At 66.0% G+C, this 44,520-nt stretch carries 39 protein-coding genes; 26 read left to right on the top strand and 13 right to left on the bottom strand.

Annotation, left to right across the window (positions count from 1 at the left end; all coding sequences use genetic code 11):
- The 6 genes from SP6_RS18095 to sdhC all read right to left on the bottom strand — a co-directional run.
- The coding region (locus SP6_RS18095) for an alpha,alpha-trehalose-phosphate synthase (UDP-forming) (RefSeq protein WP_007406799.1) at positions 1-1,415 on the bottom strand (1,415 nt) is incomplete at its 3' end.
- Complete coding sequence (locus SP6_RS18090) at positions 1,412-3,190, bottom strand: glycoside hydrolase family 15 protein (protein ID WP_007406787.1); 1,779 nt, start codon at positions 3,188-3,190, stop codon at positions 1,412-1,414. The genes SP6_RS18095 and SP6_RS18090, both read right to left, overlap by 4 nt.
- Positions 3,190-3,963 (bottom strand): trehalose-phosphatase, encoded by a 774-nt coding sequence (gene otsB, locus SP6_RS18085; protein WP_227876578.1) that lies wholly within the window; start codon positions 3,961-3,963, stop codon positions 3,190-3,192. The genes SP6_RS18090 and otsB overlap by 1 nt, the downstream gene beginning before the upstream one ends.
- 246 nt (positions 3,964-4,209) lie before the next feature.
- Complete coding sequence (gene sdhA / locus SP6_RS18080; RefSeq protein WP_007406807.1) at positions 4,210-6,018, bottom strand: succinate dehydrogenase flavoprotein subunit; 1,809 nt, start codon at positions 6,016-6,018, stop codon at positions 4,210-4,212.
- A complete protein-coding gene (gene sdhD, locus SP6_RS18075; protein WP_007406780.1) occupies positions 6,018-6,401 on the bottom strand; it encodes a succinate dehydrogenase, hydrophobic membrane anchor protein in 384 nt (127 codons plus the stop codon). Before sdhD ends, sdhA begins: the two co-directional genes overlap by 1 nt.
- Positions 6,401-6,811, bottom strand: coding sequence for a succinate dehydrogenase, cytochrome b556 subunit (gene sdhC / locus SP6_RS21560; protein WP_037569929.1), 411 nt, complete (start codon positions 6,809-6,811; stop codon positions 6,401-6,403). Before sdhC ends, sdhD begins: the two co-directional genes overlap by 1 nt.
- 220 nt (positions 6,812-7,031) lie before the next feature.
- Here sdhC and SP6_RS18065 point away from each other — a divergent pair, with 220 nt between their 5' ends.
- The 14 genes from SP6_RS18065 (at position 7,032) to SP6_RS18000 (ending at position 23,948) form a co-directional block, all read left to right on the top strand.
- Positions 7,032-8,390, top strand: a complete 1,359-nt coding sequence (locus SP6_RS18065; RefSeq protein WP_007406794.1) for a methyl-accepting chemotaxis protein — start codon at positions 7,032-7,034, stop codon at positions 8,388-8,390.
- A 63-nt stretch (positions 8,391-8,453) separates the two neighbouring features.
- A complete protein-coding gene (locus SP6_RS18060; protein ID WP_007406804.1) occupies positions 8,454-9,149 on the top strand; it encodes an SDR family NAD(P)-dependent oxidoreductase in 696 nt (231 codons plus the stop codon).
- Positions 9,139-10,071 (top strand): 50S ribosomal protein L11 methyltransferase, encoded by a 933-nt coding sequence (locus tag SP6_RS18055; protein ID WP_007406803.1) that lies wholly within the window; start codon positions 9,139-9,141, stop codon positions 10,069-10,071. The genes SP6_RS18060 and SP6_RS18055 overlap by 11 nt, the downstream gene beginning before the upstream one ends.
- A 99-nt stretch (positions 10,072-10,170) precedes the next feature.
- Positions 10,171-11,697, top strand: a complete 1,527-nt coding sequence (locus SP6_RS18050) for an acyl-CoA carboxylase subunit beta (RefSeq protein ID WP_037569933.1) — start codon at positions 10,171-10,173, stop codon at positions 11,695-11,697.
- A complete protein-coding gene (locus SP6_RS18045; protein ID WP_126053171.1) occupies positions 11,678-12,436 on the top strand; it encodes a hypothetical protein in 759 nt (252 codons plus the stop codon). Before SP6_RS18050 ends, SP6_RS18045 begins: the two co-directional genes overlap by 20 nt.
- A gap of 43 nt (positions 12,437-12,479) precedes the next feature.
- Positions 12,480-12,899 carry a methylmalonyl-CoA epimerase gene (mce, locus tag SP6_RS18040; RefSeq protein ID WP_007406796.1) on the top strand — a complete coding sequence of 140 codons (420 nt, stop codon included), beginning with the start codon at positions 12,480-12,482 and terminating at the stop codon, positions 12,897-12,899.
- A gap of 8 nt (positions 12,900-12,907) precedes the next feature.
- A complete protein-coding gene (locus tag SP6_RS18035; RefSeq protein ID WP_007406797.1) occupies positions 12,908-13,666 on the top strand; it encodes an enoyl-CoA hydratase-related protein in 759 nt (252 codons plus the stop codon).
- A gap of 86 nt (positions 13,667-13,752) precedes the next feature.
- Positions 13,753-15,885, top strand: coding sequence for a methylmalonyl-CoA mutase (gene scpA, locus SP6_RS18030; protein WP_007406790.1), 2,133 nt, complete (start codon positions 13,753-13,755; stop codon positions 15,883-15,885).
- Between the two features lie 14 nt (positions 15,886-15,899).
- The gene (bioB, locus tag SP6_RS18025) at positions 15,900-16,925 is read left to right on the top strand and encodes a biotin synthase BioB (protein WP_042469419.1); all 1,026 of its coding nucleotides are present in this window, start codon (positions 15,900-15,902) and stop codon (positions 16,923-16,925) included.
- Positions 16,926-17,043: 118 nt separating this feature from the next.
- Positions 17,044-19,041 (top strand): acetyl-CoA carboxylase biotin carboxylase subunit, encoded by a 1,998-nt coding sequence (locus tag SP6_RS18020; protein ID WP_007406805.1) that lies wholly within the window; start codon positions 17,044-17,046, stop codon positions 19,039-19,041.
- Between the two features lie 117 nt (positions 19,042-19,158).
- Entirely contained in the window at positions 19,159-20,634 is a 1,476-nt protein-coding gene (locus tag SP6_RS18015; protein WP_007406802.1) for an efflux transporter outer membrane subunit, read from the top strand.
- Positions 20,634-22,022: an efflux RND transporter periplasmic adaptor subunit gene (locus SP6_RS18010; protein WP_007406782.1), complete on the top strand. Its 1,389-nt coding sequence runs from the start codon at positions 20,634-20,636 to the stop codon at positions 22,020-22,022. Before SP6_RS18015 ends, SP6_RS18010 begins: the two co-directional genes overlap by 1 nt.
- Entirely contained in the window at positions 22,012-22,743 is a 732-nt protein-coding gene (locus tag SP6_RS18005; RefSeq protein WP_007406806.1) for an ABC transporter ATP-binding protein, read from the top strand. The genes SP6_RS18010 and SP6_RS18005 overlap by 11 nt, the downstream gene beginning before the upstream one ends.
- Complete coding sequence (locus tag SP6_RS18000; protein ID WP_007406784.1) at positions 22,743-23,948, top strand: ABC transporter permease; 1,206 nt, start codon at positions 22,743-22,745, stop codon at positions 23,946-23,948. The genes SP6_RS18005 and SP6_RS18000 overlap by 1 nt, the downstream gene beginning before the upstream one ends.
- Here the strand turns inward: SP6_RS18000 and SP6_RS17995 are convergent.
- Genes SP6_RS17995 through SP6_RS17975 form a run of 5 tightly spaced genes read right to left on the bottom strand, consistent with a single transcriptional unit; the run spans position 23,917 to position 29,208 of the window.
- On the bottom strand, positions 23,917-24,540 hold the full coding sequence (locus SP6_RS17995; RefSeq protein ID WP_037569936.1) for a nucleotidyltransferase family protein: 624 nt from the start codon (positions 24,538-24,540) through the stop codon (positions 23,917-23,919). The two genes, SP6_RS18000 and SP6_RS17995, sit on opposite strands and share 32 nt — an antisense overlap.
- Positions 24,527-25,450: an XdhC family protein gene (locus tag SP6_RS17990; RefSeq protein WP_007406801.1), complete on the bottom strand. Its 924-nt coding sequence runs from the start codon at positions 25,448-25,450 to the stop codon at positions 24,527-24,529. The genes SP6_RS17995 and SP6_RS17990 overlap by 14 nt, the downstream gene beginning before the upstream one ends.
- Entirely contained in the window at positions 25,450-27,687 is a 2,238-nt protein-coding gene (locus SP6_RS17985; protein ID WP_007406792.1) for a xanthine dehydrogenase family protein molybdopterin-binding subunit, read from the bottom strand. Before SP6_RS17985 ends, SP6_RS17990 begins: the two co-directional genes overlap by 1 nt.
- 4 nt (positions 27,688-27,691) lie before the next feature.
- Complete coding sequence (locus tag SP6_RS17980; RefSeq protein ID WP_007406791.1) at positions 27,692-28,675, bottom strand: FAD binding domain-containing protein; 984 nt, start codon at positions 28,673-28,675, stop codon at positions 27,692-27,694.
- Complete coding sequence (locus SP6_RS17975; RefSeq protein WP_007406783.1) at positions 28,672-29,208, bottom strand: 2Fe-2S iron-sulfur cluster-binding protein; 537 nt, start codon at positions 29,206-29,208, stop codon at positions 28,672-28,674. Before SP6_RS17975 ends, SP6_RS17980 begins: the two co-directional genes overlap by 4 nt.
- A 113-nt stretch (positions 29,209-29,321) precedes the next feature.
- On the opposite strand from SP6_RS17975, the gene SP6_RS17970 reads away from it, so the two are divergent.
- Positions 29,322-30,320, top strand: a complete 999-nt coding sequence (locus SP6_RS17970) for a glycerophosphodiester phosphodiesterase (RefSeq protein WP_007406788.1) — start codon at positions 29,322-29,324, stop codon at positions 30,318-30,320.
- Positions 30,321-30,334: 14 nt separating this feature from the next.
- Positions 30,335-30,643, top strand: coding sequence for a hypothetical protein (locus tag SP6_RS17965; RefSeq protein ID WP_037569939.1), 309 nt, complete (start codon positions 30,335-30,337; stop codon positions 30,641-30,643).
- Here the strand turns inward: SP6_RS17965 and SP6_RS17960 are convergent.
- A complete protein-coding gene (locus tag SP6_RS17960; RefSeq protein WP_227876579.1) occupies positions 30,637-31,374 on the bottom strand; it encodes an esterase/lipase family protein in 738 nt (245 codons plus the stop codon). The two genes, SP6_RS17965 and SP6_RS17960, sit on opposite strands and share 7 nt — an antisense overlap.
- On the bottom strand, positions 31,335-31,961 hold the full coding sequence (locus tag SP6_RS17955; RefSeq protein WP_037569942.1) for a TIGR02117 family protein: 627 nt from the start codon (positions 31,959-31,961) through the stop codon (positions 31,335-31,337). Before SP6_RS17955 ends, SP6_RS17960 begins: the two co-directional genes overlap by 40 nt.
- Before the next feature lie 86 nt (positions 31,962-32,047).
- Here SP6_RS17955 and phhA point away from each other — a divergent pair, with 86 nt between their 5' ends.
- The 10 genes from phhA (at position 32,048) to lpdA (ending at position 44,267) form a co-directional block, all read left to right on the top strand.
- Positions 32,048-32,917, top strand: a complete 870-nt coding sequence (phhA, locus tag SP6_RS17950) for a phenylalanine 4-monooxygenase (protein WP_007406793.1) — start codon at positions 32,048-32,050, stop codon at positions 32,915-32,917.
- Positions 32,918-33,069: 152 nt separating this feature from the next.
- A complete protein-coding gene (locus tag SP6_RS17945; protein WP_042469417.1) occupies positions 33,070-33,645 on the top strand; it encodes a ClpP family protease in 576 nt (191 codons plus the stop codon).
- A 109-nt stretch (positions 33,646-33,754) separates the two neighbouring features.
- Positions 33,755-34,534, top strand: coding sequence for a succinate dehydrogenase iron-sulfur subunit (locus SP6_RS17940; protein WP_007407150.1), 780 nt, complete (start codon positions 33,755-33,757; stop codon positions 34,532-34,534).
- A 222-nt stretch (positions 34,535-34,756) separates the two neighbouring features.
- Positions 34,757-35,875 (top strand): cell division protein ZapE, encoded by a 1,119-nt coding sequence (gene zapE, locus SP6_RS17935; protein ID WP_007407147.1) that lies wholly within the window; start codon positions 34,757-34,759, stop codon positions 35,873-35,875.
- A gap of 127 nt (positions 35,876-36,002) precedes the next feature.
- Entirely contained in the window at positions 36,003-36,965 is a 963-nt protein-coding gene (gene mdh / locus SP6_RS17930) for a malate dehydrogenase (RefSeq protein ID WP_007407144.1), read from the top strand.
- A gap of 88 nt (positions 36,966-37,053) precedes the next feature.
- Positions 37,054-37,344 carry a GIY-YIG nuclease family protein gene (locus SP6_RS17925; RefSeq protein WP_007407149.1) on the top strand — a complete coding sequence of 97 codons (291 nt, stop codon included), beginning with the start codon at positions 37,054-37,056 and terminating at the stop codon, positions 37,342-37,344.
- A gap of 81 nt (positions 37,345-37,425) precedes the next feature.
- Positions 37,426-38,310 (top strand): succinate--CoA ligase subunit alpha, encoded by an 885-nt coding sequence (sucD, locus tag SP6_RS17920; RefSeq protein WP_042469416.1) that lies wholly within the window; start codon positions 37,426-37,428, stop codon positions 38,308-38,310.
- 130 nt (positions 38,311-38,440) lie between these two features.
- Complete coding sequence (locus SP6_RS17915; RefSeq protein WP_007407145.1) at positions 38,441-41,422, top strand: 2-oxoglutarate dehydrogenase E1 component; 2,982 nt, start codon at positions 38,441-38,443, stop codon at positions 41,420-41,422.
- 113 nt (positions 41,423-41,535) lie between these two features.
- Positions 41,536-42,762: a 2-oxoglutarate dehydrogenase complex dihydrolipoyllysine-residue succinyltransferase gene (gene odhB, locus SP6_RS17910; protein ID WP_037570294.1), complete on the top strand. Its 1,227-nt coding sequence runs from the start codon at positions 41,536-41,538 to the stop codon at positions 42,760-42,762.
- Positions 42,763-42,872: 110 nt separating this feature from the next.
- On the top strand, positions 42,873-44,267 hold the full coding sequence (gene lpdA / locus SP6_RS17905; protein WP_007407148.1) for a dihydrolipoyl dehydrogenase: 1,395 nt from the start codon (positions 42,873-42,875) through the stop codon (positions 44,265-44,267).
- Positions 44,268-44,520 lie beyond the last annotated feature (253 nt).

Raw genomic sequence — 44,520 nt, 5'->3', positions numbered from 1 at the left:
TAGGAAGCCGCCGCCTCGATCGCCTTGGCTTCGGCGTTCACCCCGTCCCCGCGCAGCGCCGCCAGAAACAGCTCGCACCACCAGAAGACATCCTCACGCCGGACATTGTCGATCAGGCTTTCCCAGCGCCGGATGCGCTCGTCGCGTGGCATGGTCAGCGCCTGGACGATCGCGTCGGACATTTCCTCGGCACTGTACGGGTTGATGAGGACCGCGTCCTTCAACTGCTCGGCCGCGCCCGCAAAGCGCGACAGGATCAGTACGCCGGGGTCCTCCGGGTCCTGCGCCGCGACATATTCCTTGGCGACCAGGTTCATCCCGTCGCGAAGCGGCGTGACCAATCCGATCCGTGCCGCGCGATAGATTCCCGCCAGCACGGGTCGCGGAAACCCCTTGTTGACGTAGCGGATCGGCACCCAGTCGATATCGGCATATTCGCCATTGATCCGCCCCGACAGCGAATCGAGATTGGCGCGGATCTCCTGATAGGTGTTCACCTTCTCGCGGCTGGGCGGTGCGATCTGGAGCATATAGACGAGGCCCCGTCGCTCCGGATTGGACGCCAGGAAGCGCTCATAGCCCAGGAAACGCTCGGTCAGCCCTTTGGAATAATCCAGCCGGTCGACGCCGACGATCAGGCTACGGCCCGTCGCAGACATATACATGCGTTCGCGTGCGAAGCGGGCGTCATGGCCGCTCGCGGCTTCCTCGAATTCCTTGGTCTCGATGCCGATCGGCGCGCGGATCGCCTGGATCGTGCGGCCGTTCCACGTCACCGCGCCATTCTCGCCGAGCGTGCCGCCCAATTCCTTGGTCACATAGTCACGGAAGCTGTCGAGCCAGTCCTCGGTATGAAAGCCGACCACGTCATAGGCGAAGAGCGACTCGACCAGCTTGCGATGGCTGGGCAGCGACATCAGCAGCCGGACCGGCGGCCAGGGGATGTGGAGGAAGAAGCCGATCCGGTTCTTGAACCCCCGCTTACGCAGATCGCGGCCCAGCGGGATCAGGTGATAGTCGTGGACCCAGACCAGATCGTCGGGTTCGATCAGCGGCTGGACCGTCTCCGCGAAGCGATCATTAACACGAGCATAGCCGGAGTCGAAATCGCGCTCAAACTCGGTCAGGTCGATGCGATAGTGGAAGAGCGGCCACAGCGTCCGGTTGGCGTAACCGTTATAATATTCGTCGATATCCTGCTCTTCCAGGTCGATGGTCGCGGTGGTGACGCCGCCGCCCTGCTGGAAGTTGATATGGCCGGTGAATTCCTCGGTGGTCTCCCCCGACCAGCCGAACCAGATGCCGCCTTGGTCGCGTAGGGCCGCCAGAAGTGCGACCGCCAGCCCGCCCTGATTTCCGCCCGGCCCGGAGGTGGGCGGCTGGACCCGGTTCGAGATGACGATCAGGCGACTCATCGCACGGCACTCCATGGTTTACTCAGCAGGACGGCGCAGTTGATCAGGCCGACCAGCGAATAGGTTTGCGGATAATTCCCCCACAGCTCACCCGTATTCGGGTCGATATCCTCGGACAGAAGCCCGGCGGGGGTGCAGCGCGCCACCATCTCCTCGAACAGCGCGCGGGCGTCGGCATGACGCCCGGTGACATATAACGCTTCGATCAGCCAAAAAGTGCAGACATTGAAGGCGGTATGCGGAAGGCCGAAGTCATCCTCGGTCGCATAGCGCAGCATATGGCTGCCCCGGCGCAGGCCCTTTTCGACCGCGTCAAGCGTCGAGCGGAAGCGGGGATCGTCGGGCGACAGGAAGCGCAGATCGAGCAACTGGATGATGCTGGCGTCGAGGTCATCGCCGCCGAAGGTCGCCGACATGCGCTGCGTTTCGGGGCGCCACGCGGCCTGCTCGATCGTCTCGCGCATCAGGTCGGCGCGCTCCTGCCAGAAGGCACGCCGCTCCTCCAGACCCAGCGCCTGCGCGGCATTGGCCAGCCGGTCGCACGCCGCCCAGCACATGGCGGCGGAATAGGTGTGGACATGGCTCTTGGTGCGCAATTCCCAGAGACCCGCATCGGGCTGGTCGTACTTGGCCCAGGCGCGCTCGCCGACGCGTTCGAGCGAGTGGAAATCCTCGACACCCGACATGCGGAACAGGCGGGTGTCGAAAAAGGCCTGCACGTCGGACAGCACGATCTGGCCGTACGCGTCATGCTGGATCTGCTCATAGGCCTGGTTGCCGACGCGAACCGGCCCCATGGCGCGGTAGCCGGGCAGTTTTTCCTCGACGCGCTCGACCAGGGTCGCTTCGCCGCCGACACCATAGAGGGGCTGGATATGTCCGCCCTTGGCCGCATCGACGATGTTGCGGAGATATTCGAGATACCCCTCCAGCACATCCAGCGCACCCAGTCGGTTGAGCGCCTGTACCGTATAATAGGCGTCGCGAATCCAGCAGTAGCGATAGTCCCAATTGCGCCCCGAATCGGCATGTTCGGGCAGCGAGGTGGTCAGCGCCGCGACGATCGCGCCGGTTTCCTCATGCTGGCAGAGCTTCAGCGTGATCGCGGCGCGGATGACGACGGCCTGCCACTCGACCGGCGTGGCGAGCCCGCGCACCCAGTGATGCCATTCATGCGTCGTGCGCTCCAGCATGGCGCGACTGGCCTCGCTCAGCACGCCGGCGAAGCTCTCGTCCGGGCCGAGGAACATATGGATGGGCCGTTCGAGCCGGAACCATTGTTCGGCCGTGATATGGCCGACCGGCGCGTCGGTGGTCAGCCGCAGCGTCTGCTGCGTCATCAGATAACGGATATGGTTCGACCCCTGGGTCCGTTCGGTCGGGCTGCCCCAGTCGGTCGCGACGCGAAGCGCGATGCGGATACGCGGGGAGCCGATCGGCCGGACGATCCGCACATAGCTGGTCGGGCGATAGACGCGCCCCTCGCGCGAGAAGCGGGGGCAGAAATCGGTGATCTCGATGCCGTTGCCCCGGTCGTCCATATGCGTGGTGACGAGGATGGGGGTGTTGCGTAAGTAACCTTGCGTGGTCGAGACCCGGTCCTCCAGATCGATCGACCAATATCCCGTCTCCGGCTCGCCATCGCCCAGCAGCGCACAGAAGGCCGGGTCGCCATCGACACGCGGCACGCAGCCCCAGACGAACCGCCCGGTCGAGTCGATCAGCGCCGAGACTTGGCAATTGCCGATCGGCCAGAGGTTCAGATCCTGTTGCATTATTCTGCATTCTCCAGCGCTTGGGCGAGCCATTCATGAACGGCGGCGACATCGGGCAGGCGGTAACGGGCGGCGGTCTGACGCATCGGGCCGACCAGCACGCCCGCCCCGCCCAGCGCGGCGGCGGCGGCGAAGCCGTCCTCGTCGGTCACGTCGTCGCCGAAGAAGATGGGCACGGTGCCCTGCATGGCGGGGCTTTCCATCAGCGCCTCGATCGCCTGGCCCTTGTCGCCGGGCAGGCGGACCTCGACCATCATCTTGCCGGGTTGAAGGGTCAGGCCATGGCGCTCGGCGATCGCGGCGGCCTCGCGCAGGGCGAGCGGTTCGGCATCCGGATTGCGGCGATAGTGGAGGCCGGCGCCGAAGCTCTTGGTCTCAAAATACAGATCATTCTCTTGCGCCACCGCGCGCATTTCGTCGGTGGCGGTGGCGAGATGCTCGGGTTTTTCGGGCTGGCTATGGCCGTCCTCGGGGCTGCGGCGCTCCGCGCCGTGGCTGCCGGCCAGCGTGAAATGCTCGGCCTGCGGACCGAACAGCGCATCGAGCTGCGCGATCGAGCGGCCGCTGACGATGGCGAGGCGGCCGGGCATATGCGCGGCCAGCGCATCCAGCCGGTCGGCGAGTTCGGTGCTGACATGCACCCCTTCGGGATTGTCGGCGAGGTCGACCAGCGTGCCGTCGAAGTCGAGGAACAGGCTGTCGGTGGGAGACAGGCGGGGCGGGGGTGGGGGCAGGTCGGCCGACATGGGCGAAAGCATAGCGGATGCGGACATGCCGAGTGAACCCATCCCCGCCGCTGGCGTTCCGCTGCGCTGCCGAAATGATTACAGTTCCCATCCTCCCCGGCACGGGGAGGGGGACCAGCGAAGCTGGTGGAGGGGGCGTTCCGCGAGGGACGTCCTATGTGGAAGCCCCCCTTCGTCAGCGCTCCGCGCTGCCCCCTCCCGGTGCCGGGGAGGATAAAGGAAGGGGCCGGCGATCGCTCGCCAGCCCCCTTTTTCCAAATTGGAAACCGGTTCTCAGTAAACCCGCTTCTTCGGCTTGATATACTCGATATCGTCGGTCAGCGTGTAATCATGCACCGGGCGATAGTCGATTTCGACCCCGCCGCCCTGGCCGCCCCAGCCGTCGAAGGTCGCGACGGTGTGCTTCATCCAGTTGGCGTCGTCGCGATCGGGGAAGTCCTCGTTCACGTGCGCGCCGCGGCTTTCCTTGCGGTTCAGCGCCGATTCCATCGTCACGACCGCCTGGCTGATCAGATTGTCCAACTCCAGCGTCTCGACCAGATCGGTGTTCCAGATCAGCGAGCGATCCTTGATGCCGATGTCCTTCATCCGGTTATAGGTGGCGCGGATCATCTGGCGGCCTTCGGTCAGCAGCTCGTCGGTGCGGAACACGGCGCAGTGGCGCTGCATCGTCTTCTGCATCTCGCTGCGGACCTGCGCGGTGGTCGAGCCACCGGCGGCATTGCGGAAGTGATCCAGACGGCTGAGCGCCAGCTCTTCCGAACCGGCAGGCAGCGGCGCGTGCGGCGTGCCGGGCTTCAGCGTGTCCTTGATGCGCAGGCCGGTCGCGCGGCCGAACACGACGAGGTCGATCAGCGAGTTGGAGCCCAGACGGTTCGCACCGTGCACCGACACGCAGGCCGCTTCGCCGACCGCAAACAGGCCGGGGACGACCGAGTCCGGGTTGCCGTCCTTCAGTCGGACGACCTCGCCGTGATAGTTGGTCGGAATACCGCCCATATTATAGTGGACGGTCGGCGTGACGGGCAGCGGCTGGCGGGTCAGGTCGACACCGGCAAAGATCTTGCCGGTCTCGGTGATGCCGGGCAGGCGCTCGGCCAGCACCTTCGGGTCGATATGGTCGAGGTGGAGGTAGATATGATCCCCCTCCTTGCCGACGCCGCGCCCTTCGCGAATCTCCATCGCCATCGAACGCGACACGACGTCGCGGCTGGCGAGGTCCTTCGCCGACGGCGCGTAACGCTCCATGAAGCGCTCGCCCTCGGAGTTGGTCAGATAGCCGCCTTCACCACGCGCACCCTCGGTGATGAGGACGCCCGCGCCGTAGATGCCGGTCGGGTGGAACTGCACGAACTCCATGTCCTGGAGCGGGAGCCCTGCGCGCAGCACCATGCCGCCGCCGTCACCCGTGCAGGTGTGCGCCGAGGTGGCCGAGAAATAGCAGCGGCCATAGCCGCCGGTCGCCAGCACGACATTGTGCGCGCGGAACCGGTGGATCGAGCCGTCTTCCATGCACAAAGCGATCACGCCGCGGCAATTGCCCTGCTCGTCCATGATCAGGTCGAGCGCGAAATATTCGATGAAGAAGTCGGCGTCATACTTCAGCGACTGCTGGTACAGCGCGTGCAGCATGGCGTGGCCGGTACGGTCGGCGGCGGCGCAGGTGCGCTGCGCAGGGGGGCCTTCGCCCATATTCTGCATCATGCCGCCGAACGGGCGCTGATAGATCTTGCCCTCTTCGGTGCGGCTGAACGGCACGCCGGCGTGCTCCAGCTCGTACACGGCGGCGGGCGCCTCGCGACACAGATATTCGATCGCGTCCTGGTCGCCCAGCCAGTCCGACCCCTTGACGGTGTCGTACATGTGCCAGGTCCAGTGGTCGGGACCCATGTTGCCCAGCGACGCAGCGATGCCGCCCTGCGCGGCGACGGTGTGGCTGCGCGTCGGGAACACCTTGGTGATGCAGGCGGTCTTCAGACCCGCCTCGGCGATGCCCATGGTGGCGCGCAGGCCCGAGCCGCCCGCACCCACGACGACGGCGTCATAGGTATGGTCGATGATCTTGTAGGCGGCAGCGGACATTATGCAGCGGCTCCGAAGGCGATCTTGAGGATCGAGAAGATGGCGACGGCGGCGATCGTGAAGACGAACAGGTTCATGACGACGAGCAGCGCGACCCGGTTCTGGTCCTGCTCATAATCCTCGATCACGACCTGCAGGCCGAGGCGCATATGATAGAAGATCGAGGCGACCAGCATCACCATCGGGATGGCGGCCCAGGGATTGGCCAGCCACAGCCGCATCGCGGCATAGTCATAGGACGGCTGGCGCAGGATCGAGATCAGCAGCCAGACGACCAGCAGGAAGTTCGACCCCGCCGTCAGGCGCTGGTTGAGCCAATGATGGGTGCCCGACTTGGCCGAGCCCAGGCCGCGCACGCGGCCGATCGCGGTTCCGGAACGCATCACTTGATCCCCAGATAGAGCCAGAAGGCCACCGTCATCACGACGGCGAAGACGATGGTGGCTTGCGCCTGACGCTTGTTCGACTTCAGCTCGAAGCCCGCGCCGACATCCATGAACAGGTGGCGGATGCCGTTGGCCAGATGCTGGAACAGGCAGGCGGTCAGGCCGATGCCGACGACATAGCCGATGATGTTGAGACGGCCCGACTGGACGGTGAAGACGTCGCGGAAGGTCGCATAGCTTTCCGGGCCCCCGGCGATCGCCGCGAGGAACCAGACGAGAAGCGCCGCACCCACGGTCGCCATGCCCGTGCCGGTGGCGCGGTGCAGGATGGAGACCAGCATGTTGGGGCCCCATTTCCAGATCTGGAGATGCGGGGAGAGCGGGCGTGCGGTGTTGCGGGCGGCCAAGGGCAGATCCTCGAACAGTCTAAGGTCGGGCTGGTTTGCGGATACGCCTATGGTGAAGACGCCGACAGGATGCAAGCCGCGAGGCGATTTTGCGACGCGCCCGGCGCCAGGGCGGTCAAAGCCTTTGTGCGATCCCAACGCGGCTAACGCGCCCTTAACGCTTGTCGCGCCAGAGTCGCGGGCGTCCAGTTCCGGTGTGCCTGAATCGGGGAGCCCCAATTTGAAGTCCGACCTGCCATCGTCCACGATCATCACCGCCGAGATCGATCTCGACGCCCGGATTCGCGCCTTTGACGGCGGGGACGGATCGCTCATTCGGATCTCGGCCGAACTATGGCCACTGATCGAACCGCGCGCGGACGAGGTGATCGAAGCCTATTGGCAGCATTGGCGCGCCGCCAATCCGCATCAGCCCGAATGGTCGCCGCTCGACCGAGAACGGCAGCGTACCGCGGGCCGCGCCTATCTGCGCAACCGTTTCTGCCATCTGGCGGGGCGCGAGTGGGTCGAGTCGCTGGGGCGTTCGGTGGCCGCCGCTTATGCCGCGGACGTACCGCCGATGGACGTGCTGGCCATGTCCTGTGCCAGCGACCGGGCGGCACTGCGCGTTCTGTTGGAGGTCATTCCGGCTGAGGATCCTCACCGTTCGGCACTGATCGACACGCTGATGCGGCTGTTCGGGATGGAGACCGAGCTGACCGTCGAACTGTTCAGCGGCTATGAGCGCTGGACCGCCGAGCGCGAACGCGAGCGGCTGGCCGGCGATTTCCGCAACGGCATCGCCACCGTCGTCGAAAACGCCACGGTCGAGGGCCGCGATCTGCGTCGGCAGGCGCAGGATGCCTCGCTGTCGACGCGCGGTATGCTCGGCAAGTCGAGCGAGGTCGCCGCCGCCGCCGAACAATCGGCGGTCGCCATGCGCGAGGCGGCGCAGACCGCCGCCGGCCTGATCCGCGCGATCGAGGATGCCCGCGCCGAGGTCGACCAGGCCGCCGACGTCGCCAACCGTGCCGCCGAACAGGCGGGCCAGGCGGTCGGCATGTCCGAGATGCTGTCCGATCATGCCAAGTCGATCGAATCGATCCTGGGCCTGATTCGCGACATTGCCGGCCAGACCAATTTGCTGGCGCTCAACGCCACGATCGAGGCGGCACGCGCCGGCGATGCCGGTCGCGGCTTTGCCGTGGTCGCACAGGAGGTGAAGAGCCTTGCCAGCCAGACCGCACGCGCCACCGACGATATCGCGACCAAGATCGCCGCGATCCAGGCCGCGACCAAATCCACGGTCGAGACCAATGCCTCGATCAAGGCGACGGTGCATGAGGTGCAGGTTTCCGCCGAGCGCATCCGCCACGCGATGGAAGCGCAGGCGCAGACGGTGACCGCGATCACCGCCGCCGTCGACGAAACCGCGCTGGCCGCCGATTCGATGTCGCACACCATCGCCGCCATCCGCGTCGATACCGAGAATGTCGCGCAGGAGATCGATCAGGTCGGGCGCGGCTTCGAAAGTCTCGACACGCAATTGGGTGACCTGAAGACCAGCGCCAGCCAGTTCGTCGCCCGCGTCGCCGCCTGACCGGAGGGCTGGGGCCGCGCGCCCCGGTTGACGGGCCGGCGATCGACCGGCACGGCGGGCGCCATGACGACGATATTGGTAACGGGCAGCAGCCGGGGCATCGGCGCCGCCATCGCGACGGCGCTGGGCACGCTCGCCGACACGACCGTGCTGGGGCACGCCACGCACAGCGGCATCGCCGCCGACCTGGCGCAGCCGGACGCCGCCGCCCGGCTCTGGGCCGAAGCGCTCGATCGGGCGGGCGGCGTGATCGATATATTGGTCAACAATGCCGGCATCTTCGAGCCCAGCCCGCTGGAGGCCGATGACTGGTCCGCCAATTGGGCGCGGACCATGCAGGTCAACCTGACCGCCTCGGCCGAACTGTGCCGGCTGGCCGTGCTGCACTGGCAGGAACGCGGCGTCGGTGGCCGCATCGTCAACATCGCCAGCCGCGCCGCCTATCGCGGCGATAGTCCCGCGCACTGGCATTATGCCGCCTCCAAGGGGGGCATGGTCGCGATGACCAAGACCATCGCACGGGGCTATGCCGCGCAGGGCATCCTCGCCTTCGCCGTCTGCCCCGGCTTCACCATGACCGGCATGGCGGACGATTATCTGGCCAGCCGGGGCGGGGACAAGCTGCTCGCCGACATTCCACTCGGCCGCGTCGCATCGCCGGAAGAGGTTGCCGCGACCGTCCGTTTCCTGTGCACCGATGCACCCCCCTCGATGACCGGCGCCGTCCTCGACATCAATGGAGCCAGCTATGTCCGCTGACAGTTGGAAGCTGACCCTGCCCTGCACCCGCGACGAGGCGGAGGCGATCGACGCGGCCGACGACCTGGCGATCGAGGCGGTGATCATGACCACCGAAGAGGTGGAGGACGATCGCGAGCATTGGCGGCTCGACGCCTATTTCGAGGTGGAGCCGGATGCCACGACCATCGACGCGATCCGTGCGCTGGTGCCGAGCGCCGGCGACCATCCCGCCACGGTCGAGCATGTGCCTGCGCAGGACTGGGTGACGATGAGCCAGGCCGGGCTGGAGCCGTTGTCGGTCGGGCGCTTCTTCGTCCACACCGGCGACGAGACGGTGCCCGAGGGCAAGCGGGGTTTCCATATCCCGGCGGGCCGCGCCTTCGGCACCGGACATCATGAGACGACCAGCGGCTGCCTCGCCATGCTCGACGCGATGGCGGGCGAGACGGTGACCAATGCGATCGATGTGGGCACCGGCACGGGGCTGCTCGCCTTTGCGGTGCGGCATCTCTGGTCCGAGGCGATGGTGGTGGCGACCGATATCGATCCGATCGCCATCGACGTGACCGCCGACAATGCCGTGATCAACGGTGTGGATGGCGTCGCGCTGATCGTCGCCGATGGCGCGCTGGCCGATCCAATCATGGCGGCCTCGCCCTATGACCTCGTCATCGCTAATATCCTGGCCGGACCGCTGATCTCGATGGCACCCGAACTGGCCGCGATTGCCGGGCCGGAGGCGACCATGGTGCTGGCGGGCCTGTTGGAAACCCAGCGCGCCGATGTCGTCGCGGCCTATGAGGCCTGTGGCTGTGCGCTGGAGACCGTCGACCGGCGTGGCGACTGGAGCGTCCTTCGCCTGCGCGCGGGCAAGGAACGCTTCGTGCCCAATGGCCCCTTCGATCCCAAGGGCCGCGACGGCTGGGCGCTGGATATCTGAACGCCAAACCCTCTCCCGGTCTCCCGCCGCCTGCGCACAGCATTTGCCATTCCCCCGGCCTCTCGGGCATAAGCCGGCGCAAAGACTTAAGGAGAGGTCATGGCATCGACGATGGTCGAGTTGGAACGCCGCCGCGCTGCCGCGCGCGCAGGTGGTGGTGAGAAGCGTGTCGCCGCGCAACATGCCAAGGGCAAGCTGACCGCGCGCGAGCGGCTGGACGTGCTGCTCGACGAGGGCAGTTTCGAGGAGCTCGACATGTTCGTCGAGCATAACTGCGTCGATTTCGGGATGACCGAGCAGGTGGTGCCGGGCGATGGTGTCGTTACCGGATCGGGCACGATCAACGGCCGCCTGGTCTTTGTCTTCAGCCAGGATTTCACCGTCTTCGGCGGCTCGCTGTCCGAACGTCATGCGCAGAAGATCTGCAAGATCATGGACATGGCGATGAAGGTCGGTGCGCCGGTCATTGGCCTGAACGATTCGGGCGGCGCACGCATCCAGGAGGGCGTGGCCTCGCTCGGCGGCTATGCCGAGGTGTTCCAGCGCAATGTGCTGGCGAGCGGTGTGGTGCCGCAGCTTTCGCTCATCATGGGGCCGTGTGCGGGCGGGGCGGTCTATAGCCCCGCAATGACCGACTTCATCTTCATGGTGAAGGATTCGAGCTATATGTTCGTCACCGGCCCCGATGTGGTCAAGACGGTGACCAACGAGGTCGTCACCCAGGAAGCACTGGGCGGCGCGGTGACGCACACGACCAAGACCGGCGTCGCCGATGTGGCGTTCGATGATGATATCGAGGCGCTGCTCGCCGCGCGGGACTTCATCGACTTCCTGCCCGCCAACAATCGTGAGGGTGTGCCCGAGCGGCCGACCGCCGATGCCTGGGACAGACAGGAGGACAGCCTCGACACGCTGATCCCGGCCAGCGCCAACCAGCCCTATGACATGCACGAACTCCTGACCAAGGTGGTCGACGAGGGTGATTTCTTCGAGGTGCAGCCCGCCCACGGTGGCAACATCATCACCGGCTTTGGCCGGATCGAGGGGCGCACGGTCGGCTTCGTCGCCAACCAGCCGATGGTGTTGGCGGGTGTTCTCGACATCAACGCCAGTCGCAAGGCGGCGCGTTTCGTGCGCTTCTGCGATGCATTCGAGATACCGATCGTGACCTTTGTCGACGTGCCCGGCTTCCTGCCCGGCACCGCGCAGGAGCATAATGGCATCATCAAGCATGGCGCCAAACTGCTCTTCGCCTATGCCGAGGCGACGGTGCCCAAGATCACCGTCATCACCCGCAAGGCCTATGGTGGTGCCTATGACGTGATGGCGTCCAAGCATCTGCGCGGCGACCTCAACTATGCCTGGCCGACCGCCGAGATCGCGGTGATGGGTGCCAAGGGCGCGGTCGAGATCATCTTCCGGGGCAAGACGCCCGAGGAGATCGGCGAGCGGACGGCGGAATATGAGGCGCGCTTCGCCAATCCGTTCGTCGCAGCGTCGAAGGGCTTTGTCGATGAGGTGATCCAGCCGCACTCGACCCGCCGCCGGATCGCGCTGGGCCTGCGCAAGCTGCGCAACAAGGACCTGGCGAACCCCTGGAAGAAGCATGACAACCTGCCGCTCTGATACCCGCCGGGCGGCGAGCGTTGCCATGCTGGCAATGCTCGCTGCCTGTCAGCCCGCACCCGTTGCCAACCGGTCGTCGCAGGACGAAGCCATGGCCAATGCCGCCACGCCAGCGCCCGTGGCACAACCCACGGGCGTGGCCGCGCTGCCGGCGGCGCAGCAACTCGACCGGGGTTTTCGCGCGGTTTTCGGCCAGGCCAGTCCGATCACTGACAAGGACGGGATGACAGTCAAGGCCGAACGATTGCTTTGGCAGGACGGCAAGGCGGTGCTGATCACCTCTTCGACCCAGGCCGATGCCTGCCACGCCTGTGCCGGTTCGCTCGGCGTTTATTATCTCAGGCCGGAGGGCGATGGCTTCAATGTCGCAGGGCGCTTCCCGAAGGCGGTCGCCGGCAACGGTTTCGGCGCAGCGCCCGACTGGTCGGTGTCGGACAAGTTCGGCGCGGCGCCGGTGATCTATGCCGAGGCGGGCTATACCGGCCAAGGTTATAGCTGCAACAGCGCGACCCTGACCGAGCTGACACAGAGCGCGCCGCGAACGATTGCCACCGTGCCCATATATTATAGCGATCAGGGTGCTGGCGGATCGACCGATGTGACGGGCAAGATCGGCAAGGTGAATCGCGACCGGGACTTCACCGTCGACTATTCGGGCAGCGCGACGTTCCACGACTTATGGCGGCGCGGTCCCAAGGGCTACACCGTCGTCGGCGAAAGCAAGATGCAGACATGCTGAAATCCATCACGAGCCAGGATGGGGCAGGACAGGATTGGAACATATGACCCTCGGCCGCCTCAACCATATCGGCATCGCGACGCCTTCCATCGAGAAGACGATCGAAACCTATCGCTACCTGCTCGGCGCGGACGCGATCGGTGAGCCCTTCGATCTGCCGCCACAGGGCGTGCGGGTGTGCTTCATCGATGCGCCCAACACCCAGATCGAGTTGATCCAGCCACTCGACGAAACCTCGCCCATCGCCAACTTCTTGAAGAAGAACCCGGCGGGCGGGCAGCATCATCTCTGCTTCGAGGTCGCCGATATGCCCGCCGCCGTGGCGGAGCTGCAGGCCAAGGGCGCGACGTTGCTCGGCGCCCCCCGGATCGGCGCGCACGGCACGCCCGTCATATTCCTGCACCCGCGCGACATGGGCGGCGTGCTGGTCGAGTTGATGGAAACACCGGGAGACGACCATTGAGCGAAGCGATGTTGCGGACCGAGCGCCGGGGCGATGTGCTGGTCCTGACGCTCAACCGGCCCGAGCGGCTCAATGCGGCGCCGCCAGCACTGTTCGATGCCATTCGCGAGGCGCTCGACCAGCGCGGCGACGCCCGAGCGGTGCTGCTGGCCGGTGAGGGGCGGGCCTTCTGCTCCGGCGCGGATATTTCGGGAAGCGATGTCGGACCGGAGACGGTGCACCGCGCGCTGGTCGAGCATTACAATCCGGCGATGCTGGCGCTGGCCGAACTGCCCATTCCCGTCGTCAGCGCGGTGCGCGGCGCGGCGGCGGGAATCGGGTGCAGCCTGGCGCTGGCTGCGGATTTCTGCGTGACGAGCGAAACCGCTTATTTCCTCCATGCCTTCGTCAATATTGGGCTGGTCCCCGATGGCGGCGCGAGCTGGATGTTGCCGCGTCTGATCGGCCGTGCCCGTGCCGCGGAAATGATGCTGCTGGGCGAGCGGGTGGCGGCGGCCAAGGCGCTCGACTGGGGCCTGATCCACAAGGTCGTCGCGGACGATGCGTTGGACGCACAAGCCTTCGCGCTGGCCGAGCGACTGGCGGCGGGGCCGAGCGTGGCGCTGGGCCTGATGCGGCGTGCGCTTCAGGCCGGCTTCGAGAGCGATTATGCCACCGCATTGGCTCGCGAGGCGGAGGACCAGCGTACCGCCCGCGCGACGCAGGACGGCGAGGAAGGCGGTCGGGCCTTTTTCGAGAAGCGCCCGCCGCGTTTCCTCGGGCGCTAGCAGCCAGAGACTTGCGCGCGTATGATGATTTCGCTCTAGTGAAACAAAATAAGTATCGCGCGTAACGATTGGATGAGGAGTGGCCGATGGCCGAACGCCCTGACATGGCCGATTGGGAGTCGCTTGCCGCGAAAGAGGTAAAGGGGCGTGATCTCGACTGGCAGACGCCCGAGGGGATCACGGTCAAGCCGCTCTATACCGCTGACGATGTAACGACCGACCCCGGCCTGCCGGGCTTCGCGCCGTTCACGCGCGGCGTACGCGCGACCATGTATGCGGGCCGCCCCTGGACGATCCGGCAATATGCGGGCTTCTCCACCGCTGAGGAGTCGAACGCCTTCTACCGGCGCAATCTGGCGGCGGGGCAGAAGGGATTGTCGGTCGCCTTCGACCTCGCCACCCACCGGGGCTATGACAGCGACCACCCGCGCGTGACCGGCGATGTCGGCAAGGCGGGCGTCGCGATCGACACGGTCGAGGATATGAAGATTCTGTTCGACGGCATTCCGCTCGATGCCATGTCGGTCAGCATGACGATGAACGGCGCGGTGATCCCGGTACTCGCCTTCTTCATCGTCGCGGCCGAGGAACAGGGGGTTCACCGCTCGAAGCTGGAAGGGACCATCCAGAACGACATCCTCAAGGAGTTCATGGTCCGCAACACCTATATCTACCCGCCCGAACCGAGCATGCGGATCATCTCGGACATCTTCGCCTATACCAGCGCCGAGATGCCTAAGTTCAACAGCATCTCGATCAGCGGCTATCACATGCAGGAGGCCGGGGCGACGCAGCTCCAGGAACTGGCCTTCACCATCGCCGACGGCATGGAATATGTGAAATACGGCGTGGCGTCGGGCCTCGACATCGACAAATTTGCCGGGCGCCTGTCCTTCTTCTTCGCGATCGGCATGAATTTCTTCATGGAGGTCGCCAAGCTGCGTGCCGCGCGCGTGCTGTGGCACCGGGCGATGACCCAACTGGGCGCGAAGGACGAGCGCTCCAAGATGCTGCGCACCCATTGCCAGACCTCGGGCGTGTCGCTGACCGAGCAGGACCCCTATAACAACGTCATCCGCACCACGATCGAGGCGATGGCGGCGATGCTGGGCGGGACGCAATCGCTCCACACCAATGCGCTGGACGAGGCGATCGCGCTGCCCACCGACTTCTCCGCCCGGATCGCGCGCAACACGCAGATTGTGCTGCAGGAAGAGACGGGGATGACCAAGGTCGTCGATCCCTTGGGTGGCTCTTATTATGTCGAGAGCCTGACCCAGAGTTTGGTCGATGGCGCCTGGGAGCTGATCGAGCGGATCGAGGCCGAGGGCGGCATGGTCAAGGCGGTCGCGGCGGGCTGGCCCAAGGCGATGATCGAGGAAGCCGCCGCCGCGCGCGCCGCCAAGGTCGACCGGGGCGAGGATGTGATCGTCGGGGTCAACAAATACCGGCTGGCCGATGAGGCGCCGGTGGAGATCCTCGATATCGACAATCATGCGGTGCGGGCGGGCCAGGTGGCGCGGATCGCAGCGGTGCAGGCGGCACGCGACGAAGCGGCGTGCCGGGCTGCACTTGATGCGCTGCGCGATGGCGCACACGGCAAGGGCAATCTCCTCGCGCTGGCGGTGGAAGCGGCGCGGGCACGGGCGACTTTGGGCGAGATTTCCGCCGCGCTGGAGGATGTGTTCGGCCGTTATGGCACGCAGCCCAGCCCGGTAGCGGGCGTCTATGGCGGAGCCTATGCCGAGGACGAACGCTGGGCGCGTCTGATCCGGGGCGTCGAGGCGGTCGAACGTCGCCTGGGCCGCCGTCCCCGGCTGTTCGTCGCCAAGATGGGTCAGGACGGACATGACCGGGGCGCGAACCTCGTCTCCTCGATGTTCGGCGATCTGGGGTTCGAGGTGGTGCCGGGACCGCTCTTCCAGACGCCCGAGGAAGCCGCGCAAGTGGCGTTGACCCGCAACGTCGATGTCGTCGGTGCCTCGAGCCTTGCCGCGGGCCACAAGACGCTGATCCCCGAGCTGATCGGCCATCTGCGCGAGGCGGGCCGCGCGGATATCAAGGTCATCGCGGGTGGCGTTATTCCCGCACAGGACTATCAGGCACTCTACGATGCCGGGGTACAGGCGATTTTCGGTCCCGGCACCAATCTTGTGAAAGCGGCCGAGGATGTGCTGAGGCTGCTGGGCCATAATATGCCGCCCGAGGCGGGCGAATGACAGGACGACACGTGATGACGACGACACCCGCGCTGAGCTCCGAGGCGACCCCGCGCACCGACTGGACCCGCGCCGAGATCGCCGCGCTGTTCGACCTGCCCTTCACCGAGCTGTTGTTCCGCGCGGCCGAGGTGCACCGCGCGCATCACGCCGCCGATCAGGTTCAGCTGTCGACGCTGTTGTCGATCAAGACGGGCGGCTGCCCCGAGGATTGCGGCTATTGCAGCCAGTCGACCCATGCCGATACCGGGCTGAAGGCGACCAAGCTGATGGACCCGCGCGCCGTGCTGCAGGCGGCGGCGCAGGCCAAGGATCACGGCTCGACGCGCTTCTGCATGGGCGCGGCCTGGCGCAACCCCAAGGATCGCGACATGCCCGCCATCGTGGAGATGGTGAAGGGCGTGCGCGCCATGGGCATGGAAACCTGCATGACGCTGGGCATGCTGACCGATGCACAGGCGCAGACGCTCGCCGAGGCGGGGCTGGACTATTACAATCACAATATCGACACGTCGCCCGAGCGTTATGGCGACGTCATCACCACGCGCAGCTTCGGCGAGCGGTTGGAGACGTTGGAGCATGTCCGCGATGCCGGCATCAATGTATGCTGTGGCGGTATTGTCGGCATGGGTGAGACGCGCGGCGACCGGGTCGGCTTCATCCATGCGCTTGCCACCCTGCCGGTCCATCCGGGCAGCGTGCCGGTGAACGCGCTGGTGCCGGTCAAGGGCACGGTATTGGGCGATATGTTGGCCGACACGCCGCTGGCCAAGATCGACGATATCGAATTCGTCCGCACCGTCGCGGTTGCGCGCATCACCATGCCGCATTCGATGGTCCGCCTGTCGGCGGGGCGCGAGAGCATGTCGGATGCCACCCAGGCTTTGTGCTTCCTGGCGGGCGCGAACTCGATCTTCACCGGCGACAAGCTGCTGACTGCGGGCAATGCGGGCGACGACAAGGACGCAGCGCTCTTCGCCCGGCTGGGGCTCACGCCCATGGCGGCGGAGTGCAAGGTGGAATTGGAAGCGGCGGAGTAAACAGGCTTCGCCGGTTGTCCCCGGCGAAAGCCGGAGCCCAGTTGCGGTGAAGTAGGGGTGGTGCGCCACCCGAATGGCATTCGACACGGACCAACGACATAATAGGAGAGGTATCCCCGTGTTCCAGAAAATCCTGATCGCCAATCGCGGGGAAATCGCGTGCCGGGTGATCCGCACGGCGCGTGCGATGGGCATCGCCACGGTGGCGGTCTATTCGGACGCCGATGCGGGGGCGCCGCATGTCCGGCTGGCCGATGAATCGGTGCGTCTCGGGCCGGCCCCAGCCGCCGAGAGCTATCTCAAGGCCGAACTGATCCTCGCCGCCGCCAAGGCAACGGGGGCGGATGCGATCCACCCCGGTTACGGCTTCCTGTCCGAGCGGGAGAGCTTCGCGCTCGCCTGTGCCGAGGCGGGCGTGGCGTTCATCGGCCCGCCGCCGAACGCGATCGCCGCGATGGGCGACAAGATCGAATCCAAGAAGCTCGCCAAGGCGGCCGGCGTCAATGTCGTACCCGGCTATCTGGGCGAGATCGCCGATACCGAGGAAGCCGTGCGCATCGCGTCGGACATCGGCTTCCCGGTGATGATGAAGGCGTCCGCAGGTGGCGGCGGCAAGGGGATGCGGCTCGCCTGGTCCGAAGCCGATGTCCGCGAAGGCTTTGAGGCGACCAAGCGCGAGGGCCTCGCGTCCTTCGGCGACGACCGCGTCTTCATCGAGAAGTTCATCGAGAGCCCGCGCCATATCGAGATTCAGGTGCTGGGCGACCAGCATGGCAACATCGTCTATCTTGGCGAGCGTGAATGTTCGATCCAGCGCCGCCATCAGAAGGTGGTCGAGGAGGCCCCGTCGCCCTTCGTCACGCCCGAGATGCGTCGCGCCATGGGCGAGCAGGCGGTCGCGCTGGCACGTGCGGTCGGCTATTATTCGGCCGGCACCGTCGAGCTGATCGTCTCCGGCGCGGACCCGAGCGGGGAAAGCTTCTACTTCCTGGAAATGAACACCCGGCTTCAGGTCGAGCATCCCGTGACCGAGGAGGTCACCGGCCTTGATCTGGTCGAGCAGATGATCCGCGTGGCGGCGGGCGAGAAATTGGCCTTTACCCAGGACGAGGTGACGCTGACCGGTTGGGCGGTCGAGAACCGCGTCTATGCCGAGGACCCTTATCGCGGCTTCCTGCCCTCGACCGGGCGGCTGGTGCGCTACAACCCGCCCGTCGAGCATTGCGATGAATCGGTCCGCGTCCGCGTCGATGATGGCGTCGCCGAGGGCGGCGAGGTCAGCATGTTCTACGACCCGATGATTGCCAAGCTCGTCACCTGGGCCCCGACGCGCGAGGCGGCGATCGATGCGCAGATCGCCGCGCTCGACGCGTTCGAGATCGTGGGGCCGGGGACGAATATCGACTTCGTATCGGCTCTGATGCAGCATCCGCGTTTCCGCTCGGGGGAATTGTCGACCGGTTTCATCGCCGAGGAATATCCCGAAGGCTTCCACGGCGCGCCTGCCTCCGAAGACCTGACCCGGACCCTGGCCGCCATCGCCGCCTTTGCTGCGACGGCCGAGGCGGATCGGGCGCGGCGGATCGATGGGCAACTCGGTCACCGGCTGCAGCCACCCGCCGACTGGACGGTGCGGATCGGGGGCGTGGATCACGCGGTCAACGTGTCGACCGATGGTCTTAGCGTCGACGGCGCCGCGCTCGATCTCGCCATCGCCTATACGCCCGGTGACCGGATGATCGCGGTCGAGGATGAGGCGGGTGAGACGCTGCATGTCCGCATCGCCAAGACCCGCACCGGCTTTCGCCTGACGACGCGCGGCGCCAGCCATCAGGTCCGCGTCCTTCCCGCCCGCGCCGCCCCTTATGCGACGCACCTGATCGAGAAGGTGCCTCCCGACCTCTCCAAATTCCTGATCGCGCCGATGCCGGGCCTGCTCGTCCGCCTCGACGTGGGTGAGGGAGACAAGGTGGAGGCCGGTCAGCCGCTCGCGGTGGTCGAGGCGATGAAGATGGAAAACATCCTGCGCGCCGCCAAGTCGGGCACCGTCAAGGCGATCGCCGCGAAGACCGGCGACAGCCTGGCTGTCGACGCTGTCATCCTGGAATTGGAGTAAGTCGAACGACAGCCGAAATGTCCCGGCTGTCGTTCGCCTGACGTTTCCGTCACATTGCCACAGATTGCGACACAATCGGGCTGGACGCGACCGCGACCGGCGGGCAGGTTCGCGCCCATGAAGCCTCGCACCCGCGTCCTTCTTCTGGCTCCGGCGGCTCTGGCCGGTTGCACGGTTGGTCCTGATTATCGTCCCGCTGCCTCCTCGGAGCTGGGGGTCCCCGATCAATGGTCGGTCCCTGCCGCCAATGCCCAGGCGCAGGACCTGACCCGGTGGTGGCGGTCGTTCGACGATCCGTTGCTGGTCGAACTGGTCGAGCAGGCGGTCGTCGCGAACACCGATGTCGCCCAGGCGATCGCCCGGCTGCGCCAGGCGCGCGAAAGCCTGATCCAGAGCCGCGCCGCGCTGCTGCCCACCGTGTCGGGTTCGACCGGCTATCAGCGCAACGAGAATCTGCGCGGTGGCGGGCGAAGTTTCACGCTACCCGACGGCACCGTCGTCGACACCGGCGGGGGCGGCAGCAACAGCTTCACCGTGGGCCTGTCCGCCAGCTATCAGGTCGGCCTGTTCGGTGAAGTCCGCCGCACGGTCGAGGCGACCCGCGCCACCTATGAGGGGGCCGGGTTCAGCTATGCGGCGACGCTGCTGACCGTCGAGAGCGAACTGGCGCGCAATTACATGCTTGCGCGCGCCTATCAGGCGCAGCTCGCTAATGCGCGCGCCAGCCTGGCGCTGCAGGATGACAATTTGGAGATTGCGGGCTTCCGCGTGCAGGCGGGCCTCGTCTCCTCGCTCGACGCGGAACAGGCGCGCAGCCAGCGGGCGCAGACCGCCGCGACGATCCCGTCGATCGAACAGCAATATAATGCCGCCGTCTCGCGGCTGGGCGTGCTGACCGCGCAAGCGCCGGGGGCGCTGAAGTCGCGGCTGGCGGCGGTGCGGCCGATCCCGCGCGGGCCCGCCGCCATCGGCGTCGGCATCCCGGCCGATATCCTGCGCCGTCGTCCCGATGTCCGCGCCGCCGAGCGCAACCTGGCCGCCGCGACCGCGCGGATTGGCGTGGCGCAGGCGGCGCTCTATCCCGCGCTCGCCATCTCCGGGAATATCAACACGGCGGCGACCAGCCTCGGCTCGCTGGGCGATGCGATCACCGGCAGCCTGTTCGCCGGGCTGACCCAGGCGATCTTCAACGGTGGCCGGCTGCGGTCCCAGGTGCGCAGTGCCCGCGCGGTCGCCGAGCAGAATTATGCCGCCTATCAGGGCACGGTGCTGCTCGCGCTCGAGGATGTCGAGAATGCGATCGTCGCGCTCAACACCGCGCGCGAGCGCGAGCGGCAATTCGCCATCCAGCTCGACGCCGCGCGCAACTCGGCGATCCTGGCGCGCAGCCAGTATCGCACCGGGCTGACCGATTTCACCACCCTGTCGCAGCAGGAGGCCGCGCTGCTCAGCGCGCAGAACGGGCTGGTCCAGGCCCGCTCCGATGCCGCCACCGCGCAGGTCTCGCTGTTCGCCGCGCTTGGCGGCGGGTGGGACGCCGATACCATTCCGCAAGCTCCGCCGCTCGCGGCCCCAACCCCGGACAACCGCTGATGGCCGACCAGACTCTCGACGATTTCCTGGGCGTGAAGCCCCAGCCGCGCTGGCGCAAATGGGTGCAATGGGGTGTGGTGGCGGTCGGCGTCGTGCTACTCCTACTGTTGCTCAAAAGCTGTTTCGGCGGCTCGGACGAGGCGGGCTTCGCGACCGCGCCGGTGACGCGTGGCAACCTGACCGTGACGGTATCCGCCACGGGCAAGTTGGCGCCGACCAGCCAGGTGACGGTCGGCTCGCAGCTATCGGGTCTGGTCACCAAGGTCGTGGTCGATGTGAACGACCGAGTGCGGGCGGGCGAGGCGCTGGCGCTGATCGATCCCGAACAGATCGACGACCAGATCCGCGCTGGGCAAGCGACGCTCAACGCCAATCAGGCACAGGTTGCGCAGGCGCGCGCCACCGTGGCCGAGGCACAGGCGCAGCTCGCCCGTCTGGAGCAGGTCTATAAGCTGTCGAACGGCCGTGTGCCCTCGGCCACCGAGCTTCAGGCCGGCCGCGCCGATGCGCAGCGCGCTGTCGCCGCACTCCGCGTGGCCGAGGCCAATGTCGCCGCTGCCCGCGCGCAGCTTGCCCAGTCGCAGACCCAGCGCCAGCGTGCGATCATCCGCTCGCCCGTGTCGGGTGTGGTACTGGCGCGGCAGGTCGATCCGGGTCAGACGGTCGCGGCGTCGTTCAACACGCCGACCCTGTTCGTCATCGCCGAAGACCTGACGAAGATGAAGCTGGAAGTCGCGATCGACGAGGCCGATGTCGGCGAGGTGAAGGTCGGGCAAAAGGCCAATTTCACCGTCGATGCCTTTCCGGGCCGCACCTTCCCCGCGACGATCACCCGCGTCGATCTGGGATCGAACCTGACGGTCAGCGCGGCGACCTCGTCCACCTCCTCGACTGCAAGCACGACGTCGACGGCGGGGCAGGTGGTCAGCTATGCCGCCGACCTGACGGTGGCCAACCCAGACCTGCAACTGCGCCCCGGCATGACCGCGACCGCCGATATCGTCACCTCGGACAAGCAGGGCGTCATGCTGATCCCCAACGCGGCCTTGCGTTTCAAGCCTTCGGATGGGGCCGGGCAGGGTGGCGGCGGCATTGCAGGCTCGCTGACCTTCCGACCGCGTCGTGACCGGGCCGCGCGCACCGCGACCGTGCAGCGCGGTGCGACCCAGACCGTCTATGTCCGGGGCAATGACGGCAAGCCGCAGCCGATCCAGATCGTCACCGGCGATACCGACGGATCGGTGACCGAAGTGCTGTCGGGCGGGCTGAAACCCGGCATGCAGGTCATCACCGGCCAACTCGCGGGTGGCGAGGGCGCCGCGCCGCGCGGCGGCGGCCCGCGTCGTCAGGGCGGCCAGCAGGGTGGCGGGGGCGGCGGTGGCCGCTGATGCCCCCCTCATCCAGTTGCGTGGCGTCACCAAGACCTATGGCAGCGGTGCGACCCAGTTCCAGGCGCTGAAGGGTGTCGATCTGGACATTGCGGCGGGCGATTTCGTTGCGGTGATGGGGCCCTCGGGCTCGGGCAAGTCGACGACGATGAACATCCTGGGGTGCCTCGACGTGCCGAGCGGCGGCAGCTTCCTGTTCCGTGGCCATCATGTCGAGACACTGGACCGCGACCAGCGCGCAATGCTGCGGCGGCGTTATCTGGGCTTCGTGTTCCAGGGCTTCAACCTGTTGTCGCGCACCACCGCGCTGGAGAATGTCGAACTCCCCTTGCTCTATCGCGGCGAGGACAAGAAGACTCGGCGCGAACTGGGCATGGCGGCGCTGGAGAAGGTCGGGCTCGACCAATGGTGGGACCATACCCCCGCCGAGCTATCGGGCGGACAGCAGCAGCGTGTGGCGATCGCCCGCGCCATCGTCACCAGCCCCGACGTGCTGCTCGCCGACGAGCCGACCGGCAACCTCGATTCCGAGCGCTCGGTGGAGATCATGGAGTTACTGACCGGGCTCAACCGGGACAGCGGCATCACCGTGCTGATGGTCACGCACGAGCCTGACATGGCCGCCTTTGCGCGCACCGTCATCCATTTCAAGGATGGGCTGGTCGAGCGGATCGAGGCGCAGCACCGACCGGGCGAGATTCCCGCCATGGACCTCCACTGATGTTCGGCACCACGCTCCTCCTCGCGATCCGGTCGATCCGACGGCATTTGTTGCGCTCTTTCCTGACGACGCTGGGTATCGTGATCGGTGTCGGCGCGGTCGTGACCATGGTGACGCTGGGCAAGGCGACCACGGCCGCCGTGCAGCAGCAGATTTCGTCGCTGGGCACCAACATCCTGCAGGTCCGGCCCGGCCAGGGCTTCGGACGCGGCGGCGGCGGCCCGCGCCCGCCCGATTTCAAGCCCGAGGATGTCGAGGCGATCGCCGACCAGATTGCGGGTGTGACGGCCGTCGCCCCGCAAGCGCAGACGACCGCGACCGCCATCTATGAGGGCGCCAACTGGTCGACGACCGTGACCGGTACGACGCTCGCCTATTTCACCGTTCAGCCATGGCCGCTGGCCTCGGGCCGTACCTGGACCCCGGCGGAGCAGGCGGCGGGCAAGGCGGTGTGCATCATCGGCAATACCGTCCGCAAGAACCTGTTCTCCAACACCGATGCGGTCGGCAAGCGCTTCCGCATCGGCGCGATCAGTTGCGACGTGATCGGCGTGCTGACGACGCGCGGGCAGGGCGGGTTCGGCGATCAGGACGATGTCGTGCTGATGCCGATCAAGGCCGTGCAGCGCCGTTTCATCGGCAGCCGCGACATTCGCCTGATGCTGGTCGGTGTCGATCAGGCCTATTCGACATCGGCGGTGCAGAGCTCGCTGACCGACCTGCTGCGCGAACGGCGTCACATCACCGGCGGCAAGGATGACGACTTCAATATCTTTGACACCAAGCAGATCAGCGACACGCTGACCAGCACGACGACGATGCTGACCCGGATCGTCGCGGCGGTGGCGGCGATCAGCCTGGTCGTCGGCGGCATCGGCATCATGAACATCATGCTGGTGTCGGTGACCGAGCGGACGCGCGAGATCGGCATCCGCCTGGCGATCGGCGCGGTCGCGCGCGAGGTGCTGATGCAGTTCCTGGTCGAGGCCGTCGTGCTGTCGTGCCTGGGCGGCATCGTCGGGCTCATCCTGGCGCAACTCATCATCGCGGCGCTGGTGCCGATCATGCAGGTCCCCTGGACCTTCGATCTTCAGATCAACATCATCGCCTTTGCCATTTCGGCGGTGATCGGGGTGGTGTTCGGCTATTTCCCCGCGCGGCGGGCGGCGGCGCTCAATCCGATCGATGCGCTACGCCACGAGTGATGGTCCGTTCGGGGGCGTGAACGAGCTGGCGTAGCCGTTCCAGGTCCTCGGGCGTGTCGATGTCGATCAGCTCGGCGGGAGAGGTCACGACATGACGCCCGCCGGCCACCAGCTTGCGAGCGCCTTCGTCGCCCTCCAGTTTCAGCAAAGCGTCGAACTGGCCCGACCCGAAGACGCCCGGCGGGGTCGGATATTCGCCATTGCTCGACACCACCACCGCGTCCGGGCCGTCAAAGGCGTCGAACAGGCGATAGATATGCGCCGCCGTCACGCGCGGCATGTCGGCGAGTGCGATCAGAATGGCCTTGGGAGAAGACGGGATCGCCTCCTGTACGCCGAGATGCAGCGAGAAAGACATGCCCTTGGCGATGTCGTTATTGTGGATCACGCGATAGCCGCGTGAGGCGAAGTCGAGCTGGCATCCATCGGTCACCACGATCCGGTCGGCGAAGGGAATGCTCTCCAGCGCGGTGGTGACGTGAAAGCCCACCGGCTTGCCGAGAAACTCGGCCTCCAGCTTGTTCTCCATCCCGAAGCGGCTCGATTGTCCCGCCGCCAGCAGAACCAGAACCACATCCTCAGCGTCGATCATGAAAGGCTCCTATCATCGCCGCCGCGATCGACAATGCGATCTCGGAGGGGCCGATCGCGCCGATGTCCAGGCCGACAGGGCCGTCAATCCGGTCGATCGTTGACAAGGAAACGCCCATCGCGGCGAGACGCTCCCGCCGCGCCGCATGGCTGCGCCGACTGCCTAGCGCGCCGACATAGGCGGTGGGGTGGGCAAGTGCGGCGACGAGGGCAGGGTCGTCGATCTTGGTATCATGGCTCAGCGTCACCACCGCCGTAGCGGGGCCGGGGGAATAGGCGGCGACCGCTTCATCGGGCCAGCGATCGTCGAGTGTGACTCCGGGAAAACGCTCCGGCGTGAGGAAGCGGGCGCGGGGGTCGATCACCACCGTCTCGATGCCCAGGGTCTGGGCAAGTTGGGCGAGGCTCTGCGCGATCTGCACCGCGCCGATGATCAGCAAACGGCGCGGTGGGTCGTAGCGGTTGGCGAAGACCTCGCCCGTCTCGACGGGGCGCTGGTCGGCCTTGCCGGTGCTCAGGTCGGTGGTGACGGTCAGCGAGCGCCCCCGTTCCCGCGCCTCGGCAATCCGGTCGAACAGTTCGGGGTCGAACCCCTCCGCCGATACGGGCTGCACCATCACCGCGATCTCGCCGCCGCAAGGCAGCCCGACTTCCCAAGCCGAAGTATCCGCCACGCCATAGCGCTTCACCTGGAACGGCGCGCCGCCAATGACCTCGGCAGCGGTGTGGAGGATGTCGTTCTCCACACAGCCGCCCGATACTGATCCCTCGAAGCGGCCATCGGCATGGACCAGCATATGACTGCCACGCGGACGCGGCGCCGACCCCCAGGTCGACACCACCGTTGCGATCGCCATCGGCTCGCCACGCCATTCTCTCGCGGCGGCCAAAACCCGGTCATTATCGCTCATCAAAGCGCCGGGAGATGATCGAGCAGCTTGTCGAGCGTGATCGGCATCTCGCGCACCCGGACGCCGGTGGCGTTGTAGATGGCGTTGACCACCGCCGGGGCCGCGCCCGAAATGCCCAGTTCGCCGATCCCCTTGGCGTGGATCGGGTTGGCGTGGATGTCCCGCTCATCGAGGAAATGGACTTCGAGCTGGGGCACGTCGGCATTCACCGGCACATGATATTCGGCGAGGTCGTGATTCACCAGCTTGCCGGTGCGCGAGTCGTGGATCAGTTCCTCGGTCAGCGCGGTGCCTATGCCGAAGGTCATGCCGCCCAGGCACTGCGAGCGCGCCGTTTTGGCGTTGAGCACTCGCCCCGCGGCAAACACGCCCAGCATCCGCCGCACCCGTACCTCGCCGGTGACGACATTGACGCCGACCTCAGCGAAATGCGCGCCGTAGCTGGCCTGGTTGAACTGCTTTTCCTGTTGGCCGGGCTTGATCTCACCGATCGCGGACAGACCATCCTTACCGACCAGCTCGGCCAGCGGCACCGAGCGATTGTCGCCGATCGCCATGCCGTCCTTGAGCGTGAGGTTCTCCGGCTTGACGCCCATCGCCTTGGCCAGCTTCTCGCGCACCCGCTCGGCGGCGAGGTACACGGCCGAGCCTGCCGATGCCGCGCCCCAGGAGCCGCCCGAGCCGGCGGCGGGGGGATCATTGGTATCGCCCAACGACATCGTCACCTTCTCGACCGGCAGGCCGAGGATCTCGGCGGCGATCTGCGCCATGATCGTATAGCTGCCCGTGCCGATATCGGTCATCGCCGAGGAGACGGTGGCGCTGCCATCGGGATGGAGTTCGACCTTGGCAGCGGACTGCTGCAACTGGTTGGAGCGGCACGCGGCGGCGACGCCCATGCCGATCAGCCAGTCGCCCTCACGCCGCTGCCCGGCCTTCTGGCGCTGGTCCCAGCCGAAATGCTTGGCCCCTTCCTCCAGCGAGCGGGTCAGGTTGCGCGAGGAATAGGGGACCTTGAGTTCGGGGTCCTGTTCGGGATCGTTGATCTTGCGCAGGTCGATCGGGTCCATGCCGATCTTCTCCGCGAGTTCGTCCATGGCGCATTCCATGCCGACCATGCCCACCGCCTCGCCCGGCGCACGCATCGAGCCGGAGAGCAGCCAGTTCAGCCGCACCACGTCATGGTTGATCCGCCGATTCTCGCCCGCATAGAGGAAATGCGTGCCGATCCCGACGGGCTCGAAGAAATCCTCGTCCGGCAGGTTCGACGTGATCGACTCGTGGCCCAGTGCGACGATCCGGCCCCCCGCTTCGGCACCCAGCCGCATCCGCTGCTCGGTGTTGGAACGCCGCACGGTGGCGTCGAACACCTGCTGGCGCAGCATCACCGCCTTGACGGGACGGTTCAGCCGCTTGGCGGCGATGGCGGCGGCGACACTCTCGGGCGCGATGCCTAGCTTCGATCCGAAGCCGCCGCCGATATAGCGCGAGATGATCCGGACCTTGGACTGGGACACGCCCAATGACTTGGCAAGCTGCTGCGCGTCCGAGGTTGGCATCTGGTACGCGCCGTACAGCGTCAGTGCGCCGTCTTCCCATACCGCGATCGAGGCATGGGGCTCCATCGCCGCCGAGTTCTGGCTGGGGGTGGTGTAGGTGACGTCGATCTTGACCGCGGCATTCTCGAACGCCTTGTCGAAATCGCCCTGGTCGTAATGGCCCTTGATCAGTCCATCGGGGGCGGGCTCGGCCTGATCCTTGTTCGCTTCATAGTCGAAATTGCCGTCGAGCGGCTCATAGTCGACCTTCAGCCGCTTCGCGGCGTCGCGCGCGACCTCGAAGCTCTCTGCGATGACGATGGCGATGATCTCGCCGAAATAGTCGACGGTGCGCACCCCTTGCGTCGGGGCTTCGGTCTCGCCGCCCTGCTGCGGGTTGCGGATGAAGCTGGCATAGTCGGTGATGACGTCGATCACGCCGGGGATGCTCTTTACCGCATCGGCGTCGATCGACTTGACCTTGGCATGACCCTTGGTCGCGCTCACCAGCACGCCATGCGCGCAGTTCTCGATGGCATATTCGGCCGCATAGGTGGCGGTGCCCGTCACCTTTTTGGGGCCGTCCACTCGATCGAGCGGTTTGGAAATCACCCCCTGCACACCCGTATCGAGCAGGCTGTCGGGGTGCGGCTGATTCATGGTCAGCGCGTTCGTGTCGTCCTTGCCGAATCCGAACATGGGATCAGCCCTCCTGCGTCAGTTCACGGAGCGTCGCGATCAGCGTGCGGCGCGTCAGCGGAATCTTGAAGTCGTTCGAGCCATAGCCCTTGGCATCGGCCAGCAGCGCATCGGCGGCGGCGTGGAACGCCGCGTCGGTGGGTTCCTGCCCGATCAAAGTGGCCTCGACCGCTTCGTTGCGCCACGGCATCGGGCCGAGCCCGCCGAAGGCCAGCCGCGCCGAGGCGATCCTGCCATCCTCGACCGCGACGATCCCGGCGACCGACACCAGGGCGAAGGCGTAAGAAGCCCGGTCGCGCACCTTGCGATAGGTCTGGTTCCCCTCGGGCGCGGGGGGCAGTTCGACATGGGTGATGAGTTCGCCCGGCTCCAGCGCCGTCTCGATCTCCGGCGTCGAACCCGGCAGGCGGTAGAACTCGCCGATCGCGATGCGGCGGCGATCGCCATCGGGCTTCTGGGTGACGATGACCGCCTCCAGCGCGCGCATCGCGACGGCCATGTCGCTGGGATGGGTGGCGATGCACTGGTCCGAGGTGCCGAGGATCGCGAGGATGCGGTTCTCCCCGCCGATCGCCGAACAGCCGCTGCCCGGCTCGCGCTTGTTACAGGGGGTGGCAGGGTCGTAGAAATAATAGCAACGCGTCCGCTGGAGCAGATTGCCGCCCGTGGAGGCCTTGTTGCGCAACTGCCCCGACGCACCGGCCAGCAGCGCACGCGACAGCACCGGGTACCGCTCGATCACGCGCGCATCGGCGGCGAGGTCGCTATTGGGCACCAGTGCGCCGATCGTCAGGCCGCCATCCTCGCGCTCCTCGATCTCGCCCAGGTCCAGGCGGCTGATATCGACCAGCGTGTCGGGCGTCTCGACCTGCAACTTCATCAGGTCGAGCAAATTGGTGCCGCCGGCGATGAAGCGGGCGCCGGGCACCGCGCCATCCCGGGTGGCGGTGCCGATCGAGTCGGCGCGGGCATAGTCGAACAGCTTCATGCCGCAACCTCCCGGCCGACATCTTCATTGGGATTGCGGTCGCCTTGCCCCGCCACTTCACGGATCGCGTCGACGATATTGGGATAGGCGGCGCAGCGGCAAAGATTGCCACTCATCCGCTCGGAGATTTCCTCGACGGTCAGCTCAGCCTGGCTGAGGTCTTCGGTGACATGACTCGGCCAGCCCTTCTTCACCTCGTCGAGCATCCCGACCGCCGAGCAGATCTGCCCCGGCGTGCAATAGCCGCACTGGAAACCGTCATGGCGGACGAACGCATCCTGCATCGGGTGGAGGTTGCCCGGCTGGCCCAACCCCTCGATCGTGGTGATCTCGTCATCCTGATGCATCACGGCGAGCGTCAGGCAGCTATTCACCCGCCGTCCGTTGACCAGCATCGTGCACGCGCCGCACTGGCCATGATCGCAGCCTTTCTTCGAGCCGGTCAGCCCGAGATGCTCGCGGCACAGATCGAGCAGCGAGGTGCGGACATCGACCTCGATGTCATGGGATTGACCATTGATTGTGAAATGCATCGCGGCATCCCCTTGGGATTACAATTGGATGAACAAACGCCATGCTTTCCGCACGTTTCCCGTTGCGAACCACTCTCATTGCCGCCGCACTGGTCTTGGGGCAGTCTGAGGCCATGTCCGCCGATCTGTCGAAACCGCTTTCCTTGCCTATCGTCATCGCGCATCGCGGCGCGAGCGGGGAGCGGCCAGAGCACACACTCGCCGCCTATGATCTGGCGATCCGTGAGGGCGCGGATGTGATCGAGCCCGATCTGGTGCCGACCAAGGACGGCCATCTCGTCGCGCGGCATGAGAATGAGATTTCGGGGACGACCGATGTCGCCTCGCATCCCGAATTCGCCGATCGCAAGACGACCAAGACGATCGATGGCCAGACCGAAACCGGCTGGTTCACCGAGGATTTCACGCTGGCCGAGTTGAAGACGCTGGGCGCCCGCGAACGCCTGCCGCAGCTTCGCTCGACCGCCTATGACGGGCAGTTCCAGATTCCCACGCTGGAAGAGATCATCGCGCTTGCCAAGCAGTGGTCGAAGGAGTTGGGGCGGGCCATCGCCATCTATCCCGAAACCAAGCACCCGACCTATTTCGCCTCGATCGGCAAGGGCACCGATGCCCCGCTGGTCGCCGCGCTGACCAAGGCGGGCTGGACGACGGCGGACGCGCCCGTCTTCATCCAGTCGTTCGAGGTGAACAACCTCAAGCATTTGAAGACGATAACCGGCATCCGCCTGATCCAGCTCGTGGCAGGCGAGGGCGGTCCGGCGGATGGCGCCGCGCCGACCTATGCCGCGATGATGACGCCCGAAGGGATGAGGCAGGTCGCGACCTATGCCTGGGGGATCGGACCGGACAAGGCGATGCTGTGGCAGGGCGACGCGCCCACGACGCTGGTCGCCGATGCCCACCGGACGGGGCTCCGCGTCCATCCCTGGACCTATCGCGCCGAAAATTATTTTGTGCGGCCTGCCTTCCGCCGGGGGACCGATCCCAAGGCGCATGGCGATGTCGCGGGCGAAATTCGCGCCGCGCTGGGGCAGGGCATCGACGGATTCTTCACCGATTTCCCGCAAATCGGGGTAGAAACGCGCAACGCTTTCCTGCGCGCCCGCTGAAAGACCCCGTGACCATGCGTAACCTCGTCCTGAAACTCGCCGTCCTGACCCTGCCGCTCACGACCGGAGGCTGCGTCAAGACGGTCGCCAGCGTCGTGAAGGCCCCGTTCCAGGCAGCGGGTCAGGTGGTCGACTGGACGACGACCAGCCAGGACGAGGCCGATCGCAATTACGGTCGCAAGATGCGCAAGAAGGAAGCGCGCGAAGGTCGCGAGCGGCGGGACTATGAAAAGCAGTGCCGCAAGCATCCCGAACAGTGCCAGCAAGGGCCACAGGGCCAACCCAGCCAGCAGGGCTATGACGGCTATCGCGCCGGTTACTGATCGCTGACGGACGGCCATTCGGCGAGAATGGCCGCCACCGCCGCCAGCACCTGCGGTCGGTGCTGGACCCACAAATGGCTGGAGCGGACTTCGACCGCTGGAGTCGTCTCGTCCCGGCAGATGATCCCGGCAACCAGCCCGTCGCTCCGGCTCCAGATCGCGGCCGAGGGGCAGGGGAGCGGCCCCGCGATCGCCGCCGAGCGCGCGAGGACCGCCGGGTCATCCACCCGCTCGCCGGTCAACCGCTCGAAGACGCGCCAGACATTGGTCGCGCGGGCCGGCCCGGCATAGGGCGAGGAGATGGTGATGACGCCCGCCACCAGATCGGGTCGCGCTTGCGCCACCATCCGCGCCATGATCCCGCCCAGGCTGACCCCGACGAGCGTGACTGGGCCATGCTCCGCCAGTTTTTCGATGCGGGCGATCAGATGTTCGGCATGGGCCCCGACACTGCGCACGCCGAGGTTGCGACCGAGCCCCCAGCCATGGGTGCGATAACCCTTGGTGGTCAGATAGCGGCGGAGCAGGATGTTGGACCCGTCGCCGTTGAACAGGCCGGGCAGCAGCATCACCGTCCGCCCGTCGCCACGCGGCGCGGCGGCCAGTTCTGCCCGGTGCCGCCACCACGTCGCGCCCATCCACAATGCGCGGGGCAGTTCGGCGGCCCAGAGCGCCTTGGACGGCGGCGGGATCACAGCCAATGCATTACCGTCCAGGGGAAGGGCGTCCACCATCCCATCCGCACCCCCGCCGCCGCCAGCGCATCGCCGGTCCAGCTATTGCAGGTATGCACGGCGCTATAGCGGCCATTCGCTTCGTAAAAGGCGTCATACACGTCATAGCCGGGAGAATGTGGTCCCCCGCGCCGCCAGCTTGCCCGGATGAAAGCGACCAGTCGATGATACGCCTCGGGCGACAGGCGGATCCTGCGCACATCATCGCCATTGGCGCGGGGGAGCGGCAGATGGTCGACATGGATCAGCGTCCGGTCGCTGCCCAGCGCGGCGTGCAGGATCGTCCCCGGCCGGACATCGCGCCAATGCGGCGTCTCGCGGAAAAACCCCGCCTCGCCCCAGCCGATGGCAAGGAAGGGGAAGCCCGCATAGCGCGGATCGCGCAGATCCTGGGGCGGCGCCCAGTCGCGCCAGTCCACCCCCGCCGCCTGTTTGGGCACGATGATCGCGGTGTGGATCGCGCTCGACTCGACATAGATGGTGACCGCGTCCGGCCCGGCGGCGGCCGGCATTGCGACGGTCCGGCGAGGGATGGCGCCAAGTGTCAGCCCTGCCGCAAAATAACAGGCGAAGAGCAGCGCCATCGCCGCTGCCACCCCTCTTGCAACCCGGCCCAGCCGTCGCCACGATATGGTTTCATTTGTCACCATCATCATGATAGGCTCCGCTCATGGCACAGGATACCCATGTTCTCGCCGCCCCGCCCGAAGGCGCCGGAGCCGACTGGACCATCCCGCAGGGGTGGGAACATTATACGGCGGAGGAGCATGCGACCTGGGATAGGCTGTTCGCGCGCCAATCCCAGTTGCTGCCGGGCCGGGCGTCGGAGGCGTATTTGCGCGGTCTCGACGTGCTCAAGCTATCGCGCCCCGGCATTCCCGATTTCGAGGAATTGTCCGAGCGACTGATGCGGCTGACGGGGTGGCAGGTCGTGGCGGTGCCCGGACTGGTGCCCGACGATGTCTTCTTCGATCACATGGCCAATCGCCGCTTCGTCGCGGGCAATTTCATCCGGCGGCCCGACCAGCTAGATTACCTCCAGGAGCCCGACGTCTTTCATGACGTGTTCGGCCATGTCCCGATGCTCGCCGATCCGGTCTTCGCCGATTATCTCGCGGCCTATGGGCGCGGTGGGCAGCGCGCGCTGGGGATGGATGCGCTCAAATATCTGGGGCGGCTTTACTGGTACACGGTTGAGTTCGGGCTGGTCCGCGAGGATGGCGACCTGCGCATTTACGGCGCGGGGATCGTGTCGAGCTATTCGGAAAGCCGCTTCGCACTGGAGGATTCGAGCCCTAACCGGATCGGCTTCGACCTCGCCCGTGTGATGCGGACGGAATATCGGATCGACGATTTCCAGCAGAATTATTTCGTGATCCCCAGTTACGAGGATCTGCTCAAGACCACGTTGGAGACGGACTTCGCCCCGCTCTATGCCGAGATCAAGGCGTTGCCGGATATTCCGGTCGCGGAGATCGTCGAAGGGGATGACGTGGTGACGCGCGGGACGCAGGAATACGCGAAGGCGAAGTTGGGATAGGGATGCGCTTGGCCTTCGACGTCGCTCAGCCTGAATGACTGTTGGATGATCAGGCCTATTTCCCTCATTCCGTTCAGCCTGAGCGAAGTCGAAGGCCACGCCCCAAACCCCCGAACCGGAACCTTATCCCGCACCCCCGGTTCGCATGCACCATGCATGACCAGCCCAACAACGCGGTGAACTATCCGCTGCTCGCCCGCCCGCACATCCAGCTTTACGGCACGGTGGACGAGGTGATGTATGCCGGGTTCAAGGACCAGCTCGCCGCCGCGCCTGCCGAGGGGCCGCTGGTCGTGTCGATCACCACGCTGGGCGGCGACCCGGAGATGGCGCGAGCGATGGGCGACTCGATCCGGCTGTTGCGTGACTATACCGGGCGCGACACGCTGTTTCTGGGCAAGGTCGCGGTCTATTCGGCCGGCGCGACCCTAATGTCCGCCTTTCCCGTCGAGCATCGCTTTCTGACGCGCGGCACCCGGTTGATGCTGCACGAGCGGCAGATGAGCGGCAGCATCGACCTTTCGGGCCCGCTCACCAACCTGCCCGTGGTGCTCAAGGCCAAGCTGCATGAGATCGAACAGTCTGTCCTCATTCAGGAGGAGGGCTTCCGCGCCATCGTCAACGGCTCGAAGGTCACGTTCGAGACGCTACGCGAAAAGGCGCGTAGCAATTGGTATATCGACGCCGAGGAGGCGCGCGAGCTGGGTCTCGTCCTTGATGTGATCTGAGGCCGCGCATAAATCGGTCAAGACATTTGCGACAAGCGCCCCTGTCATGTATCGGCGGGGGCGATCCTTTGCCGACATGCCTGTCGGCCCATCCAGCGGGTTTGTGACCATGGCCGAATTTGCCCTGCCGAAGAACAGCGTCATCAAGAAGGGCGAAACGCACAAGGCGACCACCTCGGGGCGCCTGAAGAAGTTCAAGGTCTATCGCTACGACCCCGATTCGGGTCAGAACCCGCGCTACGATACGTTCGAGATCGATCTGGACGAATGCGGCCCGATGGTGCTCGACGCGCTCATCAAGATGAAGGCCGAGCAGGACAGCTCGCTGACCTTCCGCCGTTCGTGCCGCGAGGGCATTTGCGGGTCGTGCGCGATGAACATCGACGGCCGCAACGGCCTGGCCTGCACCACCGCGATTGAGGATGTGAAGGGCGAGGTGCGCATCACCCCACTGCCGCATATGGACGTGGTCAAGGACCTGGTCCCCGACTTCACCCATTTCTACGCGCAGTACGCCTCGATCAAGCCGTGGCTGCAGACGGTGTCGCCCGCCCCCTCGGGCAAGGAGCGGCTCCAGTCGCCCGACGACCGCGCCAAGCTCGACGGCCTGTATGAGTGTATCCTGTGCGCCTGCTGCTCGACCTCGTGCCCCAGCTATTGGTGGAACAGCGACAAGTTCCTCGGCCCGGCGATCCTGCTCCAGGCTTACCGCTGGCTGGCCGACAGCCGTGACGAGATGACCGGTGAGCGTCTGGACGAACTGGAGGATCCCTTCCGCCTGTATCGCTGCCACACGATCATGAATTGCGCGAATGTCTGCCCCAAGGGTCTGAACCCTGCCAAGGCGATCGCCGAGATCAAGAAGATGGAAGCCGAGCGGATCATCTGATTCGGTTGGTTCGATGGAATGGGAGAGGGGGCGGAAACGGCCCCCTTTTTTATTCCTCCCCAAGCTGTGCTTGGGGAGGGGGACCATGCGCAGCATAGTAGAGGGGCGGTATTCCCAACCGGGCGGTGCCACCCCTCCGTCAGCCCTACGGGCTGCCACCTCCCCTTGCAGGGGAGGAATGGGGTTGACGTCCGGGAGGGTAGGGCAGACATCGCCCCCAACATGCCCGATATCCTCAATGCCTATCGCCGCCTGATCGACGCCCAGGAACTTCGCCCCGATCCCGAACAGGCCGCCGCCGCCGCGCGACTCGAGCAGCTCGCGACCGAGCTGGAAACCCCGCGCAAGACCGGCCTTTTTGCCCGGCTGACCGGCAAGGGCGCACCCGCGCCCAAGGGCGTCTATCTCTGGGGCGATGTCGGGCGCGGCAAGTCGATGCTGATGGACCTGTTCTTCGACCATGTTGCGGTCGAGCCTAAGCGACGCGTCCATTTCGCCGAGTTCATGCTGGAGGTCCACGCGCGGATCGCCACCGAGCGCGCCAAGCAGGCCGGCGACCCGATCGCCCCCGTCGCTGCCGCACTGGCCGAGGAAACCCGGCTGCTTGCGTTCGACGAGATGATGGTGACCAACAGCCCCGACGCAATGATCCTGTCGCGGCTGTTCACCGCGCTGATCGAGGAGGGGGTGACGATCGTCACCACCTCCAACCGGCCGCCTAAGGACCTCTACAAGAACGGGCTCAACCGCGAGCATTTCCTGCCCTTCATCGCGCTCATTGAGGAGCGGCTCGACGTGCTGGCGCTCAACGGTCCCACCGATTACCGGCGCGACCGGCTGGGGCGGCTGGATACCTGGCTGGTGCCCAATGGGCCCAAGGCGACGATGACGCTGTCGGCGGCGTTCTTCCGCCTGACCGACTATCCCGTCGAGGATGCCGCGCATGTCCCCTCGGAAGACCTGAAGGTCGGCGGGCGCGTGCTGCATGTCCCCAAGGCTTTGAAGGGCGTCGCGGTCTTCTCGTTCAAGCGGCTGTGCGGCGAGGCGCGCGGGGCGGCGGACTATCTGGCGGTCGCGCGGCGTTTTCACACCGTCATCCTGGTCGGCATCCCCAAGCTGGGGCCGGAGAACCGCAACGAGGCGGCGCGCTTCGTTCAACTGATCGACGCGCTGTACGAGCACAAGGTCAAGCTGCTCGCCGCAGCCGATGCGCAGCCCGCCGAACTCTATGAAACGGGAGATGGGCGATTTGAGTTCGAGCGCACGATCAGCCGGTTGGAAGAGATGCGTTCGGAGGAGTATCTGGCCCAGGGCCATGGCGCCGACGAACCCTTAAACTGAGCTTAATGCACTTGCGAACTATTATCGTTTAAAATCTTAAACTCTGTGGATTAACGGTTGCCCCGACGCCGCAATAGGCGTAGGCCGCGTGACCAATCACGTACGTCCACTACGGAGTAGGATTGGAATGGCTCGCAAGAAGATCGCGCTGATCGGCGCCGGTAATATCGGCGGTACGCTCGCGCACCTCGCCGCGCTCAAGGGGCTGGGCGACATCGTCCTGTTCGACGTTGTCGAGGGCGTGCCCCAGGGCAAGGCGCTCGACCTGTCGCAGTGCGGCCCGGTCGAAGGCTTCGACGCGAACATCAAGGGTTCCAACGATTACGCCGACATTGCGGGCGCCGATGTTATCATCGTCACCGCCGGTGTCGCGCGCAAGCCCGGCATGAGCCGTGACGACCTGCTCGGCATCAACCTGAAGGTGATGAAGGCGGTCGGTGAGGGCATCAAGAACAACGCCCCCGACGCGTTCGTCATCTGCATCACCAACCCGCTCGACGCGATGGTCTGGGCGCTGCGCGAATTCTCGGGGCTCCCGGCGAACAAGGTCGTCGGCATGGCGGGCGTGCTCGACTCGGCGCGCTTCAGCCACTTCCTCGCCGAAGAGTTCGGCGTGTCGGTGAAGGACGTGAACACCTTCGTGCTCGGCGGCCACGGCGACACCATGGTCCCGGTCCTCGAATATTCGACCGTCAGCGGCATTCCGGTCAGCGACCTGATCGAGATGGGCTTCTCGACCAAGGAAAAGGTCGAGGAGATCGTCAAGCGCACGCGCGGCGGCGGCGGCGAGATCGTCGCGCTGCTCAAGACCGGCTCGGCTTTCTATGCGCCCGCGACCAGCGGCATCGCGATGGCCGAGGCGTATCTGTACGACCAGAAGCGCATCCTGCCGGCGGCGGCCCACCTGTCGGGTGAATATGGCATCGACAACCTCTATGTCGGCGTGCCCGTCGTGATCGGCGCCGGCGGCGTTGAGAAGGTCGTCGAGGTCAAGCTGTCGGACGAGGCGAAGGCGAACCTTCAGGTCTCGGTCGACGCGGTCAAGGAACTCCTCGTGGCCTGCAAGGGCATCGACGAGAGCCTGGCGTAAGATTGCGTCCTGAACTCCCTTGTGTTCCCGCGAAGGCGGGGACCCAATACTGGGCTCCCGCCTTCGCGGGAGCACAAGGGGGCGAGGGGTGACGAAAGCCGGCTACGTCTACATCATGGCGAGCCGACTGAATGGAACGATATATATCGGTGTCACCAGCGATCTTGCGAAGCGGGCCTATCAACACCGCAACGCCCTGATCGACGGGTTCACCAAGAAATACGGTTGCAGGTTTCTGGTCTGGTACGAAGCCCATGATGAACTGGACGGCGCGCGACTTCGCGAACGCCAACTCAAGAAATGGAACCGGGGCTGGAAGCTGCGACTGATCGAAGAGAAGAACCCGGATTGGCTCGACCTGTACGAGTCATTGTTTTGAGCGATCGTGTGCTCCCGCGAAGGCGGGAGCCCAGTACTGGGTCCCCGCCTCCGCGGGGACGCAATGGAGTTGGAAGCTAAAATGAGCATCCTCGTCAACAAGAACACCAAGGTCATCACCCAGGGCATGACGGGTGAAACCGGCACGTTCCACACCCAGCAGGCGCTGGCGTACGGCACGCAGATGGTCGGCGGCGTGACGCCGGGCAAGGGCGGCACCCAGCATATCGGCCTGCCGGTCTTCAACACCGTCGCCGAAGCCAAGTCGAAGACGGGCGCCGACGCGTCGGTCATCTACGTGCCGCCGCCCTTCGCGGCCGACTCGATCCTGGAAGCGATCGACGCCGAAATCCCGCTGATCGTGGCGATCACGGAAGGCATTCCGGTCCTCGACATGGTCAAGGTGAAGCGCGCCCTGTCGGGTTCGAAGTCGCGGCTGATCGGTCCGAACTGCCCGGGCGTGCTGACGCCGGGCGAGTGCAAGATCGGCATCATGCCGGGTTCGATCTTCAAGAAGGGCTCGGTCGGCGTCGTGTCGCGCTCGGGAACCCTGACCTATGAGGCGGTGTTCCAGACCTCGAATGCGGGCCTGGGTCAGACGACCGCGGTCGGCATCGGCGGCGACCCTGTCAACGGCACCAACTTCATCGACGTGCTGGAGTTGTTCCTGGCCGACGACGAAACCCAGTCGATCATCATGATCGGCGAGATCGGCGGCTCGGCCGAAGAAGAAGCCGCGCAGTTCCTGCGTGACGAGGCCAAGCGCGGCCGTTCGAAGCCGATGGCCGGATTCATCGCGGGCCGCACCGCGCCTCCGGGCCGTCGCATGGGCCATGCCGGTGCGATCGTGTCGGGCGGCCAGGGCGGCGCCGAGGACAAGATTGCGGCGATGGAAGCGGCCGGGATCAAGGTCGCGGCCAGCCCGTCGGAGCTCGGCTCGACCCTGTTGTCGGTGCTGAACAAGTAAGGCGTATCGCGTCACCCCGGCACACCCGCCGGGGTCCGTGGCGGCAGGCGGGCCGCTCGCGGCTGCGGACCCTAGGCGGATGTGCCGGGGTGGCGATCATGAAGAAGACGGGCGGTCGAGGAAGCGTCTCATGGGCTACGAAGGCCAGGATTTCAGCGACATCGCGGCGGGCGTCAGCCCCGCCTTCATCGAAGCGCTCTATGCCAAGTATCAGGCTGACTCGTCGTCGGTCGATGCCGGCTGGCGCAGCTTTTTCGACGGCCTGGAGCAGGGCGTGGGCGCGCCGAGCTGGCAGAACAAGCGCTGGCCGCTGACCTCGACCGACGATCTGACGGCGGGCCTCGATCCGACCCAGATGGAACCGGCCCCCAAGCCCGCCAAGGGTGGCAAGCCCGCTCCGGCGGCCGCTGCGGCCGCAGCCCCCTCGACCGCCGATATCGTCAAGGCGGCGGGCGACGCGATCCGCGCGCAGATGCTGATCCGCACCTACCGGGTGCGCGGCCATCTTGCTGCCAATCTCGACCCGCTCGGTCTGTCTGGCCTGCGTGAGCTTCCGGAAGATCTGAAGACCGAATATCACGGCTTCACCGACGCCGATATCGACCGCAAGGTCTATCTGGGCGGCACGATGGGCTTCGAATGGGCGACCGTTCGCGAGCTGGTCGATACGCTGCGTAAGAATTACTGCGGCAATGTCGGCCTGGAATATATGCACATCGCGGATGTGGAGGAGCGCCGCTTCCTCCAGGACCGGATGGAAGGCCAGGACAAGGCGATCGAGTTCACCGTCGATGGCAAGAAGGCCATCCTGAACAAGGTCATCGAGGCCGAGCAGTGGGAAAAGTTCCTCGGCAAGAAGTACGTCGGCACCAAGCGCTTCGGCCTGGACGGCGGCGAGTCGATGATCCCCGCGCTGGAATCGGTCATCAAGTACGGTGGCCAGATGGGAGTGCGCGAGATCGTGTTCGGCATGGCGCATCGCGGCCGTCTGAACGTGCTGGCCAACGTCATGGCCAAGCCGCTGCGCGTGATCTTCCACGAATTCGCCGGTGGTTCGGCCAACCCCGATGACATCGGCGGTTCGGGCGACGTGAAGTACCACCTCGGCACCTCGACCGACCGCGAGTTCGACGGCCACAAGGTCCATATGTCGCTGGTCGCCAACCCCTCGCACCTCGAGGCGGTGAACCCGGTCGTGCTGGGCAAGACCCGCGCGATCCAGACGATCGCGGGCGACCTGACCGATCACGCGGCCTCGGTGCCGGTGCTGATCCATGGCGACGCGGCGTTCGCGGGCCAGGGCATCGTGTGGGAGTGCCTCGGCTTCTCCGGCATCCGTGGCTACAACACGGGCGGCTGCGTCCACTTCATCATCAACAACCAGGTGGGCTTCACCACCAGCCCGCAGTTCGCGCGCTCCTCGCCCTATCCGTCGGATGTGGCCAAGGGCGTCCAGGCGCCGGTCTTCCACGTCAATGGCGACGATCCCGAGGCGGTGACCTTCGCCACCAAGATGGCGATCGAGTTCCGCCAGAAGTTCCACCGCGACATCGTGATCGACATGTGGTGCTATCGCCGCTTCGGTCATAACGAGGGCGACGAGCCGGGCTTCACCCAGCCGCTGATGTACAACAAGATCCGCTCGCACCCCGGTGTCGCCGAGACTTATGCGAAGCGCCTCGTCGCCGAGGGCGTGGTCGATCAGGCCTGGGTCGACGAGAACATCAAGCAGTATATCACGCGCTGCGAAGGCGAGTTCGAGGCGGGCGCGAGCTACAAGCCCAACAAGGCCGACTGGTTCGCCGGTCGCTGGTCGGGCCTGTCGGCACCGAAGGAGACCGATCAGGGCCGCCGCAACGTGGAGACCGGCCTCGATAAGAAGCTGTTCGACGCGATCGGCCGCACGCTGACCACGATTCCGGAAGGCTTGCAGGTCCACAAGACGCTGAACCGCGTGCTCGATGCCAAGCGGCAGATGTTCGCTACGTCCGAGAATTTCGACTGGGCGACCGGCGAGGCCTTGGCCTTCGGCTCGCTGCTGTCGGAAGGATACGGCGTGCGCCTGTCGGGCCAGGATTCGGGTCGCGGCACCTTCTCGCAGCGTCACGCGGTCTGGGTCGACCAGACCGACGAGCACAAGTACGTGCCGCTCAAGACCGTCGAGCATGGCAGCTTCGAGGTGCTGGACAGCCCGCTGTCTGAGTATGGCGTGCTGGGCTTCGAATATGGCTATGCGCTCGCCGATCCGAAGACTTTGGTGCTGTGGGAGGCGCAGTTCGGCGACTTCGTCAACGGCGCGCAGATCATGATCGACCAGTTCATCACGTCGGGCGAATCCAAGTGGCTCCGCGCCAACGGCCTCGTGATGCTGCTGCCGCATGGCTATGAAGGGCAGGGGCCGGAGCACTCGTCGGCACGTCCCGAGCGCTTCCTCCAGTCCTGCGCCAACGATAATATCCAGGTTGCGAACTGCACCACCCCGGCCAACTATTTCCACCTGTTGCGCCGCCAGATGCACCGTAACTTCCGCAAGCCGCTGATCGTCTTCACGCCCAAGTCGCTGCTGCGTCACAAGCTGGCGGTGTCGAAGGCCGAGGACTTCCAGGGCGAGAGCCACTTCCGCCGCCTGTTGTCGGACACCAACGGCGCTGCCGACGAGGCGACGACGCGTCTGGTCCTGTGCACCGGCAAGGTCGCCTATGACCTGATCGAGGCACGCGACGCGGCGGGCGACACCACGACCCAGATCGTGCGCGTCGAGCAGCTCTATCCGTTCCCGAGCGACGCGCTCGCCAAGCGGATCGCGCGGATGCCGAACCTGCAGGACGTGGTCTGGGCGCAGGAAGAGCCGAAGAACAACGGTTACTGGTTCTTCGTCGAGCCGCTGATCGAGGAAGCGCTGGCCGAAGCCGGGGCGTCGGTGAAGCGGGCGCGCTATGCGGGTCGTGCGGCGGCGGCATCGCCCGCCACCGGCCTGATGAAGCGCCACACCGCCGAGCAGGGTGCGCTGGTCGCCGATGCGCTGGGCCACAATGTCCGCGACGAAATCCGCCGGACGCGCGCCGAGGGCAGCAACACCACCGCCAAGCCGACCACGGCCGCCGCGGACTGAAACTGACGAATGCCCCGGCTCTTCGCGGAGCCGGGGAGGGATGAAATCTGGCGCGGGCGCTTTGCCCGCCCGCGTAAGAGCCCCGGCCCCAAGGCCGGGCGGAGGAAATGGAAATGGCGACTGAAGTTGTGGTGCCGACGCTGGGCGAATCGATCACCGAAGCGACCCTGGGCGAATGGCTGAAGCAGCCGGGTGACGCGGTCGCGGTCGACGAGCCGATCGCGAGCCTGGAGACCGACAAGGTCTCGGTCGAAGTGCCCTCGCCGGTGGCGGGTGTCATGGGTGAGCATGCCGTGAAGGTCGGCGACACGGTGCAGGTGGGTGCGCTGCTCGCGACCGTCGACGCCGGTGGCTCGGCCCCGGCCAAGACCGAAGCGGCGGCCCCGGCCGTGACCCAGGCTCCGGCGGCGGCTCCCGCCCCGGCTGCTGCGCCTGCCGCCGACGAGTCGAGCGACTCGCCTGCCGCGCTGTCGCCGTCTGTGCGTCGTGCGGTGCTCGAGCATGGCCTCGACCCCGCGACGATCAAGGGCACCGGCAAGGACGGCCGCATCACCAAGGAAGATGTCGCCGCCGCCGCCGCCAACAAGTCGAGCGCACCGGCTCTGGCCGCCGCTCCGGCCGCTGCCCCCGCCGGTTCGGCGCGCAAGGAAGAGCGCGTGAAGATGACGCGCCTGCGTCAGACGATCGCCAAGCGCCTGAAGGAAGCGCAGAACACCGCCGCGATGCTGACGACGTTCAACGACGTCGACATGACCGCGGTGATCGAGGCGCGCGCCAAGTATAAGGACCTGTTCGAGAAGAAGCACGGCGTCCGCCTGGGCTTCATGGGCTTCTTCGTGAAGGCCGCCACGATGGCGCTGAAGGACATTCCTTCGGTCAACGCCTCGATCGAGGGCGATGAGATCATCTATCACGACTATGCCGATATCTCGGTCGCCGTCTCGGCGCCGAACGGACTGGTCGTGCCGGTCATCCGCGATGCGCAGGATCTGACGGTCGCGGGCATCGAAAAGACGATCGGCGACTTCGGCAAGCGCGCCAAGGACGGCACGCTGAAGATGGAAGAGATGAAGGGCGGCACCTTCACCATCTCCAACGGCGGCGTCTTCGGCTCGCTGATGTCGACCCCGATCATCAACCCGCCCCAGTCGGCAGTGCTGGGCCTCCACCGTATCGAGGAGCGTCCGGTCGTCGTCGACGGCCAGATCGTCATCCGCCCGATGATGTACCTGGCGCTGTCCTATGACCATCGCATCATCGACGGCCGCGAGGCGGTGACCTTCCTCGTCGCGCTGAAGAACGCGATCCAGGACCCGACCCGCATCCTGATCGACCTCTGATCGGTTTGTGACCTATACGGACCCTTGCACCGGCGAGGGTCCGTTATTGCTGTATGAAGGCGGGTGCGCCCGCAGGCTGGACCCCGAACGCCGGGGAACGGGAGAGACAAATGGCTGAGTATGACTATGACGTCCTGGTGATCGGCGCTGGCCCCGGCGGCTATGTCGCGGCGATCCGCGCGGCGCAGCTGGGCCTGAAGACCGCATGCGCCGAAGCGCGCGAGACGCTGGGCGGCACCTGCCTTAATGTCGGCTGCATCCCGTCCAAGGCGCTGCTGCACGCCTCCGAGCTGTTCGAGGAAGCGAGCCACGGCGCGCTTGCCAAGTTCGGCGTCGAGATCGAGGGGGCCAAGCTCAACCTCGACCAGATGCATGCCGAAAAGGCCAAGGCGGTCGGCGAGCTGACCGGCGGCATCGAATATCTCTTCAAGAAGAACAAGGTCACTTGGCTGAAGGGCAAGGCGGCGTTCCAGGATTCGAGCACGGTCAAGGTCGGTGACCAGACCGTCACCGCGCGTGACATCGTGATCGCGACCGGATCGGTCGTGACCCCGCTGCCGGGTGTGGAGATCGATCAGAAGGTCGTGGTCGACTCGACCGGCGCGCTGGCGCTGCCCAAGGTGCCGGAGCATCTGGTCGTCATCGGCGGCGGCGTGATCGGGCTGGAGCTGGGCTCGGTCTGGCGGCGTCTGGGCGCCAAGGTGACGGTGGTCGAGTATCTCGACCAGATCCTCCCCGGCTTCGATGGCGAGGTCCGCAAGGAATCGGCCAAGCTGTTCAAGAAGCAGGGCATGGAGCTGAAGACCTCGACCAAAGTGACCGGCGTCACCATCGAGGGCGACCGCGCAACCGTGTCGGTCGAGCCGGCGGCGGGCGGCGTGACGGAAGCGCTGTCGGCCGATGCCGTGCTGGTCGCGATCGGTCGCAAGCCCAACACCGATGGGCTCAACCTCGAAGCGGCGGGCGTGAAGCTGAACGGCCGTGGCCAGGTCGAGATCGACCATGACTTCGCGACCAATGTCGACGGCATCTGGGCGATCGGCGACGTCGCGCCGGGCCTGATGCTCGCGCACAAGGCCGAGGACGAGGGCGTCGCGGTCGCGGAGAATATTGCTGGCCAGACCGGCATCGTGAACCACGATGTCATTCCCAGCGTCGTTTACACCATGCCCGAGATCGCCGGTGTCGGCCTGTCGGAAGAGGCCGCCAAAGAGCGCGGCGAGGTCAAGGTCGGCAAGTTCCCCTTCATGGCGAACAGCCGCGCCAAGACCAACCGCGACACCGACGGCTTCGTGAAGGTCATCGCCGACGCCAAGACGGACCGCGTGCTGGGCGTGTGGATCATCTCGAGCCTGGCTGGCACGATGATCGCGCAGGCGGCACAGGCGATGGAGTTCGGCGCGACGTCGGAAGACATCGCCTATACCTGCCACGCGCATCCGACCCATGCCGAGGCGCTTAAGGAAGCCGCCATGGCGGTGCAGGGCAAGCCGATCCATATCTGATCGGGTTTTGCCGGATGACGAAAGGGGCGGGCGCTGCGAAGTGCCTGCCCTTTTTGTTTGGCGGTACGCGGGAGCAATCCGAAGAACACATTATGCGCCGCCCTCTCGCACGGGGAGGTTGCCGCTGGACCGCAATCTCTGAGCGGCTATGCTCGGTTGGCTTTACGGCCACGCCTACGCGCTGTTGCCGCTGGACCGCAATCTCTGAGCGGCTATGCTTCATCGGCCTTGTCCATGACGAGTGTATTAGTTG

It is taken from the genome of Sphingomonas paucimobilis NBRC 13935 (assembly GCF_000739895.2).
In the GTDB taxonomy this organism is placed as follows: Bacteria; Pseudomonadota; Alphaproteobacteria; order Sphingomonadales; family Sphingomonadaceae; genus Sphingomonas; species Sphingomonas paucimobilis.
Note: the sequence above shows the minus strand (reverse complement) of the source record. Positions and strands in the feature narration are given on the sequence as shown.

Excerpts from the sequence above, each read along its gene's own strand:
- SP6_RS17985 (WP_007406792.1), bottom strand. The coding sequence starts at position 27,687 with ATGTTCGGATTCGGCAAGGACGACACGAACGCGCTGACCATGAATCAG.
- SP6_RS18000 (WP_007406784.1), top strand. The coding sequence starts at position 22,743 with ATGTTCGGCACCACGCTCCTCCTCGCGATCCGGTCGATCCGACGGCAT.
- odhB (WP_037570294.1), top strand. The coding sequence starts at position 41,536 with ATGGCGACTGAAGTTGTGGTGCCGACGCTGGGCGAATCGATCACCGAA.
- SP6_RS18035 (WP_007406797.1), top strand. The coding sequence starts at position 12,908 with ATGTTGCGGACCGAGCGCCGGGGCGATGTGCTGGTCCTGACGCTCAAC.
- SP6_RS18010 (WP_007406782.1), top strand. The coding sequence starts at position 20,634 with ATGGCCGACCAGACTCTCGACGATTTCCTGGGCGTGAAGCCCCAGCCG.
- SP6_RS18055 (WP_007406803.1), top strand. The coding sequence starts at position 9,139 with ATGTCCGCTGACAGTTGGAAGCTGACCCTGCCCTGCACCCGCGACGAG.
- SP6_RS18045 (WP_126053171.1), top strand. The coding sequence starts at position 11,678 with ATGACAACCTGCCGCTCTGATACCCGCCGGGCGGCGAGCGTTGCCATG.
- SP6_RS18015 (WP_007406802.1), top strand. The coding sequence starts at position 19,159 with ATGAAGCCTCGCACCCGCGTCCTTCTTCTGGCTCCGGCGGCTCTGGCC.
- SP6_RS17980 (WP_007406791.1), bottom strand. The coding sequence starts at position 28,675 with ATGAAGCTGTTCGACTATGCCCGCGCCGACTCGATCGGCACCGCCACC.
- sdhD (WP_007406780.1), bottom strand. The coding sequence starts at position 6,401 with ATGCGTTCCGGAACCGCGATCGGCCGCGTGCGCGGCCTGGGCTCGGCC.
- SP6_RS17940 (WP_007407150.1), top strand. The coding sequence starts at position 33,755 with ATGGCCGAATTTGCCCTGCCGAAGAACAGCGTCATCAAGAAGGGCGAA.
- SP6_RS17990 (WP_007406801.1), bottom strand. The coding sequence starts at position 25,450 with ATGAGCGATAATGACCGGGTTTTGGCCGCCGCGAGAGAATGGCGTGGC.
- mce (WP_007406796.1), top strand. The coding sequence starts at position 12,480 with ATGACCCTCGGCCGCCTCAACCATATCGGCATCGCGACGCCTTCCATC.
- SP6_RS18090 (WP_007406787.1), bottom strand. The coding sequence starts at position 3,190 with ATGCAACAGGATCTGAACCTCTGGCCGATCGGCAATTGCCAAGTCTCG.
- sdhA (WP_007406807.1), bottom strand. The coding sequence starts at position 6,018 with ATGTCCGCTGCCGCCTACAAGATCATCGACCATACCTATGACGCCGTC.
- SP6_RS17965 (WP_037569939.1), top strand. The coding sequence starts at position 30,335 with ATGCGTAACCTCGTCCTGAAACTCGCCGTCCTGACCCTGCCGCTCACG.
- SP6_RS17970 (WP_007406788.1), top strand. The coding sequence starts at position 29,322 with ATGTCCGCCGATCTGTCGAAACCGCTTTCCTTGCCTATCGTCATCGCG.
- scpA (WP_007406790.1), top strand. The coding sequence starts at position 13,753 with ATGGCCGAACGCCCTGACATGGCCGATTGGGAGTCGCTTGCCGCGAAA.
- SP6_RS17975 (WP_007406783.1), bottom strand. The coding sequence starts at position 29,208 with ATGCATTTCACAATCAATGGTCAATCCCATGACATCGAGGTCGATGTC.
- phhA (WP_007406793.1), top strand. The coding sequence starts at position 32,048 with ATGGCACAGGATACCCATGTTCTCGCCGCCCCGCCCGAAGGCGCCGGA.
- SP6_RS18060 (WP_007406804.1), top strand. The coding sequence starts at position 8,454 with ATGACGACGATATTGGTAACGGGCAGCAGCCGGGGCATCGGCGCCGCC.
- otsB (WP_227876578.1), bottom strand. The coding sequence starts at position 3,963 with ATGTCCGCATCCGCTATGCTTTCGCCCATGTCGGCCGACCTGCCCCCA.
- SP6_RS17995 (WP_037569936.1), bottom strand. The coding sequence starts at position 24,540 with ATGATCGACGCTGAGGATGTGGTTCTGGTTCTGCTGGCGGCGGGACAA.
- SP6_RS17945 (WP_042469417.1), top strand. The coding sequence starts at position 33,070 with ATGCATGACCAGCCCAACAACGCGGTGAACTATCCGCTGCTCGCCCGC.
- lpdA (WP_007407148.1), top strand. The coding sequence starts at position 42,873 with ATGGCTGAGTATGACTATGACGTCCTGGTGATCGGCGCTGGCCCCGGC.
- SP6_RS18050 (WP_037569933.1), top strand. The coding sequence starts at position 10,171 with ATGGCATCGACGATGGTCGAGTTGGAACGCCGCCGCGCTGCCGCGCGC.
- sucD (WP_042469416.1), top strand. The coding sequence starts at position 37,426 with ATGAGCATCCTCGTCAACAAGAACACCAAGGTCATCACCCAGGGCATG.
- SP6_RS17915 (WP_007407145.1), top strand. The coding sequence starts at position 38,441 with ATGGGCTACGAAGGCCAGGATTTCAGCGACATCGCGGCGGGCGTCAGC.
- zapE (WP_007407147.1), top strand. The coding sequence starts at position 34,757 with ATGCCCGATATCCTCAATGCCTATCGCCGCCTGATCGACGCCCAGGAA.
- bioB (WP_042469419.1), top strand. The coding sequence starts at position 15,900 with ATGACGACGACACCCGCGCTGAGCTCCGAGGCGACCCCGCGCACCGAC.
- mdh (WP_007407144.1), top strand. The coding sequence starts at position 36,003 with ATGGCTCGCAAGAAGATCGCGCTGATCGGCGCCGGTAATATCGGCGGT.
- SP6_RS17955 (WP_037569942.1), bottom strand. The coding sequence starts at position 31,961 with ATGGCGCTGCTCTTCGCCTGTTATTTTGCGGCAGGGCTGACACTTGGC.